The following is a 57671-nucleotide window of genomic DNA, read 5'->3' on the forward strand; positions in this document are numbered from 1 at the left end:
GCAGCCTTTGGCGCCCCGCGGGCCGGGCTGACCATAGCCGGCTTTGAAGTGGAACACCTGCACGTGCACGTGTTCCCCGCATACAGCATGGAGAACTTCGACTTCTCCACGGTGGACAACAAACCGGACCCCGCCGCCATGGATGCCAACGCAGAAAAGCTTCGCGAGGCTCTCCGCGCGGCAGGCCACGCGGAATTCGTCCCGGCTGCCTAGGAAATTCATGCCCCGACACCTGGGTGTGCAGTGGCTTGCGTTTTTTCGAATTGATCCATAACAGGCCCTGCTTTGGCCTGTTATGGATATCACATCCCGCGGTTTGGGTGTGTTTGGGAGTTGACGGCAGATGGTCCGCGGCCCGCCAAGCCAGCGCTCCCTGATTGGCTGGCTTTGTCCTCGAGCGGGTAGTATGGCGCACTGGTAAGTTCAAGGACTACAATTTGCGCGGACAGGAACTCGATTGATGACGAAGGAAGAAAATTCCGAGATGGACTCGAAGGATGAAAAATCTCTGGATTCAGCAGGTCGTCCGCTTTTGCACAAAATCGAGGAACACTACCCGCACGACATTCACCCGGGACTTGTCCCTGGTATCTCTGTGGATGAACAACGGATCAAATACGGTACTGACAAGCTCGTTTTTACGCTGGCAGCCGTGCTTATTTTGGGATTCATCGCCTGGGGCGTGATCTCAACCGAGTCACTGAAGAGCGTCTCGGATGCTGCGTTGAGTTGGGTGGTTGGCAACACCGGATGGCTCTTCACCGCCCTGGTGTCCCTGGTCCTGGTTTTCATGATCTTCCTGGGGTTCAGCAAGTATGGCCGCATTCCGTTGGGGACGGATGGGGAGAAGCCGGAGTTTTCCAAATTTTCCTGGATCGCCATGATGTTCTCGGCGGGCATGGGCATTGGGTTGTTCTTCTTCGGCCCCTACGAACCTCTGTCGTACTTCATTTCCCCGGCGCCCGGAACAGCTGATCCGGAGACCAGTGAGGCAATTCACAAGGCGATGGCGCAAACCATCTTCCACTGGGGCCTGCATGCGTGGGCACTGTACGCCCTCGTGGGTGCGGCGGTTGCCTACGGCGCCTATCGTCGCGGCAGGGTCCCGTTGATGAGTTCGATTTTCACTTCCTTGTTTGGGAAACGCCAGACCGAAGGTGTCCCGGGGCGCCTGATCGACATGTTTGCCATTGTCGCCACACTTTTCGGCACGGCAGCTTCCTTGGGCATCGGTGCGCTGCAGGTCGGCCGCGGAGTTGAGATTGTCAGCGGCATCGGCAAGCTCCCCAACGCAGGGTTGATTATCATCATTGCGATTCTGAGTGCTGCATTTGTGGCCTCCGCCGTTTCCGGTGTGGGGCGCGGAATTCGGTGGCTCTCCAATATCAACATGACGCTGGCCTTGGTGTTGGCCACTTTCATATTTGTTGCCGGACCGACGCTGTTCCTCTTGAACCTGGTGCCGGCATCGTTGACGGAGTACCTCTCCGAGCTGCTGCACATGATGAGCAAGGGACCTTCGTGGGGTGCCGAAGCGGCGGACTTCTCTGCCACCTGGACAGTCTTCTATTGGGCATGGTGGATCTCGTGGTCCCCGTTTGTGGGGATCTTCCTGGCCCGCATCTCCCGTGGCAGGACACTGCGCGAGTATGTGCTGTACGTCCTTGGTGTTCCCACTGTGGTGTGCGCCCTTGCATTTAGTGTCTTTGGTGGCACCACCATGTGGTTGCGCATGAACGGCGCCGACATCGGCACCAATGCATCACCCCAAGATCTCTTCTTTTCGATGTTGGACCAGTTGCCCCTGGCGCAGCTCACACCCTTCCTTGCCATGACCTGTGTTGCAATTTTCTTCATCACATCCGCAGATTCGGCGTCCGTGGTGATGGGGATACTCTCGCAGCGAGGCAAGGCGGAACCCGACAAGAAGATCGTCGTTTTCTGGGGCTTGGCCATGATGGGCATCGCGGTCGTCATGCTCCTTGTCGGCGGAAACACGGCGTTGCAGGGTCTCCAGAATCTCATTATCGTCTCGGCTTTGCCCTTTGCGATCATCCTGCTGCTGATGATGGTCGCCTTCGCGAAGGACTTGCACACGGATCCGATGATGATCCGGCAAGAGTACGCCGAACAAGCGATTGAGAACGCTGTCAAAGCCGGCATCGACGAACACGGTGACGACTTCGCCCTCACCGTCGAAAAGGCGGCGGATGGTCACGGTGCAGGGGAGGACTTCGACTCCCATGGAAGCGAAGTCACCGACTGGTATCAACGCCACGACGAAGAGGGCGAGCCCGTCGACTATGACTACAAGGCCGGCGAATATGCCGACGGCTGGGTGCCCGAGGATGCTGCGGAGGACGGCTCGCCTGACGAAGTCTCGGCGTCCGATTCGGCATCAGAAGCGGGTTCGGATCCGGATCTTGTGAAGGTGTAGAACGCCCGACCGGGTGCCGTCGACAGGGACTTTACCGCCCGCGTTGCTGCCAAGCTGGCGCTGTCGAGGTCGCGGCGGTTCCCTCGTGGTTCCCCCGCGGCTCTTGGCCAGGCGCACGGTGCTGGAGCGTCTGGCAAGAGTGCCCCGAAAGTGCTGGAGCGTCTGGCAAGAGTGCCCCGAAAGTGCTGGAGCGTCTGAAGGTGGAGGGGCGCTTTGGCTTTCCTTAGGCGGCCAAGGCCTTGGCCATTGCCACCCGGATCCGTTTCGCGGACACCGAATAGGCCGTGCCCAGCTCCACGGCAAACAGGCTGACGCGCAGTTCCTCAATCATCCAGCGCACATGTTCCAGCGCCGCCGTGGACCGCTGCCCGGGCACCAAGGCCGCCATGGCGTCGTCGTACTCGTCTTCCAGATGCTGCACGGCAGCCATCGACTGCCCGTCGCGCGCCACGTTGCTCGGCAGCTTTTCCAGCCGCTGCTCAATGGCGGACAGGTAGCGCGGCAGCTGGCTGAGCTGGGCAAAGCCGGTCTTGGCCACAAAACCCGGGAACACGAGCAGGTCCAGCTGCTGGCGGATGTCGTTCAGCGCGCTGATCAGCGGCAGGCTCGTGGACGACTTCAACGCTTTGTCAATGCGCAGCTTGGACGCCAGGACACGTTCGACGACGGCCGTCACCGAGAACACCGTGTCAATCAGTTCCGCCCTGACCACCTCATACAAGGCAGCAAAGTCCTTTTCGTTCCACGGCAGTTCCGCCGGGGTGAGCTTGTCGATGGTGGCCAGTGTGCAATCGGCAATGAGCTCGGTGACGCTGCCGTGCGGATGCTGACTGAAGGTGAGCTTTTCCTTGTTGCTCAGGTGGTCCAGCACGTACCTGTCGGGGGACGGCACGCGCAGGGCCAGCAACCGGATCACGCCGCCGCGCATGGCCAGATCCTGGGCCGACTGACGCTGAAAAACGCGGATTCCCGCAGTGCTTCCCTCATCGACCAGGGCAGGGTAGCCGGTGACGGTGTGCCCCGAGACCAGGCGCTTGACCTCGCGCGGCAGCGTGCCCACGCTCCACTCGGTGAGCCCGGAGCGTTCTTGGATGCCGGAGGTGTTGGCGGCTGCCTCCTGGCCGTTGTGCGGCGAGGTGCCCCGGGCATCCGTGATGCCCGGGGCTGCCGTGGCGGCCGGGCTGCCCAGTGGCTGCCGTCCGGCCTGCGTGGTCTTGGGCGTGGCCCCCAGGGACTCGGCGATGGCGCGGCGGGTGGCACCGGCCAGCTGTGACTGCAGGGCGGCCAAGTCCTGGCCCTCCTCCAGAATCCGGCCGTTTTTGTCCACGACGGAAAACGCCATGCGCAGATGGGTGGGCACGGCGTCCCAATTCCATGAGCCGGGGGGAATGACATGGCCCTTCAACCGGCGCAGCGCCAGCTCAAGCGAGGGCTCCAATACGTCCACGCCCGGGTCAAAGTCTGCAGCCAGTGCGGCGGCAGCTTGGCGGCCCACATCCGGAGCCGGGATGAAGTTCTTGCGTATGGCCTTGGGCAGCGACTTGATCAACGCGGTGACCATCTCGGCACGCAGTCCTGGGATCTGCCACCTGAAGGGGGCCTCGGGGAGTTGGTTCAGGAACAGCAGCGGCACCTGGACGGTCACGCCGTCGGACGGGTTGGGTGCGGAACCGGGGGCGGTGGGATGGAACTCGTAGGACAGTGGCAGCTCAAACTCGCCCTGCGTCCAGATCTTCGGGAACGCCGCCTCGTCAAGGGCGGGTTCCTCGGCCATGACCACATGGGTGTCAAAGTCCAGCAGCGCCGGGTTCTGGTGCCGTGCGTCCTTCCACCACTTGTCAAAGTGCCGTTCGGAGACCACTTCGTGGCCGATGCGCTCGTCGTAAAACTCAAAGAGCGTCTCGTCGTCCACGCGCAGGTCGCGGCGGCGCATGCGGGTTTCCATTTCCTCAACCTCGGCCAATACGGCCTGGTTGCGGTGGAAGAACTTGTGGTTGGTATGCCAGTCCCCCTCCACCAGCGCATGGCGGATGAACAGCTCGCGGCTGAGTTCCGGATCGATTCGCCCGTAGTGGATGCGCCGGTCCGGCACAATCGGCACCCCATACAAGGTCACCTTCTCGTGCGCCATGACCGAGCCCATTTTCTTGGACCAGTGCGGCTCGCTATAGGTGCGCTTGACCAGATCCGGGGCCACCTGCTCAACCCACAGCGGATCAAACTTCGCAGCCACGCGGGCCCACAGCCTGGACGTCTCTACCAGCTCGGCGGCCATGACCCAGTCCGGGGACTTCTTGAACAGCGCAGAGCCCGGGAACACCATGAACTTGCTCCCGCGCGCGCCTGCGTATTCGCGTTTACGCTGGTCATACAGGCCGATATGGCTCAGTAGGCCGGTCAGCAGAGACATGTGGATGGCGTCGTGGTTGGACACCGGGTCAATGTCCTTGCCCGAGACCCTGATATCAAGGGACTTGCCCATCTGCTTCAGCTGGCTGAAGAGGTCTTGCCACTCGCGCACGCGCAGGTAGTTGATGAACTCGGCCTTGCACAGGCGCCGGAACGCGCTGGAGGACAGTTCTGCCTGCTTTTCCTTGATGTAGCGCCACAGGTTCAAAAAGCCGGTGAAGTCCGAGTTCTCGTCCTGGAATCGCTTGTGCTTCTCTGTGGCGATCTGTTGCTTGTCAGTGGGGCGTTCTCGCGGGTCCTGGATGGTCAGCGCCGCTGCCAGCACCATGACTTCGGCTGCCACGCCGCGCTTGGCGGCCTCCACAATCATCCGGCCCAGCCGCGGGTCTACGGGCAGTTGCGAGAGCTGGCGCCCGACGCCGGTGATGCCGCCTTGGGCGTTCACCGCGCTGAGCTCGCGCAGCAGTGTCACGCCGTCGGTGATGGCCCGGGAATCCGGTGGCTGGACGAACGGAAACTTCTGCACGTCCTTGGGCCCCTTGGCCACGCCCATGGCCGTCATTTGGAGGATGACGGCGGCCAGGTTGGTGCGCAGGATTTCCGGATCGGTGAATTCACTCCGGGCGTTGAAGTCCTCCTCGGAGTACAGCCGGATGCAGATACCGTCGGAAACGCGACCGCAACGGCCCGAGCGCTGGTTGGCCGAAGCCTGTGAGATGCGTTCAATGGGCAGGCGCTGGACTTTTGTCCTGTGTGAATAGCGGGAGATCCGGGCCGTGCCCGGGTCGATCACGTACTTGATGCCCGGCACGGTCAGCGACGTTTCGGCCACATTCGTGGCCAGCACGATCCGCGGACGGGATCCCGGCGTGAACACGGCATGCTGCTCGGCCAGGGACAGCCGGGCAAAAAGTGGCAGGATCTGCACGTTGCGCAACCGCGGGTTTGTTTTAACACGGCCGTGCAGCGCGTCCGCGGCGTCCCGGATTTCACGCTCGCCGGAGAAGAAGATCAAGATATCTCCTGGTGCTTCCCTGGACAATTCATCCACCGCGTCGCACACGGCATCCAGCGGGTCTCGGTCCTCCTCGCTGTTGCCGCCGTCTCTTTGCCTGTCGGAGGCCCCACGGTCCGCGCCCGGGCCGCCGTCGTCCCGGTCTTCCTCTTCATCTCCGGATGCCGGGCCGGAGAGCGGGCGGTAGCGGATGTCCACAGGGAAGGTGCGCCCGGAAACCTCGATGATGGGCGCCGGGCCCTTCGGGGAGGCGAAGTGGGTGGCAAAGCGCTCGGGGTCGATCGTGGCCGAGGTGATGATGACCTTCAAGTCCGGGCGTTGGGGCAGGATCTGCCGGAGGTAGCCCAGGATGAAGTCGATGTTCAGGGAGCGTTCGTGGGCCTCGTCGATGATGATGACGGAATATTTGCGCAGCAGGCGGTCGCGCTGGATTTCCGCCAGCAGGATGCCGTCGGTCATGAGCTTGATCTTGGTGGCCGGGCCCACGTGGCCGGTGAAGCGGACCTGGAAGCCCACCTCTTGGCCGATTTCCACGCCGAGTTCGCTGGCGATGCGTTCTGCCACGGTGCGCGCGGCCAGGCGGCGCGGCTGCGTGTGGCCGATCAGGCCCTTTTCGGCCAGGCCCAGTTCCACACACATTTTGGGGATCTGCGTGGTTTTTCCGGAACCGGTTTCGCCGGCGATGATGGTGACCTGGTTGGCGGCGATGGCGGCCATGAGGTCCTCGCGGCGCTCCGAGACGGGCAGCGCGGGCGGGTAGCTGATAGTCAAAGTCATGGTGCCTTCCAGTTTATGCGCTTTCGGGAGCGCCGGTGCCCGCACTTTCCCCGCACATGCGTGGGTTGGCTGCTTGTGGGGAGGTTCCTGGCCCCCCACAAGCAGCCAAGGTGCGTTTGTGCGCTCCGGGCCGACTATGGAGCAGCAGCCGGTTCTGGCTTGCTCTGGCGCGCCGTGGTGCGAATGGTCAGCGCGTCCCTGGCTGCCATGACAAGAAGCACGACGCCGGCCAGCGCCAGTGCCGCTCCCACAGCGGCGATGGCGACGCCCCAACCCTGCACCGACTCGAAGGACTTGCCGGCGTTGGCCATGGCCTGCCCCGCGACGAGGGCAATGCCGCCAAGGTATCCCAGCAAGGCTCCTGTGGTGATCCTGAGCAGCGCCCGGATGGAAATTTCACGCCAGCGCCTGTCAAGTGCTGCCATCCGCGGGTCGGGCAGGGACGGGCTCCGGGAAACACGGACCAGGGCCAGGAGCGCCGAGCCTGCCATCAGCACGGCCACCACCAGCAGAGGCAGTCCGTAGAACCAGCCGGGGTACGGGCTGGCAGCGGCCGATACATCTGCGTTCTCCAGCCGCAACATGCGGTAGCGGCCGAGTTCGTCAGGGGACGACGTCAGGCCTGCCGCCACTATGAAGGCGATGTAGACCAGCAAAACGACGGCGGGCAGCGCAAGTGCCCAACGTGAAGCAAACGCCCACGGGTTGCGCGGAAGCCCTGCGCCACTTCCGCCGGTGCCGAACGGTTGTTTGGCGACTTGCTGTTTGGCGACGGGGAGAGTCGAGTAAAGCAGCAATCCACCGCTGGCAGACAATCCCGCCGTGAGGGCAAGCGGCAGTCCCACCTGTCCCGTCAGGCCAATCGATGCCCGGAACAAGGCAAGGAACATCACAACGGCAAACACCAGTGAGCCAACAGCACGAACTTGGGCTGCGAGCATGGCTCTGTCCTCGGCCTGCCTGGATGCCACAGCGGATGCCGTCCCGGTTCCCAGGGCGCGCCGTGGCTTCCTGCGGGAAATCCAGGAGGCGACGGCGGAGACGGCCATGGCAGCCGCGAGCAAAACAAGGGCCAGGGCAATCATGCGTGTCATGGAAAAGCCTTTCGGGTACTGCACAAGTGATACAGGCCCAGTCGCTCGCGGGTCAATTCGTTGACGCATGCCGGTCAGGTGGCTGGCATGGTTTGCGGCCTGGGAGATTTAGGGACTGAAAGAATGGTTGCATGACACTGGGAAAATTTGTGCTTGCAGACCGGAATTTTGAGCTTCGGAGAGCAGCGGAATCGGATGTTGGTCCCATTGTTGAGCTCCTTGCCCGCGACCAACTGCGGGCAGTAGTTGAATCCAATGCGCCTGAAGATCGTGCTCCCTATGTCGAGGCGTTTCGTGTGATTGACAACGATCCAGCGCATTTGCTGTGTGTCGTGGACGACGCTGCCGGTTGCGTGGTCGGGACCATGCAACTGACGTTTCTTCCGGGACTGGCGCGTGCCGGTGCGACACGACTGCAGATCGAGGCGGTCAGGGTGGATGAAAGGCTGCGCGGGAGTGGGCTTGGCTCGGCCATGATTTCCTGGGCCGTCGAGGAAGGTCGGCGGCGTGGTGCCGGGCTCGTGCAACTCACGAGCGACAAATCCCGAATTGACGCCCACAGATTTTACGAACGGCTTGGATTTACCCTTTCCCATGCCGGGTTCAAGCTTCAGCTGCCGTGAAGCAGGGATGGTGTGGATACGAAAATAATTATCCACATTATTGGCTGCAGGGCCTGATTCCGGGCTTAAATGTCAGGGGTGCTTCATAGAATAGGAGTAGCAAAGGACCTTGGGAAGACCGTACAAAGATTCTCATTTGGGTCCGTTCCTACTCTCGCTGAACGTATAGGCAGGTGAGCGGCATGGCGGCACAAAAGTGGTTCTTGACCAGCTCCGCAGATGCGCTCGGGGACAGTGCCTTCGGCGGGATCGGCGGGATTGGCGGGAACAGCGGGCTCGGGGACTGCGGCAGTGGTTCCGTGGCTGCGGTTCCCTGTGAATCCCTGCTGCGTCTGGGTGCCGACGCACTGAAACAGTGCAATAACTATTTCAACCCGGTGGTCTTGGCGCAGCTTGACGCGGCGTTGGCGTGCGAACTTGCCCACCAAGCGCGGAACCGCGCGGTGCAATCTGCCGGTGCAGTGGAGCGGGCCATGCGTGAGGGGCACAGCGCAGCAGGATTGGTGCAGTTCGTGCGGAAATCTTCGGCGGACAAATCGGCCGCCACCAAGGCATGTGCACAGGCAGCCCTTGCCACGGACGTCGTCACGTCCTTGGGCGGAACAGCCACGGAACAGGGATTCGACCCCTCCCTGGTGGAGCAAGTCCCGGGTGCTGAACTGATCGATCTGATCGACTGCCTGGAGCAGGCGAAAAACGCGATGTCGGCCGTGCAGGCGCAAGCGCAAACAATCTTTGTTGCCCAGCAGCGGCTTGCTCAGGCGAAAGCTGGGGTTCCCAAGGAAAAACTGGGCAGAGGTGTGGCTGCGCAAGTGGCCCTGGCCCGGCACGAGTCCCCGCATCGTGGACGGCAGCTGTGCGAACTGGCTGAAGTCCTGGTGCGGGAGATGCCCTGCAGCATGCAGGCCTTCGTGACGGGAAAGATCAGCGAGTACAGGGCATCACAGGTGGCCAAGGAAACCGTGTTTCTGTCCTTGGCCCACCGTGCCCATGTCGACGAGCTCGTTTGTGGCGACCCGGACGCTGCAGCACTCATGGGAAACCGCGAATTGGCTGCCGCGAGCAGGAAGGCCGCCTATGCCCTTGACCCCGAAGCCTTCGTCAAGCGCAATGAAAAGGCTGTTGGGGAGCGCTATGTCTCCCTTCGCCCGGCCGCCGACGGAATGACATTTTTGACGGCATTGATCCCGTTGAAACATGGGGTGCGGATCCTGACCACCCTGACCCGGGTTGCGGACATCGTCAGGGCCTCGGGTGACCAGCGCGGGAAGGGCCAGATCATGGCCGATGCCCTCATGCACCGGCTCATTCAGCACACCCCCTGCGACAAGGGGGCAGGAACTCTCAGCGACCACCGCGGTATGCCGGTACCTGCCGGGGGATCACCGAGTTCAGAATATTCGGAAGCCGTGCGCGATCAGCGTCGCCACTCTGATCAGGACGGGCATCCGGGGGCCGCGCTGGAGCCATGGTGCACCACTGTGAACGAGCCGGACATCGCCCTTGAGCTTGTCATGACCGACCGTTCGCTGTTCGGCAATGAAAACGAGCCTGCGGTCCTTGTGGGGCACGAAGCAATCCCCGCACCGCTCGCCCGCGAGTTGATACTTGGCAATGGCGAAGGCCGCGTCGAACATGATGGCGATGAAATCGGAAACAGCTGTGGACCACGGGTGTGGTTGAAACGGCTTTTCACCCATCCGGAAAGCAACATGCTTTTAGCCATGGACTCACGGGCAAGACTCTTCCCGGACGGCATGAAGGAATTTCTCCGGGTGCGGGACCAACGATGCCAAACTCCGTATTGCGACGCACCCATCAGGGAGTACGACCACATCAAGGCGTATGCGGCGGGCGGTCCCACCACAACCAGCAACGGCCAAGGGCTGTGCACTGCCTGCAACCAGGCAAAGGAAGCCCCCGGCTGGTCCTCGCAACGGGACGGCCGGCCAAGCACTGAAATCAGCACACCAACAGGCCATCGATACATCTCCACCGCCCCGCCCCTGCCGGGACCGTCCGGCCACAAACCAAGTCGCAGGACAAACAGGCGGTGCTGAGGAGTGCATCAACCCACGGGCGGGGTGGGGTTGCTACGCCAGACGAACAGCCCGCACGACCTCGTCATGGACGGTGATGGTCTCGCCATTGCGTCCCTTGTCCAGCCTGGGCCGTGATTCGGCCACCTCAACATTCCAACGGTCGGGCTCCAGCGCAGCGCTTGCCTCGACGGCCGTGAAGAAAAGCTCGGAACCCTTGGGCCGGCGTGCGCCTGCGAGGACATCGGATTCCGAATGGCCCACAATCAGCAGGGTTCCACCGGTCGCGACAGCTGCTGCAAGGAGGGCGTACACGCGCTCGCGGTCATTCGGCGGCAGGTGCATGAACTGGAGGCTGACCAGGCTAAAGGAGCAGGCCGGGGGAATCCACTGCAGCAGGTCGCGGTGCTCCCACGTGATGGAACCGCATAGTGACAGCTCCGCCGCATGGTCCCGGGCCCGCTGCAATGCAACTCGCGAAATGTCAACACCTGTCACATGCCAGCCCCGGCCAGCCAACCACACGGAGTCGGCACCTTCCCCGCAGCCAACGTCAAGGGCCGTCTTTCGCTCGGCTGTCGACAACGCGCCCAGCTCCGCCGTCTCGGTCACCAGTTGCGGATTGGGGTTCCCGCTCCACACCGAGCCCTTGCCAGCGTACCGTTCGTCCCAAAAGCCTTCATCAAAAACCCTTGTCATGTGTACAGGCTATACCGGCATGTTCGGCAGTTCCTGGTGCGTGGCAATGGCGAGCCGGTTCCACACGTTGATGGCGGAAATGGCCATCAACAACATGGGCATCTCGTTCTCGCGGAAATGAGTCTCGGCGGCGTCCCAGATCTCGTCCGGGACGCCGCCGGCACTGATCAGGGTGACGGCCTCGGTGAGGGCAATGGCAGCCTGTTCACGGTCTGAGAACAGGGCGGCGGCTTTACGCCAGCCAGCCAGTACGTCAAGCTTGCGCTGGTCCACGCCCGCGGCACGTGCTTCCTTGGCATGCATGTCCAGACAGTAGGCACAGGCGTTGATTTGGGAGGCACGGATCTTCACGAGTGCAAGCAAGTCCTCGCCGAGAGGTCCGCTGTGGATGTACTTTTCCATGTCGTACATGGACTGGACGGCTTGGGGATCGACGTGTTGGATATTCAGGCGCTCGGTGCTCATTATGTCCCTCTTCCTTGGCAAAAAGGTTCCCATGGGGCTTGCTTCAGCTTCCCGCCCCGGGGACGATTGCGCAAGGAGACGGAACCATTGACGCTGGCAGCGAGACGGCTGTTTCAGCTCCCCACGCCTCATGATCGCCCGCCGTTTTGCCGTCTACCGGATCAAAGATATGCGCTGATCGGTGCCAAGTGGGCTGAGCGTCCCAGCCATGCATTTCCCACAACTACCTGGAGCGAGGAGACACAGCATCCGATGAAGGCCATCGTCGTTATGTTTGCCCCGCTCAACCGCCGGTTCCTGCCGCTATATGGCAACGATTGGGTCTCCCAGGAACATAGGGATCAAGGCTGGGTGTGCCGGATCAGGTCCTGGTACCAGTAATAGGAGTCCTTGGGGGTGCGCTTTTGGGTTTCGTAGTCCACGTGCACCAGACCAAAGCGCTGGGAGAAGCCTGCGGCCCACTCGAAGTTGTCCATCAGGGACCAGTAGAAGTAGCCGCGAACGTCCACTCCGGCATCCATGGCGACCCTCAATGCATGGAGGTGGGCGTCCATGAAATCGATCCTGCGCTGGTCGGGCACCCTGCCGTCCACGTCGACTCCCGTGTTGATGGCGGCCCCGTTCTCCGTGATGTAAAGCGGGGGCAGTTTCTTCCCATAGCGTTCCTTGAAGCCCACGAGCAGCTCGGTGAAGGCCGCGGGAACCACCGGCCAGTCAAAGTCGGTGCGCGGGTACCCCTGAAGTTCCCGCAGCGAGAATGGCAGGGAGGCGTCGAGCTCGTGGCCGTCCATCAGGGCAGCTTCCCCCACGGTGGGAGCCCCGACGAGCATGGGGTTGTAGGAGTTGATGCCGTACCAGTCGATAGGCGTGGAAATAACGACCATGTCAGCTTCCGGAACCTCCGGCAGGAGGGAGGCAAGCTCTTGAGGGTAGGCCCCTGTCAAGATTGGGTCGGCAAAGATCCAATTGGCAATGTTGTCGTACAGACCAGCCGCCTGCACGTCTTCTTCACTGGTGCTCGCCGACCACGTCACGGCATGGTTGTTGGCAATTCCAATGTTGGATGCCCCGGCAGCGCGCAATGCCTGGACACCAAGGCCGTGGGCCAGCAGCAGATGGTGGGCGGCAGGGAGCGCACCAAAGCCGAGTTCAAGGCCTGGCGCATGGATGCCTGCCCCGTAGCCCAGCATTGTCAGGACCACGGGCTCGTTGACGGTGATCCAGCGCGGAATCCGATCGGCAAAGTGTTCGCCAACAATCTGCGCATACTCGCCAAAGCGCTCGGCCGTGTCCCGGTTGAGCCAGCCGCCGGCCTGTTCCAATTCCAGCGGGGTGTCCCAGTGGAAAAGCGTGGGACTGGGGGCGATGCCGGCGTCGAGCAGGCCGTCAACGAGCTTGTCATAAAAGCCCAGGCCGGCCGGGTTCACCGGGCCCGTACCACCGGGCTGGATGCGGGACCAGGAGAAACTGAAACGGTAGGCGTCAACACCCAGCTCAGCCATGAGCCGGATGTCTTCCGGATAGCGGTGGTAGTGGTCGCAAGCGACATCGCCGGTGTCCCCGCCCAGGACTCGTCCGGGTTCGGCCACAAAGGCGTCCCAGCTGGAGGGCCCCCGGCCGTCCTCCTTGACTGCTCCTTCGATCTGGTAGGAGGCGGTGGAAACTCCCCAAACAAAGTCGGACGGGAAACGAGGGAGGGCTGGCTTTTCCATGAAGACCTTTCATCGGCGGCCTGTCGGCAGCTTGTTGACGGCTTGGCCCCGAGTTTCATGGATGTGATGGAGGAAGTCAAGGAAGACGAGCTTCGAAACGACCCGTATCCCGAGGATGCCATCCAGTTCAGGATTCCCGTCCTGCACGCCAGCTGGATGCAGGCAGTTGAACGCACCACGGTGGGCCTGGCCTGACCGCCTGGGAACACCGACACCCGGCCGCGATGGGAACTGCTCCCCATCGAACAACCGTGCCTGTCGTGCCTAGGATGGAGGCAGGCAGTTGTCGATGCCCGCCCACCGCGCACGGAAAAACTATGATCAAAGAAAGCAGCCACCATGCATGCACCCGCAACCAAAACGATGACCCTGCAACAACCAGTTGAACAGGTCTTTGCCGCCGTTGTGAAGACTGTTGAGGCTGGAAAGTATGTGCCGGGTGAGGTGGATGCAGGCAACTTCAGGATCGCCTTCGCCAGCGGCAAGACCGCCCTGTCCTGGGGCAATGAGTATATTGCCACGGTGAGCGCGGCATCCGGAGGCACCTTGCTTGAGCTGGAGTGCGGCGGCATTGACGGCGCACCCAAGGCCCTTATGGACAAATGGAAAAACGGCAAGCAGGCCGAGAAGGCACTGGCGGCCATTGCATCGAACCTGTCATAGCATCGAGCTTGGCGCGGTAAACAAGAAATGGTGCCCGGCCCAGCGAAGTGATTCGCAAAGCCGGACACCATCAAACAATGTGCCCTCGATAGGATTCGAACCTACGACCTTCCGCTCCGGAGGCGGACGCTCTATCCCCTGAGCTACGAAGGCGTGGCAACCGTGGCTGCCAAAGGGAACGAGAAAGAGCTTAGCAGGTGTAGGGCTCCGGAAGTAAAACCCGCGCCGGGGGTGCTGCGCAGGAGCAGAAAATTTCAGCCGGAGCGCCACCAGTTCTGGGCGGTAGGCCGCCAATTACGGGGTAACGTTGGGGCAATGGTGAGAACATGATCGTGAAAAAGCAGCAGAAGGTGTGGCTTTTTGCGGTAGCCATTGTGCTGACGGCAATGACCTTGCGCGGCGCCGTGACAGTGGTGCCGCCGCTGATCTCAACCATTGACCAGGACCTGCCGCTCACGGCGGCCTCGATTGGCATTCTTGGCATGCTCCCGACCGCCGCTTTCGGTCTCTTCGGCTTCCTGACCCCTTACGTGCTCCGCCTGGCGTCGCTGGAAAAGCTCATCGTCGCCTCCATTCTTCTGGGCATCGTGGGTCAGATCGCCCGCGTCATGGTCCCCACCACCCCGTTGTTCCTTGTCTTTTCGGTCGTGGCCTTTGGCGGACTTGGTGCCGGAAACGTGCTCCTGCCGCCTCTGGTGAAGAAGCATTTCCCCACGAAGATTGGCCTCATGACAGCCACCTATGTCACGGCGATCTCGATCGGCACCGCGCTCCCGGCCCAGCTCGCCGTCCCCGTCGCCGACGCCGCAACCTGGCAATTTTCCCTCGCCTCCTGGGCCGGGCTTTCCACTGTCGCGTTGATTCCCTGGTTTGTGGCGTTTTTTTCGCCAAGAACGACGCCGGCCGCGGCCACTGCGCCTCCCTCTCCTGCCGCCGTGGCTCCCACGGACACCGGGCAGGTGGACATAGTTGTTCATTCGTCCACGCCCGCAGCGGCTGCACCTCCCGCCAAGATGAATCTGTGGCGCTCACCTACGGCGTGGGGGCTGACGTTCATGTTCGGCTGCACCTCGTTGAACACTTATGCGATGTTCGCGTGGCTGCCGGAAGTACTCACACAGGCAGGTTTGGACAGGGCCCATGCCGGTTCGATGCTGGCGCTTTTTGGTGCCCTTGGCCTGCCGTTGAGTTTGGGTATTCCGCTGATTGCTTCGAAGATGCGCAACCCGTTTCCGGCCGTGCTGGTGATGCTGGGATGTTTCACTGCCGGCTATTTGGGCCTACTGCTGTCGCCGGCCGACGGCACCTGGATTTGGGTGTCATTGACGGGGTTGGGGCCGGGCACTTTCCCGTTGGCCCTGCTGCTGATCAACCACAGAACCCGCACTCACGTAGGCGCAGGGGCGCTCTCGGGCTTTGGCCAGGGCATGGGTTACACGCTGGCGTGCACGGGACCGTTGTTCTTCGGCTTGCTGCGCCAATGGACAGGCTCGTGGACTGCTCCGTTCCTGTTCCTGTTCGCCACGTTGCTGCTTTTGGGTGTTGGCGCCTACATGATTTGCCGCCCGCGGATGCTTGAGGACGATTTCGAGCCCATCCCCGCCGCCGCCTAAGCCACCAAACCGCGCCCGGGCCGCACGCCTGCGTCCGGCCCGCGAAACCGTGGCTGGCCAACAGCGGGTTCGCGGGCCAGGCGCGGGCAAGCGGCCGAGACGCGGGCAAGCGGCCGAGACGCGGGCAAGCGGCCGAGACGCGGCTTCGCGGACTCGATTGCCGTCGACAACACGGCAACGCGCCGCCTGCATGTGGGGCTGCGGGGCTGTGGGGTGCTGCGCTGCTGGGGCTGCGGGGCATGCGGGGCTGTGGGGTGCTGCGCTGCTGGGGCTGCGGGGCATGCGGGGCTGTGGGGTGCGGCGCTGCGGAGCGAGGTTATGGTGCGCTCCACATTTTGGGCGGAACGGGTCCGGATTGGGGGTGGGTGCGGCCGGAACCGTACACTTGTCTATGTGACTCCTGAAGAACTTTCTGCCGCCATTACCGCCTGCCTAAAAGATGCCGTCGACGCCGGTGAACTCAACGTCCCTGCCGAAGCCTTGCCGAAGGAAGTCCGGGTGGAGCGTCCCAAGAGTCGCGAGCACGGCGACTGGGCCACCAACATTGCCCTCCAGCTGGCCAAGCCGGCAGGGGTTGCACCGCGCAAGATCGCCGAAGTTCTCAGTACCCGCTTGGCGCAGATCCCCGGCGTTTCCCAGGTGGACATTGCCGGCCCCGGCTTCTTGAACATCGTTCTTGACGCGGCCGCAGCGGGTGAATTGGCCAAGGCCATCGTGGAGGCCGGCGCGAGCTACGGCAGCAACTCCCAGATGGCCGGCACCAAGATCAACCTCGAATTTGTCTCCGCCAACCCCACTGGTCCCATCCACTTGGGCGGCACCCGCTGGGCCGCGGTGGGGGACTCCCTGGCACGGATCTTCCAGTCGCAGGGCGCGGATGTCACCCGTGAGTACTACTTCAACGACCACGGCAACCAGATCGACAAGTTTGCCCGCTCCCTGCTCGCCAGCGCCGCGGGCCAGCCCGCCCCCGAGGACGGCTACGGCGGAGCGTACATTGAGGACATCGCCGCCGAGGTCGTGGCGAAGAACCCGGAGATCCTCGCGAGCGAGGACCCGCAGGAAGGTTTCCGTGCGCAGGGCGTGGAGCTCATGTTCGCCGCCATCCGGGCGTCCCTGCACGAATTCGGTGTCGATTTTGACGTGTACTTCCACGAAAATTCACTCTTTGAAGACGGTGCCGTGGAGAAGCTCCTCGAGCAGCTCAAGGGCTCGGGCAACATCTACGCCAAGGACGGCGCCTGGTGGCTGAACTCCACCGAATATGGCGACGACAAGGACCGGGTGGTCATCAAGAGTGACGGCAACGCAGCCTACATCGCCGGTGACATCGCCTACTTCAAGAACAAGCGCGACCGCGGTTTCGACCTGTGCATTTACATGCTCGGCGCAGACCACCATGGCTACGTGGCCCGCCTCAAGGCAGCTGCGGCAGCCATGGGCGACGACGCCAACCGCGTTGAAGTGCTCATCGGGCAGATGGTGAACCTGGTCCAGGAAGGCAAGCCCGTGCGCATGTCCAAACGGGCCGGAACGGTTGTCACCATGGAGGACCTGGTCGAGGTGGTCGGCACGGATGCCGCACGCTACTCGCTGGCCCGCTTCTCCTCCGACTCCAACATTGACATCGACCTGGACGTACTGACCAAGCGCTCCAACGAGAACCCCGTGTTCTACGTCCAGTACGCCCACGCCCGCACCTCTGCGGTGGCCCGCAACGCCGCAGCTGCCGGTGTGGAGCGCACGTCCTTCGACGCCGCAGCACTGAACCACGCCACCGAATCCGAGCTGTTGGCGGTCCTGGGACAATACCCGGGCGTGCTCAGCCAAGCGGCCTCCTCCCGCGAACCGCACCGCGTGGCCCGCCACCTGGAGGTCATCGCCGGCGCCTACCACCGCTGGTACGACGCCTGCCGGGTCGCCCCCATGGGCGAGGAAGCCGTCACCGACACCAACCGCACACGCCTCTGGCTCAACGACGCCGTGGGCCAGGTCCTGGCCAACGGGCTGTCCCTGTTGGGCGTAACAGCTCCGGAACGGATGTAGAAAATGACCGACACCAATACTTCACGCCAAGTGGCCGGCGCGCAGCTGGCGCCCGAGTGGCTGCCTGCCGCCGGCGACCCCAATGAGCTGGTGCCCGCCATGTGGGCGCACGACGTCGAACGTGGCGGACACGGCGAACTCGCCATCAGCGGAATCCCGGTCGGCGAGCTCAAGGCACAGTTTGGCACGCCCTTGTTCGTCATGAGCGAGGACGACTTCCGTGCCCGCGCCAGGATGTTCAAGGACGCTTTCGACGCGGCATTTGCAGATATCTGCGGCGGCGTGGACGTGTACTACGCAGGCAAGGCCTTCCTGTCCACCGAGGTGGCCCGCTGGGTGGACTCCGAGGGCCTGCGCCTTGACACTTGTTCCGGTGGCGAGCTGGCGGTGGCAAAGCGCGCCGGGCTCAAGGGCGAAAACCTTGGCCTGCACGGCAACAACAAGTCCGACGCCGAGATCAACCGTGCCCTGGACATGGGCCTGGGCCGCATTGTGGTGGACAGCCTGCACGAACTCAAGCGCGTGGCAGCCCTGGCCTCAGCGCGGAACGCGACGGCCAATGTGATGCTGCGCGTGACCCCCGGCGTGCACGCCCATACGCACGAATCAATCGCCACGGCCCACGAAGACCAGAAGTTCGGTCTTTCGCTTATCTCCGCGGACCCGGATGCTCCCGGCATGGCTGCTGCGGAAGCCGCCTCCGAACTGGCCGTGGAAGCGGAAAGCATCAACTTCCTTGGCTTCCACGCGCATATCGGCTCGCAGATTTTCGAAGCCGAAGGCTTTGGCATCGCAGCCCGCAAGCTGCTGGCCTTCACCCATGACATCCAAAAAAAGCACGGCGTGAGCCTGCCCGAGCTTGACCTTGGCGGCGGCTACGGCATCGCCTACACGGCCGTTGACACCCCCCGGCCGGCGGCCGAAGTCGCTGCGGCGATGGCCGACGTCGTGCGGGAGACGTGTGCTGAGCTGGGCATGGCGTGCCCGCGGATCTCCATTGAGCCGGGCCGCGCCATCGTGGGCAGCACCACGTTCACGCTGTATGAGACGGGCACGCTGAAAACCGTGCAGGTGGAAGTTGACGGGCAGCCGGATGTGACGGCCCCGCGCCGCTATGTGTCGGTGGACGGCGGCATGAGCGACAATGCCCGCCCGGTGCTTTATGAAGCGGATTATTCCGCAGTTCTGGCCAACCGCGCCTCCGCAGCCGCTCCCGCGCTGTCCCGAGTGGTGGGCAAACATTGCGAGAGTGGTGACATTGTTGTTAGAGATGTGTATCTGCCCCATGACGTGGCGGCTGGCGACCTGCTTGCGGTTCCCGGAACGGGCGCGTACTGCTGGGCACTGGCCAGCAACTACAACTACGTGCCCCGGCCGCCCGTGGTGGCAATAAAGAACGGCGTCGCACGCTTGATAGTGCGCGGCGAAACAGAAGACGATTTGCTGGCACGCGATTTAGGGGCCTAGAGAGACTTTGACAGAGCGCAACACCGTGGACACCAACGTGTCCGAAAACATTAAAACCCTGAAAGTGGCGCTCCTGGGCGCCGGAAATGTGGGCTCGCAGGTTGCCCGCATTCTGCTCGAGGACGCCGACGCGTTGGCTGCCCGCACGGGTGCCCGACTCAAGCTCGTGGGGATTGCCGTGCGCAACGTCGACGCCCCGCGCGACGTTGCGGCCCCCCGGGAGCTGTACACCACCGACGCCTCGGCCCTTGTGCGCAATGCCGACATTGTCATTGAGCTCATGGGCGGCATGGAACCGGCCCGCACGCTGATTCTTGAAGCCATTGAGCACGGGGCCGCCGTGGTCACGGGCAACAAGGCACTGCTGGCGGTTGACGGACCCACCTTGTACGAGAAAGCGGATGCCGCCGGCGTGCAGCTTTCCTACGAGGCCGCCGTGGCCGGGGCCATCCCCATCCTGCGCCCCATTACGGACAGCCTGGCGGGGGACAAGATCACCCGCGTCATGGGCATTGTCAACGGCACCACCAACTACATCCTCGACGCCATGGATTCCACCGGCGCGCAGTTTTCCGACGCACTGGCCGACGCCACCCGTCTGGGCTATGCCGAAGCTGATCCCACCGCGGATATCGAAGGGCACGACGCCGCAGCCAAGGGAGCCATTTTGGCCTCGCTGGCCTTCCATACGCGTTTCGCGCTGTCGGACGTGCACTGCCAGGGCATCACGGGCGTGACGGCCGAGGACATTGCCGCGGCCAAGGATGCTGGCTACGTCATCAAGCTGCTGGCCATCGCCGAGAAGCTGAGCAATCCCGAGGCGGGCCGGACGGACGGGACGGACGACGGCGGCGCCCCGGACTTGGGCGTCAGCGTGCGGGTGCACCCGACACTGTTGCCGCGCGAACATCCGCTGGCTGCCGTGCGCGGTGCGTACAACGCCGTGTTTGTGGAAGCCGAGTCCGCCGGGGAGCTCATGTTCTACGGCCGCGGTGCCGGTGGAGCTCCCACGGCCTCGGCCGTCATGGGCGATGTTGTTTCCGCAGCCCGCCGCTTGGTGTTGGGCGGCCCGGGCCGCACTGATTCGACTATTGAAGTGCTGCCGGTGCTGCCCATCGAGGCCGTGTCCACGCGCTACTACATAGACATGGATGCCGCGGACCAGCCCGGCGTGCTGTCGAAGATTTCCGCGCTGTTTGCCGAGCACGGCGTCTCCATTGAGACGATGCGCCAGAGCACGCACCGTGAGCGCGAGGAAGCCGTGAATGCGGGGCCCGGTTCCGCCGAGCTGCGCATTGTCACGCACCGTGCCAGCGAAGCTGCCCTGGCAGCAACCGTCGAAGCCATCAAGGGCCTTGACGTTATTAATTCAGTGACAAGTGTCTTGAGGGTGGAGGGAGTCTAATGGCTCACCAGTGGCGCGGAGTGGTCCGCGAATATGCAGAGCGTTTGCCGGTAACGGCGGAAACCAAGGTCATCACGCTGGGGGAGGGTGGCACACCATTGGTGTACGCCCAGCAGCTCTCCGCCCTGACGGGGTCCGAGGTGTACTTGAAGGTCGAGGGCATGAACCCCACCGGATCCTTCAAGGACCGCGGCATGACCATGGCCATGACGGCGGCTGTCGCCGCCGGCGCCAAGGCCGTGGTGTGCGCCTCGACGGGCAACACCTCGGCGTCGGCCGCTGCCTACGCCAAGGCCGCAGGCCTGACGTGCGCCGTGCTGGTGCCCGAAGGCAAGATCTCCATGGGCAAGCTCAGCCAGGCGGTGGCCCACGGCGCCACCCTCCTGCAGGTCGACGGCAACTTCGACAACTGCTTGGACGTTGCGCGCAAGCTGGCCGACTCCTACCCGGTGTTCCTGGTGAACTCGGTCAACCCGGCACGCATCGAGGGCCAGAAGACCGGTGCCTTTGAGGTGGTTGATGCCCTGGGTGACGCCCCCGACTACCATGTGTTGCCTGTCGGCAACGCAGGGAACATCAGCGCCTATTGGCGCGGATACAAGGAATACTGCGCACCGTACGAGTCCGTGGAAAACGGCACCTTGGCGCCGGTTTCCACCCACACCCCCATCATGTGGGGTTTTCAGGCTGCCGGGGCTGCCCCGTTTGTGGCAGGCCACCCCATCACCGAACCGGACACCATTGCCACCGCCATCCGCATTGGCAACCCGGCCTCGTGGGACTTGGCCATTGCCGCCCGCGACGAATCAGGCGGACTCATTGAAGCTGTCACGGATGAGGAAATTCTCGCCGCACACCGCTGGCTCTCCGCCAAGGAAGGCGTCTTTGTGGAGCCTGGCTCCGCAGCAGGCGTTGCAGGCCTCATCAAGAAGCACGCGGCCGGAGAAGTCCCCACCGGCAAGACCTTCGTCATCACTGTCACCGGCCACGGCTTGAAGGATCCCGACTGGGCCTTGAAGAACGCCGACGGCAGTTCCGTCACGCCCACCTCAGTGCCCTTTGACGTGGTCACAGTTGCCGGCGCACTGGGTTTGACGGACTAGCAGCACACCATCATGACAGGGTCCACCATGACATCCCCGCTTTTAAAAACACCCCTGGCCGGGGTCACCGCCACAGTGCGCGTGCCCGGCACCAGCGCCAACCTCGGTCCGGGCTTTGACTCCCTGGGCTTGGCGGTATCGCTCTACGACACGTTGAGCATCACCACCTTGGATACGCCGGAACTGGAATTTGAGCTAAGCGGGGAAGGGGTGGATCAACTTCCCCGGGATGCCAGCCACCTTGTGGTGAAGACCCTTGACCTTGCTTTGGAACGTCTGGGCTACAGCCGTGCGGGACTGCGGGTTGCTGCAGCCAATGTACTCCCGCACGGCCGTGGCCTGGGCTCCTCGGCGTCGGCCATCGTGGCGGCCGTCCTGGCAGCCAACGCCCTTGTCGAGGATGCCGACCAACAGGATTCTGCCTGGGTGCTGCAGCTCGCCTCCGAGCTGGAAGGCCACCCGGACAACGTGGCGCCGGCCCTCTTTGGTGCCGTGGCCGTCTCGTGGCAGGAAGGCGACGGATACTCCAGCGCCAAGGTCACGCCGTCGGACTTGGTTGTGCCGGTGGTGGCCATTCCCAACGTTGAATTGAAAACCGAGCGGGCCCGCGGCATGCTGCCTGCCACCGTGCCGCACGCCGATGCGGCTGCGAACTCGGGCAGGGCGGCGCTGCTCATGCACGCCTTGACGGCCGATCCCTCCCTGCTGCTGGCCGGCACACGCGACTACCTGCACCAGGACTACCGTGCAGCAGCCATGCCCGAAAGCGCGGCACTGGTCGCAGAACTGCGGGCTGCGGGCCATGCGGCCTTTATTTCCGGTGCCGGTCCCACGGTCATGGTGTTGGCCAATGGCGGTGCGGAAGCGGACGTAATTGTGCAAAGCATCACCGAATGGGGTGCAAATGCGAAAAAAGTTGCCGAACACGGCCTGTCTTGGCGAGTTTTGCGGCTGCAGCTTGACCTTGAAGGTGCTAAAGTGGAAGTGCATCCTTAGCTTGTAGACAAGTTCCACCGACCACTTGATATTCGGCCGGTGTGGACATGTTCAATGCTTGTAGAACTCTTGATGCCGCTATTGCGGTCCGTGCCATCTAGCACAGTGACTGCTGGATCAATGTACGGCAGCCGTCGAATTGTTCCTAGGATCGTTCCCATGTGAGAAAAGATTCAAGGCGTGAATTGCACCATACTCCTAGCCCCTTCGGGTGGCATTGGAGCATGGAACCTCAGATATTTCCCTCGGCCAGCCAGTGCGGCTGCACTTGGGGGACTCTGACACTAATCATCGCGGCCCCAATAATTGGGCCCGCCATCGAGGGGGAAGGATCCTTCGTGACCGAAACCGTAATTTCAGCCGCTGATTCCCAAGCAGCTGATGTGGACACCACTGCCAAGTCGGCACCTGTCAAGTCTGCCGGACTTGCCGGATTGAAATTGGCACAGTTGCAGGTTCTGGCAGGCCAGCTGGGCATCACGGGAGGCTCCAGGATGCGCAAGGGCGATCTCGTTGACGCGATTTCCGCTCATCAGCGCGGTTCCTCCGTGGCGGACCGCTCCAGCCGCTCGCCGGAGAAGTCCGCCGAGCAGGCCGACGCCAAGTCCGCTCCCAACGAGTCGGCTCCGGCCAAGCGCGGCGGTTCCCGCAAGGGCGCGGCAACTCAGGCGGCCGCCGAGTCGGGCACCGCCAAAACTGTTGAAGCCAAGACCAGCGAGACCAAATCCGACGAGGCAAAGTCGAGCACTGCAGCAGCCTCCGGTGAGTCCGACACAGCCGGCGATCGCCCGGCCCGTGGTCGTGGCCGCAGCCGCCGGGCAGCAAGCAGCGACGGCATCATCACCACCGGTGCAGACTCCGCTGGCCGGGAATCAGGAACGCAGGCAGCTGCACAGGAACCTACGGCCCCCGCAGAGTCGAATGAAAACACTGCCGCCGCGGATCACGACGGCGACAACCGCCGCCAGCCCCGCACCCGCAACCGCCGTGCACAGGGTGGTGGACGCCAGCAGGAAGCCAGCAACGATGCTTCCACAAGCAGCGAATCCGCACCCGCAGAGTCGGGCGAAAACGCCCAGACAACGTCCGGACAGGGCTCGGCAGGCCAAGCAACCTCCGGCCAGGGCGAAAACGGTGAAGGCAGCGGCCGCAACCAGCGCGGCAACAATCAGCGCAACCAGCGCGGCAATGAGCGCAACAACAACGACCGTTCCAACAGCGATCGTTCAACCAACGACCGTTCAAGCAGCGATCGCAGCCAAGACGATCGCAATGACGAAGATGGCTCGCGGAACAACCGCAACCGCCGCAACCGTCGCGACCGCAACACCAACGACTCCAATGATCGCAATGACCGCGGTGGAAACAACAACCGCAGCGACCGCAACGATCGCAACGACCGTTTCCGGGATCGCAACGAACGCCGCCGCGGCCGCGGCCAGGGCCCGGATTTTGATGACACGGAGTTGACCGAGGACGACGTGCTGTTGCCCGTGGCCGGTATCTTGGACATCTTGGAGAACTACGCCTTTGTGCGCACCTCCGGCTACCTGCCCGGCTCCAATGATGTTTACGTTTCACTGGCGCAGGTGAAGAAGCACAACCTGCGCAAGGGAGACGCCGTGGTTGGCGCCATTCGTGCGCCGCGCGAAGATGAAGATCGCAGCCAGGCCCAGAGCGCACGCCAGAAGTTCAACGCCCTGGTGCGCGTCACAAGCGTCAACGGCAAGAACCCCGAGGAACTCAAGAACCGCGTGGAGTTTGCCAAGCTGGTGCCGTTGTATCCGTCCGAGCGCCTGCGCTTGGAAACCGATCCCAAGGTTATTGGCACCCGTGTCATCGACTTGGTGGCACCCATCGGCAAGGGCCAGCGTGGTTTGATCGTGTCCCCGCCCAAGGCTGGCAAGACCTTGATCCTGCAGTCGATTGCCAATGCGATCACGATCAACAACCCTGAGGTTCACCTCATGATGGTGCTTGTTGACGAACGCCCTGAAGAAGTCACCGACATGCAGCGCACTGTCAAGGGTGAGGTCATTGCCTCAACCTTCGACCGGCCTGCGGACGACCACACCCAGGTTGCCGAGCTGTCCATTGAACGCGCCAAGCGCCTGGTGGAAATGGGCATGGACGTTGTTGTGCTGTTGGACTCCATGACCCGTCTGGGCCGTGCCTACAACAACTCGGCTCCGTCTTCGGGACGCATTCTCTCCGGAGGTGTGGATTCGGCCGCGCTGTACCCGCCCAAGCGCTTCTTCGGTGCCGCCCGCAACATTGAAAACGGTGGCTCGCTGACCATTTTGGCCACGGCACTGGTGGAAACCGGTTCCAAGGCCGACGAGGTCATCTTTGAAGAGTTCAAGGGCACAGGCAACATGGAGCTTCGCTTGGCACGCCAGTTGGCCGACAAGCGCATCTTCCCGGCTGTCGACGTCAACGGCTCGGGTACCCGTCGTGAGGAAAACCTGCTCTCACCCGAAGAGGTCAAGATCATGTGGCGCCTGCGCCGCGTCCTCTCCGGTCTGGAGATGCAGCAGTCGCTTGAACTGCTGACCTCAAAGATTCGCGAGACGCAGTCCAACGTCGAGTTCCTCATGCAGATCCAGAAGACAACGCTGGGTTCCAAGGCCGAACAAGACAAATAGCTGTTCACAAGGGGCGGGACCGTACATCACTGTGCGGCCCGCCCCTTGGCGTTGGTGCGGTGGCCGGTTCCGTCGACGGACCTGCGTTTTCCCGTCCGGCTATCCGACCCGTCGGCCGCGGGCGGCCTTTGGGGTCTCCTTTACGCCGGACTACATAAAACGCCGGCTCCGCCGCCTGCGGCCGACTTCTCACCGGACGACCATGCGCGTGGGAACGGCTGTTCGGAGCAGCCCCGCAGAAGTAATTAGACTTGACATACGCCGAGAGAGGTTTTGAAATGTTTGAATCCATCCACGGGCTCCTTGATGAGCACGCAGAATTGCAGATGCGCCTCAGCGAGCCGGAGGTGCATGCCGATCAGCGGCTGGCTCGAAAGCTGGGTCGCCGCTATGCGGAATTGTCCAACGTGGTGGAGGGCTACCATCAGGTGGAGTCGCTCGAGGACGACCTTGGAGCGGCCCGGGAAATGGCTGCCGAAGACGCTGATTTTGCCGCCGAGGTGCCGGTGCTGGAACAGCAGCTGGCGGCCGCGCAGGAAAAGCTGCGCCGCTTGTTGATCCCGCGCGATCCGGATGATGCCCGTGATGTGATTCTGGAAGTAAAGGCTGGTGAAGGCGGAGACGAAGCGGCCCTCTTTGCAGCTGACTTGGTACGCATGTACACCCGCTACGCCGATTCCTGTGGCTGGAAAACTGAAGTCATTTCCGCCACGGAGTCCGATCTGGGTGGTTACAAGGACATCTCCATCGCTGTGAAGGGCCGTTCCAACGACCCGGCCGAAGGCGTGTTTGCCCGGCTGAAATTTGAAGGCGGCGTGCACCGCGTGCAGCGAGTACCGGCCACCGAGTCGCAGGGACGCATTCACACTTCGGCCGCCGGCGTGCTGGTGCTCCCCGAAGTGGATGAGCCTGAAGAAGTGGACATCAGCCAAAACGATCTCAAGATAGACGTCTACCGCTCTTCGGGCCCGGGCGGCCAGTCGGTGAACACCACCGACTCCGCCGTGCGCATCACCCACATTCCCACAGGAATTGTGGTGGCCATGCAGAACGAAAAGTCGCAGCTGCAGAACCGTGAAGCCGGCATGCGTGTGCTGCGTGCCCGCATCCTGGCACACCGGCAGGCCATTGTGGACGCGGAGAACTCTGCCACACGCAAGTCGCAGATCCGCACCATGGACCGTTCGGAGCGCATTCGCACCTACAACTACCCGGAGAACCGGATTGCCGACCACCGCACCGGCTACAAGGCGTACAACCTTGATGCCGTGATGAACGGCGACCTCGAACCCGTGGTGCAGTCGGCCATTGAAATGGACGAGCAGTCACGCCTGGACGCACTGGGTGACTGATCCCCACGCCCTCCCGGACCCTGACGCTGGCGCGTCAGTTTCCGGGGCCCTCGGGCGCGTGGGCCCAGAATTGCCGGCCGAAGAAATCGCTGGCGCGATTTTTTCGGAACCTGGCAAACGTGGGCCCAGCCGCGCGCTGCCTGGCACGCCATTGGCAGACGCCGTGCGGGATGCGACGGCGGCCCTTGCGGCCGCCGGCGTGCCCTCGCCTGCCGTGGATGCGCAGCTTTTGGCTGCCCACCTGGTGGGCGTGGGACGCGGGGAACTGGCTGCCATGTTATTTGGCACAACTGCGACACCAACGGGTTATGCGGAACTGGTGGCCCGGCGAGCCGCCCGTGAGCCCTTGCAGCACATCACCGGAGTGGCGTACTTCAGGCACCTCGAGTTGGCCGTCGGCAAGGGTGTCTTTGTGCCCAGGCCGGAAACGGAATCGGTGGTGCAATTGGGCATTGATGTATTAACTCATCTGCACCAAAAACGGGGGCGTGAGTCCGAAGTTGTTGCCGTGGATCTCGGGACAGGCTCCGGCGCCATTGCTGCGGCCATGGCCACCGAAGTGCCGGGCAGCAGGGTGTACGCCGTGGAACTCAGTGCGGACGCCTACCCATGGGCGGCCAGGAACTTGGCGGGCACGGGAGTCGTGCTTGTGCAGGGAGACATGCGTGATGCCTTTGCCGAGCTTGACGGCTGTGTGGATGTGGTGGTGTCCAATCCGCCGTATATTCCAGCCGGCGCCGTTCCGCGAGATGTGGAAGTTCAGCGCCATGATCCGCACATGGCACTGTACGGCGGAGGAGCGGACGGCATGGAAATGCCCACCGCGGCCATGGCCACCGCGGCACGGCTGCTGCGACCCGGAGGCTTCTTTGTCATGGAGCATGCCGAAGTGCAGGCAGCACAGATGGCTGAACTTCTTGAAGCTGGCGGACATTGGAAAGATGTGTGCACGCACCATGACCTGACAGGGCGGGAGCGGGCCACCAGCGGCATTCGCCGCTAAGAGTTTGCGCCGATGTTTCACGGTCGATATTTCAGGGCCGGCCAATCGCGTTCGATTCCATGGGCGCCGTGATGAAAGAATGAACTTGTGAGCACCTCTTCTTATAACTGCACAAATGAAACCCAGCGTGTCGAGGGTTTGGCCGAGGCGAAGAAGGCCATTGACGCAAAGCAACTCATCGTCATGCCTACAGACACCGTCTACGGTATCGCCGCCGATGCGTTTTCACCCCGGGCCGTTGCCACCTTGTTGGCAGCCAAGGGCCGTGGCCGGAACATGCCGCCACCGGTGCTGATCCCGCGGATCGGCACCATGGAGGGGTTGGCAACGGACATCTCCGACGACGCACGCAAGCTTGCGGAAAAGTACTGGCCAGGGCCCCTGACCCTGATTTTCCACTCACAGCCGTCGCTGACCTGGGACCTGGGCGAGACGCAAGGGACGGTGGGGCTGCGTGTTCCCGACGATCAGCTTGCCCTTGACCTGCTCACGCTGACAGGTCCACTGGCTGTTTCCAGCGCCAACCGCACCGGGCAGCCGGCAGCGCAAACAGCTTCCGCGGCTCGCGAGCAGTTGGCTGAATCCGTGGAAGTTTACCTTGAGGGCGGATTCCGCCCCTTGGAGGGGACGGAGCCGGAGCCGTCCACCATTGTTGATGCCACGGGATTACGCCTGCGCGTGGTGCGTGAGGGCGCCATCTCGCTGGCGGAGATTCAGCGCGTTGTCCCCAGCGCACTGGGTGCGGATGTGGAGCCTGAAATGTGGTCCCCGCCCAGCCTGGCCAAGGAAGAACCTGCCGTTGACCTGACGAAGGTCCAGGCCACCGCTGATCCGGTCGATGAAGAGCTGGCCATTGACCTGGCCAAAGCCGAGCCTGCCGTGGACTTGGTCAAGCACGACTCTGCCGAGTAAACGGATCGCGGAGACACTGTGGAGCCGGAGCAAATGGAGCCGGGCCAGTGGAGGGGGAGCAACGGGGGACAGGGCGGTTAGCTGCCGCTGCGGGCTTGCTCGAGGAGGGCGCTTACGGCGGCGGCGGGCAGCACGCCTGCGGACTCGGCCCATCCCGGGGTTTGGGCCTGGCCAAACCACATCAGCTCAACCCTCCGGATGGGTCCGTGCAGCCGTTCTCCCAACAGCCGCGACAACAGGTATCCGACGTTCAAGACGGCCCGGCACAACCACGCGGGAAGTTTGATCGGTGTGCGTCCGCCTGCGGCAGCCAGCACCTCGGTGACGGAGAGGCCCTCCCACGGCTGCAGCACGAGTGCAGGCACATCCGCGGCATGCTGCCCGGCCTCTGCCACAAACCAGGCCAGGCCATGAATGGAACTCACCGGTGTGGGAGCGGTTCCCGGTGAAGCCACCGAGGCCAGCGGAGAACTGGCAACCTTGACGAGGGAGACGGTGGTGGGCCGGCTGGGTCCCTGCACCGAAGTGGCCCGGACCGTCACCAAGGCCGAAGAGGCAGGCGCCGTCCACTGGGCGTCGGCAGCCAACTGTTCAAGGACTTCCTCGCCCAAGGCTTTTGCACGTGAATACGCAGAAAACGGCGAACGGTCGCTGCTTTCGTCGATGACCCTACGATTTCCCTGAACAGACGCGCTGCTCAGATGCACCATGCGTCGGACTCCCGCGGCGTGGGCGGCCAAGGCCACCACGGCCGGCAGCAGGGCGTTGGCGCCGGTCAATTCAGCCGATTCCCCGCCCCCGGGCGTGGCGAGCCCTGCTGCGTTGACCACAACATCGACCCCCGTAAATGCTTGCACGAGGGTTGTGAAATCTTCCGCTTGTGATTTCCCCCGGGCTTCGGTGAGCAGCTCGGTTGCCGTCGAGGCATCGCTGCGCAGCCGGGGCGCCGCCAGGGTGGTCACCCGAGTGCCCCGGGCGAGAAGCTCGGCCACCAGTGCACTGCCCACAAACCCGGTGGCGCCCAGCACAAGCCATGTCTGCGGCCCCTGCCGGTCATTTCCCGGCGTTGCCTGTGCGTCAGTTGCCATCAGCTGTTCCCTGCCCGCCCATGCCCGCGAACAATCGCGGGCATGGGCTCAAAGTCGTTGGCCGCCATGATGCGGCGGGATTCGCGCCAGCCGTGGAGGAGCCGGCCTGTGCCACGCAAAGTCTTTTCCACGACGACCAGCCGCACGAGCTCCTTCGCCGCAGTCAGTGCAGTCCCCAGGCCAAACCCGAAGGCGTTGAAGTGGCCGTGGATGCGCAGGTAGTGCGCAAGAAGGCCGCGGTTGCGCATGACGTAGTAGCGGCTGAGATCGGATGAATCATTCAGGTGCCGAATGCCCAAGTCCACGCTGCGCTGGGCACGTGCCTTGTGCAACACAAACTCGTTCACGTAGCGCACGGGACGCTGCAGCGACATCAACCAGCCGTAAGTGGTGTCGTCCCAGTTCAGGAAGAAGCGCGGGTCCGGCAGTCCCGCCGCGCGGACGGCATCCTCGTGCAAGAGGATGCCCTCAAAACAGCCCACATTCGTGGTGAATTCATTGGATCGGGCAAAAACGTCGCCCCGCACAGGCAGGGGAATGCCGAGGAAGGTGTTGAAGGTGTGTTGCCAGAAAAAAGGCTCGCCGGCCGCGTCGTACCGCCGGCCCACCAGCACATCGTACTTGTCCATCCACGGACCGAAGGCGCCGATCGCCCCGGGAACGCAGGTGACGTCGTCGTCCATGAGCCACATCCACTGGGCGCCCTCGGCCAGGGCACGTTCAACACCGGCCGAAAAGCCGCCCGCGCCGCCGGAATTCCGCTCCAGCTGGTGCTCAACGACGGGAATGGGGAGCGGCAGGGCAGCCAGCTGCTCCCGTGCACGGCCAATCACGGACGCCGTCGAGTCGGTGCTGGCGTTGTTGACCACAATGACGCCGTCGGGGGCAGGATCCAGCGCCGCGACGGAATCCATGAGCCCTGCCAGATAGTTGGCCCGGTTGAAGGTGGTGATGACGATGAAGAACCGCCCGCGCCGTTGCAGGCTCAAAACTTCTGGTCCTTCATGGGGCCGAACTTCGCTCCGCGCAGGCCCGCCCCATACGTCCCGGCCCACTTCAGCAGGCCCTTGACGTCGCCCTTTTTCAGGAAGAACAGGGGATAGCCGACGGCGTCCGCCACCAAGGAGCGCACGCGGCGGTGCTTGCGGGTGAGGTAGCCGCGGTTGCGGTAGTAGTAGAACCGCTTGAAGGGTGTCTCGGGAACCAGCACGTGAAGGCGGTCGCCCAGCACCTCCTTGACCTCGCCCCAGCCGACCGGATGGGTCAGCGCCACGGATGTCACCGTGCCAAACTGCACTTTGGCCTCGCGCAGGCGCAACATGAAGTCGGTTTCGTCCCCGCGGATGAACAGGCGAAGATCGGGCAGGCCCACCTTGAAGAAGACGTCGCTGCGAATCAGTGCACCGTTGAAGAACTGGCCCACGTTCTCGATGAAGCCCAGTGGTTCCACCACGCTGCGCTCATGGGTCAGGTGGCCGTCGATGCGGAAAGGGAAAGACAGCTTTTCGGGGGAGCCGGGAGCCACAATCAACGGCACCACAACATCGAGCCGGCGGGCCTTGGCGGCCTCCAGCAGCGTGGCCAGGCAGGCCGGATCTTCGGGATGGGCGTCGTCGTCCATGATCCACACCCATTCGGCGCCCGAGGCGATGGCATTCAGGATGGCCAGCGAGAAGCCGCCGGCGCCGCCCAAGTTGGCCAGCGAACGCACATACCTCACGTCGGCGGGCGCCTCCGCAGCAATGGCCGCCACGGATTCCTGGCCGGAATCCACCAAGGCGATGGCATGCGGGGTGTGGGTTTGCTGCGAAAGGGCCCCCAACAAGGTGCGTACGTCCTCGGGCCTGTCAAAGGTGACGGCAGCGACGGCTACGGTATCGGTCAAGGATGGTCCTTTCGGGTGCTGCCCGCAGTGTTGCGGCATCCGGCACGGCTAAACAGGGGGTAAACCTTATGAAGGGATTAGTATTCATGTGTAGCCCCCACTTTAGTACAGCCGCCGCGGAGGATTGTTGTGCCGTGGACAACAGTGCCCTGGCAGGCAATCACAAGGCAGAATACGGAAATACGAATCACGTTGAATACCACCAGGACAGAGCCCGACGGAAAACCGGCAGTCACCCCAGGGGACAGTGACCGAAAACCTCGGCTGTGGCTTTGGTCACAAGCCGTGCTCGATTCGTTGGCCTGGGTGGTCGCCCTGTCATTGGCCGTCCTGTTGCGGTACGAGCTTGACGTGCACCTCATCAACTTCGCCGGGCTGGCGGTGCTGCTGGTGGTGGCGATCGCCACGCAGCTCATTGCCGGCTGGTACATGGCCCTGTACCGCGGACGTTACACCTTTGGCAGCATCCACGAAGCACGCGTGCTCATCGCCGTCACGCTGGTGGTGGGAGTGGTCACCAGCATCTTCCTCTCCATATTCATCAATGAGCTCCACGTTGCCCGTTCCGTCGCGGTCATAGCGTTTCCCTTTGCTGCACTGATCATGGCCGCCATGCGGTACGCCAAGCGCCTTTACGTCGAGGGCAAGCCGATTTTCGGCGAAGAAGCCCAAAAAACGCTGATCTACGGCGCCGGTTTTCTGGGCAATTCCTTGGTCACCCGCATGGTGCAGGACCCCGAGTCGCCCTACGTTCCCATGGGCCTGGTCGACGACGACTCCACCAAGAAGCACCTGCGGCTTAGTTCCGTGGGGGTCTTGGGCGGCGGCGACGAGCTCGCAGACATCATCAAGCGCACCAAGTCAACGGTGGTGGTCCTGGCCATGGCGCACATCAGCGCCAAGCGGATCCGCGAGATCTCCGACAGCGTCTCGGGCCTGGGCGTGAAGGTGCTGGTGCTGCCCCCGCTGCAGGAAATGCTCAGTGCCGACACAAACCGCGACAACACGGGCGGACTGACGGACTTCCGCGAGATCGACGTCGCCGACCTCATCGGCCGCACGCCCGTGGAAACCCAGGTGGAGCAAATTGCCGGCTACGTGCGCGGCAAGCGGGTGCTCGTCACCGGCGCCGGAGGCTCCATCGGCTCCGAACTGTGCCGCCAGCTGAATAGTTTCAAGCCGTCCGAACTGATCATGCTCGACCGCGACGAATCCGGTCTCCAGCAAACACAGCTTTCCATCGTCGGCCACGGGCTGCTCGACGATGCGAACATCGTGCTGGCAGACATCAGGGACGCTGAATCCCTACACCAAGTTTTTTCGGACCGGCGCCCGGAAGTCGTCTTCCACGCCGCCGCCCTCAAACATGCACCACTGTTGCAGATGTACCCGCAGGAAGGCTGGAAGACGAATGTCCTTGGCTCCCTGAACGTCCTGCAGGCCGCCCGCAGCGTTGAGGTGGAGACTTTTGTCAACGTCTCCACCGACAAGGCCGCCAGCCCCACCACCGCCCTGGGACACTCCAAACGGGCGGCGGAAAAGTTGACGTCCTGGATGGCGGGGGAGACGGGCAAGGGCTATGTATCGGTCCGTTTTGGCAACGTCATTGGCAGCCGTGGCTCAATGCTCCCGCTGTTCACCGACCAGATCAACAAGGGTGGCCCCGTCACGGTGACACACCCCGATGTGACGCGCTTTTTCATGACCATCCCGGAAGCTTGCCAGCTTGTCATCCAGGCCGGCGCCATCGGCCACGGCGGCGACGTGCTGATTCTTGACATGGGCGAGCCCGTGCGCATCATGGACGTGGCCGAGCGCATGATCGCGATGTCGGGCAAGGACATCAAAATTAGAATTACCGGCCTGCGCCCGTCCGAGAAGCTGCACGAACAGCTGACCGGTGAAGACGAAATCCAGGATGCCGACGGCCACGCCAAGATTTCACACACGCATGCCCGGCCGCTGAGTCCGACAGACTTGGACCTTGACCTGTGGCTGAAACGCTGCCGGGACGAATCAGGTCCCGAGGCCCCCTCCATTGACGAGTCCGACGGCGACATCGCGGCGGGTGCCTGATGGAACTCTGGGCACAACTTGCCGTAGGTGCCATCGCGCTTGTCCTGGCCCTGGCGCTGCCGTTGGTGGTGCGCCCGTTGCTGGCCCGCGCGGGGGTTCTCGACGTCCCCAACGCCAGGTCCTCGCACTCCGTCCCCACCATCCGGGGCATGGGAATCACGACGGCGGCCGCCCTGTCTGCTGCCGTTCTGGCCGCCATCTTCCTGCCCCAGTCGGGAACGGCGGGGCGCGGGGCCCTGACGCTCGTGGTGATTCTCGCCGTCGTGCTTGCCGCCTCGACGATTGGCTGGCTTGAGGACATTCACGGGCTGTCGGTGAAGGTCCGGGCGGGTTCGCAACTTCTTGTCGGCGGTCTGGCGACAGCCGCAGTGGCCATCATCGATCCGGGGCAGCAACAGTTGTGGCTGATTCCCGTCGGTGCCCTGGCGGTGGCCGCGTACATCAACGTTGCCAACTTCATGGATGGCATCAACGGCATTTCAGGCACGCACGGCCTGCTGGTGGGCGGCTTTTATGCCTATGCCGGGTTGGTGAGCGGGCATGCTTGGCTGGTGTATGTGGGCATTGCCATTGCGATGGCCTTTGCCGGGTTCCTGCCCTGGAACCTGGGCCGAAATCGCGTGTTTCTCGGCGACGTGGGCAGCTATTTGCTTGGCGCCTCGATCGCCGTTGCGGCCATGTGCGCCTTCTTGACGGGCGTGCCCGTGGAGTACGTTTTCTCGCCTGTGCTCATCTATCTGACGGACACGTTCGTCACGTTCCTGCGCAGGCTGCTGGCCGGCGAGCGTTGGTACGCGGCGCACCGCCAGCATGTGTACCAGCGCCTGACCATTGTTGGCTTGAGCCATGTGCAGGCCACGGCAGTGGTGAGTGCGGCGACCATCCTGGTGAGCCTGCTGGGCATCGCTGCAGTCCAAGGAGGGGAAGTCATCCAAATTGCGGCAACTGCGGCCGGCTTTGCCGTGGTGCTGGTCTATTTGCGCACCCCCACCTTGTTTCAAAACCATCTGCACAAGCGGGCCAAGCGGACGGCTGCAGGGGCCGCCCACGGCGAAAACTCGCCGGAACAATCGCGCTGACGGGCTCGTGTTGGGCCGCGCGTCGAAATGAACTTCTATCTCATGTAGAATTTCCACTGGTGACGTTCACCCCCTCCGACCTCCACCTGGGGTCGGCCTCCCAAGATGACGGAGTTCCCATGAAGGACAAAAGCACCCGCAACGGTGCTGCGGCCGGCCACGTGGTCGCCGCAGGTCCCTCGGAGAGTCCCAGCTGGAACATCCTGAAAAGATGTCTTTTGGTTGACGGCATTGCCGTGGTCGTCATGGTGGTGCTGGCCTTGATCTTCACGGATTCCGACGGCGTGCTTAGCGTGGTCTTTGGCTCCCTGCTTGTTATGGCCTTCTTTGGCCTGAGCTTGCTGGTGGGCCATATCTTCAGCAAGCGCATGCCACGGGCGGTCATCAGCATCTTTTTCATGACGTATTTTGTCAAGGTGGTGGGATTTGCCGTCGTGCTTTTTGCCGTGGGAACACCCGACTGGCTCAACAAACCCTGGTTTCTGGCCGGTGCCGTGGTGTGTGTCCTTTTGTGGCAGGCAACAGAGGTGGTCATCTTCAGCAGGCAGCGTTTTTTGCTGTTTGACGACTCGTCCGACTCCAGTGATGCGGTCAAGCCGAAGGATGCCTCTTCATGACGAACGGCTTTCCCGACTCCAATGAACCCGACCATGTGGTGGTGCCGCCGAAGGCGAACGCCGAAAAGCTGGACTACACCTACATTGTTGGCGGAATCCTGCTCTTGGGTTTGATAGGGTGGGGACTGGATAATTTGTTGCATACTGCTTGGATTCTGTACGCTTCCCTGCCTGTTGGGGTGGTTTCCGGTTATTTCCTGGCCCGGCACCATCAACGGCACAGCCGCCGCGATGATGCGGGGCAACAGTGATCTCCACCATCAGACTTTCTTACGGTGCTGACCATCTTTTGACGGGTCGCCACACTTGCCCTATGACCGAAACTGCAGAGAGGACAGCGCGTTGACCGCGTTTGCGCTTCCGATGGCCTCGAATGACGGTGGATTCGTTCCACCGACGATTAGTGACACCCACCTCCCGGACATCTTCCCCTGGATGGCCGAATACGGCACTGGGTTCGGCAAGCAGATGGTCATGATCATCTTGTCGGTCATTTTGATCGTCTGGTTCTTCAAGGCTGCTATCCGACACCCGAAACTGGTTCCCGGCCGGGTCCAGTTCTTTGCCGAAGGCTTCTACAGCTTCGCCCGCAACACCGTTGGCCGCGACATCATGGGTGAAAAGAATTTCCGCCCGTGGGTGCCGCTGCTCTTCTCGGTGTTCCTGTTCGTGCTGCTGAACAATATCTTTGGTGCTATTCCGTTCCTGCAGCTGCCCTCCTTCTCCCATGCGGGCAGTGCCTATGCCATTGCCCTCATCATCTACTTCACGTGGATTGGTGTTGGCGTGCAGAAGCACGGCATCCGCTACTTCAAGCTGGCAGTTGTTCCCACCGGTGTTCCCGGTTGGATCCTGCCGTTGCTGATTCCCTTGGAAATTATTTCCAACTTCATTGTTCGCCCGCTGACGCACTCCTTGCGTTTGATGGCAACCATGCTGGCCGGCCACATGATTGTGGTCCTGGCGGGCAGCGGTGCCCAGTACTTGATCATGGAACAGGACAACATCCTGCTCAACGCCACAGGCGTTGCAGTGATTGCCGGTTCCGTGGCCATGTACGCACTGGAACTGTTGATCATGGTCCTGCAGGCATTTGTGTTCACGCTGCTGACCGCGATCTACATCCAGGGCAGCCTGGAAGCGGATGCGCACTAAAGCTTGTCACTGCAGCACCCCTAGTTTTCTCCACAAAAGAAGCACCTCACAACCTGCCGGCACAACGCCGGTATCTTGAAAGGAACGAAATAATGCACGGCTCCCTTAATATGATTGGCTACGGCCTGGCAACAATCGGCTCGGCAATTGGCGTGGGCATGATCTTTGCTGCGTACATCAACGGTGTTGCTCGTCAGCCGGAAGCTCAGCGCATCCTGCAGCCCATCGCCCTGCTTGGCTTCGCCCTTGCAGAAGCACTGGCCATCCTGGCCCTGGTCTTCGCCTTCGTCGTTGGCGTCTAGTCCAAGGACTTTGCAGGCCCCGCCCTGCGGGGCTGAAATGTTCACGGACTAATATCAGATTAAGGAAAAGTGAGAAATGATTACCGCAGAAGTAATCCTCGCTGCTGGTGAGGGTGCAAACCCGCTGATTCCCAACTGGTGGGAAATTCTAGTCACGGCTGTTTCTTTCGCTGTTCTGCTCATCGTGGTGAAGAAATTCATCGCCCCGGCCTTCGAAAAGTCATACACGGATCGCGTGGAAGCCATCGAGGGTGGGATCGAGAAGGCAGAAGAGGCTCAGGCCGAAGCTAACGCCCTCTTGGAGCAGTACAAGGCCCAGTTGATGGACGCCCGCACGGAAGCCAATGGCATCCGCGAGGCCGCCCGAAGCGAAGGTGCCAACATCCTGGCCGACCTGAAGGCGAAGGCTGCAGAGGAATCTGCTCGCATCACCGCCCAGGCCCAGGTCCAGATCGAAGCCGAGCGCGTTGCAGCAGTGAACTCCCTCCGCAACGAGGTTGGCACTTTGGCCACATCGCTGGCAGGCAAAATCGTCGGCGAAGCCCTCGACGACGATGCGCGTTCCAACCGTGTGGTTGAACGCTTCCTGACCGATCTGGAAAACCAGGCGAACGCGGGTGCAACGAAGTAATGGCAGGTGTATCGAGCAAGTCATTGGCAGCGGCTTTGGAGTCGCTGGAACCCAAGCTCGCCACTGCGACGACCGCATTGGCCCGGGAACTCTTCGAAATCTTGGAGCTTCTGGACAGCAACGCCGGCCTGCGCCGCGCCCTGACCGATCCCACTCGTGAGAGTGCGTCCAAGTCAGCCTTGGCGAACCAGCTTCTGGCAGGAAAGGTCGGTGCCCAGGCACAAGAGATTTTCCTGGAGCTGGTTTCCGCACGATGGAGCTTGGCTCGTGACCTGGGCGATGCACTGGAAGTCTTGGCAGCAACATCGGCGATCGCAGTTGCTGAAGGCCACGGCGACGGCTCTGCCAACCTGGACAAGCTGGAAGAGGAACTCTTCGGGTTTATCCGGGTTGTTGGGTCCAGTCACGATCTGCAGCGCGCATTCGACGATGCGCAGGCGACGGACGCAGCCAAGGGCGCCTTGGCGCAGAAGGTTGTTCCCGGAGCCGGCGAAGTCGGCGAACTGTTGGTCCGCCAGGCCGCAACCGCCCCCCGCGGGCTCAAACCCACGGCCTTGGTGCAACGTTTCGTGGAATTGGTTGCCAAACGCCAGCAGCGTTGGATTGCCTACGTCAAGGTCACTCGTGGCCTGAGCGCAGAGCAGCTCAACCGCCTGCAAGCCGGTTTGAACCACCTCTATGGTCGCGAATTGAAGATCAATGTCACCATTGATCCGACATTAGTTGGCGGAATCAAGGTAGTTGTGGGAGCTGAGGTTGTAGACGCAACCGCAGCCACCCGGCTGTCCGAACTTCGCCGCCGGTTGGCAGTGTAGGAAACACTTTTGTTTCCTTGACAGCCAGTCCACAACAGACTGAATCAAACATTTCGGTTGCCACGCATGATTTTTAGCGGAGGCAGCCACAACTTAGGAGAGCAGGGACTGCAGATGGCCGACTTGACCATCAATGCCGACGACGTCCGCAATGCCTTGAATGAGTTCGCAGCGTCCTATGAACCGGGCAACGCGGAGCGCGTCGAGGTTGGCCGCGTCACGGCGGCGAGTGACGGCATTGCCAAGGTGGAGGGTCTTCCCTCCGTCATGGCCAACGAACTTCTTCGTTTCGAAGATGGCACACTGGGCCTGGCCCAGAACCTGGACACTCGCGAGATCGGTGTGGTTGTCCTAGGCGACTTCGGCGGGATCGCCGAGGGCCAGCAGGTTCACCGTACCGGGGAGATCCTCTCCGTGCCGGTGGGCGACAACTTCCTAGGCCGCGTCGTTGACCCCCTGGGTCAGCCGATGGACGACCTCGGCGAGATCGAAGCCGAAGGCCGCCGTGCCTTGGAACTTCAGGCACCGGGTGTTACCGAGCGCCAGTCGGTGACCGAACCGCTGCAGACCGGTATGAAGGCCATCGACGCCATGATCCCGATCGGCCGTGGTCAGCGCCAGCTGATTATTGGTGACCGCCAGACGGGCAAGACGGCACTGGCCGTTGACGCCATCATCAACCAGAAGGCCAACTGGGCTTCGGGCGACGTCAAGAAGCAGGTTCGCTGCGTTTACGTGGCAATCGGCCAGAAGGCTTCCACCATTGCAGCCGTACGCCAGACCCTGGCAGACAACGGCGCCTTGGAATACACCACGATCATTGCTTCGCCGGCGTCCGACCCGGCTGGGTTCAAGTACTTGGCTCCTTACACCGGTTCGGCCATTGGCCAGCACTGGATGTACGCCGGCAAGCATGTATTGATCGTGTTTGACGACCTGTCCAAGCAGGCTGAGGCCTACCGTGCCGTTTCACTGCTGCTGCGACGCCCGCCGGGCCGCGAGGCATACCCTGGCGACGTGTTCTACCTGCACTCGCGCCTGCTGGAACGCTGTGCGAAGCTCTCCGACGCACTCGGAGCAGGTTCAATGACCGGCCTGCCGATCATTGAAACCAAGGCAAATGACGTCTCGGCCTTCATCCCGACCAACGTCATCTCGATCACCGACGGCCAGATCTTCTTGCAGTCGGACCTGTTCAACGCCAACCAGCGCCCCGCCGTTGACGTGGGTGTCTCGGTGTCCCGCGTTGGTGGTGCTGCCCAGGTCAAGGCCATGAAGAAGGTTTCAGGCACCTTGAAGCTGGAACTGGCCCAGTACCGCGACATGCAGGCATTCGCCATGTTCGCCTCCGATTTGGATGCCGCTTCCAAGCAGCAGCTGACCCGTGGTGCGCGCTTGATGGAACTGCTCAAGCAGGGCCAGTACGCTCCGTTCCCGGTCGAAAACCAGGTTGTTTCAATCTGGATGGGCACCAACGGCTACTTGGACAATGTCCCGGTTGAAGATGTGCGCCGCTTCGAGACGGAGTTCCTCGAGCACTTGCGTTTGCGCACGTCGGTTTTGACCACCTTGGCGCAAACCAACCTGCTCGAAGACTCGACAGTTGAAGCGCTCAAGTCCAACATCGTTGACTTCAAGAAGGGCTTCTTCGGGGAGGGCGACGACCGTTTGGTCGGTGCCGGCCACGAAGAGTTCGATGCGCTTGCCGCAGAAGACGTCGGCCAGGAAAAGATCGTCAAGCAGAAACGCTGACACCATCCCTGAGACGGGTTGTTGGCCCGTGATGGGCCAACAACCCGAACAAGGATAAGGAAAGGACAAACATGGGAGCCCAGATCCGGGTCTACCGCCAGAAGATCGCCTCGACCACGTCGATGCAAAAGATCTTCAAGGCGATGGAACTGATCGCTACGTCCCGCATTGGAAAGGCACGCCAGCGTGTCGCGGCATCGTTGCCGTACTCCAATGCGATCACCCGTGCCGTTTCTGCCGTTGCGTCCCAGTCCGAGGTCGACCACCCGCTGACAACCGAGCCGGATAGCATCCGCCGGGCTGCAGTATTGGTGATGACTTCCGACCGTGGTCTTGCCGGTTCCTACTCCGCCAGCGTTTTGAAGCAGGCAGAGCACCTCATCGAATTGCTCCACGGAGAAGGAAAAGACGTCACGACCTATTTGGTCGGCCGCAAGGCGCAGGCGTATTTCGAGTTCCGTGGCCGCGATTACGCGAAGGTGTGGACCGGTGGAACCGATGCGCCGGAGTTTGAAACTGCACGTGAACTGCGCGAGGCTTTGCTGACCGACTTTGCCACCGACTTTGACGAGGGCGGCGTGGATGAAATCCATGTTGTCTACACCCAGTTCAAGTCAATGGTCGTTCAGGAGCCGGCAGTAATTCGTTTGCTGCCGTTGGAAGTTGTTGAGGAAGAAGTTGAATCCTCATCCGAGCTTCTGCCGCTGTACGAATTCGAGCCGAAGCCGGAGGACGTCCTTGACGCCCTTTTGCCGCGGTACATTGAATCACGCATCTTCGCAGCACTTTTGCAGGCTGCTGCTTCCGAACTCGCGGCACGTCAGCGGGCCATGAAGTCCGCAGGCGACAATGCCAACGATCTGATCAAGAAGTACACGCGTCTTCGTAACAACGCCCGGCAGGCTGAAGTTACGCAGGAGCTCTCCGAGATTGTTGCCGGCGCTGACGCGCTCAACGCCTCTTAGCAGCCCAATTCATACTTATTCAATGCCATCTACACAAGTGAAGTGAGAGAGATGACTGCCCAACTCAACGAGCAGGGAACCGCAGCGAAGGCCGGTGCCACAGGCCGCATTGCGCGTGTTATCGGCCCGGTTGTCGACGTCGAATTCCCGGCCGACGGCATTCCCGCCATTTACAATGCACTCACCACCGAGATTACTCTCAGCGGTGTGAGCAAAACCATCACCTTTGAAACCAGCCAGCACTTAGGTGACGGCCTGGTTCGGGCCATCTCCTTGCAGGCGACCGACGGTCTTGTCCGCGGCACCGCCGTGCAGGACTCGGGTTCACCGATCACCGTGCCGGTAGGCGACGGCGTCAAGGGCCACATCTTCAACGTCTTGGGCCAGCCGCTGGACGTGACGGAAGCGGAACTGGACTACACCGAACGCTGGTCCATCCACCGCAAGCCACCGGCTTTTGCCAGTCTCGAAGGCTCCACGGAGATGCTTGAGACCGGTATCAAGTCCATTGACTTGCTGACCCCCTACATCCAGGGTGGAAAGATTGGTCTGTTCGGTGGTGCCGGTGTTGGCAAGACCGTTTTGATCCAGGAAATGATCACCCGTGTTGCCCGCAACTTTGGTGGCACCTCGGTGTTCGCCGGCGTTGGCGAGCGTACCCGCGAAGGCAACGACCTTTGGGTGGAAATGGAAGAGTCGGGTGTTCTCAAGGACACTGCGCTGGTCTTCGGCCAGATGGATGAGCCGCCGGGAACGCGCTTGCGTGTTGCCCTGTCGGCACTGACCATGGCGGAGTACTTCCGCGATGTGCAGAACCAGGACGTGTTGCTCTTCATCGACAACATCTTCCGTTTCACGCAGGCAGGCTCGGAAGTTTCCACGCTGCTGGGGCGCATGCCTTCAGCTGTGGGTTACCAGCCCAACCTGGCCGATGAGATGGGCCTCCTGCAGGAGCGCATCACCTCGACCAAGGGCCACTCGATCACGTCCATGCAGGCCGTTTACGTCCCCGCTGACGACTACACCGACCCGGCCCCGGCAGCGACCTTCGCGCACTTGGATGCGACCACGGAACTTTCCCGTGAAATCGCTTCACGTGGACTGTACCCGGCCATCGACCCGTTGACGTCCACGTCGCGAATCCTTGACCCGCAGTACGTCGGACAGGCGCACTACGACACGGCAGTGCGCGTGAAGCAGATCCTGCAGAAGAACAAGGAACTGCAGGACATCATCGCCATCCTCGGCATCGACGAACTCGCTGAAGAGGACAAGGTCGTTGTTTCACGCGCCCGTCGCATTCAGCAGTTCCTGTCGCAGAACACCTACACCGCCAAGCAGTTCACCGGCGTCGACGGCTCGACGGTTTCCATTGCGGACACCATCGAAGGCTTCACCGCCATCTGCGACGGCGACGTGGACCACATTGCCGAGCAGGCGTTCTTCAACATCGGCGGCATGGATGATGTTGAGCGCCAGTGGGCCAAGATCCAGGAATCGACGAATTAAGCATGGCTAACCTCGAAGTTGAAATCGTAGCGGCGGACCACTTTGTTTGGTCCGGTGCAGCGACCCTTGTCAAGGGTTTCACCAGCGAGGGCGAGATCGGCATTTTGCCCGGTCACACCCCGTTGCTCGCGGTTTTGGCGCCGGGCTTGCTGGAGATCGCCCCCGCGGACGGATCCCGCTTCTTTGTTGAAGTGGACGGTGGCTTCTTCTCGGTTGACAGCAACCGGGTCGTGATCGTTGCTGACAATGCGCAGTTGAAAGACGGCGCATCGTCTGGCGCTGGGATTCGCTAGAAATCACTTGATGAACGATCTGGGTCTTCCGTTCATCGCACTGGCTGGAGCATTCCTGCTGGTTGTTATTGCACTGTGCTTGTTCGGGGTGCGCCGCATAATGTTGCGGCGTGCCCTGGGCACAGTGGACGCCTCCATTTGCACAGCGGAAAATCGCTGGGCAATGGGGGTTTGTCGTTATCGGGAGTCGGTCCTTGAATGGGTCCGGCTCCTTTCGTTAAGCCCGTTGCCAACGAAAACGATGCAACGGAGCAAGATTGAGCTGGTGGGACGCCGCGAACCCACCGAATCGGAGCTGACACGGATCCCTCCCGGCGTCGTCGTAGTGATCCTGTCCTATGAAGGCACCGAAGTGCTCCTGGCCATGAAGTTTGGCGCCTATGCCGGGCTTTCCGCTTGGCTTGAGGCGGGCCCGCACATCGGTGTGGGCACTTGGCGCTGAGCCGGACGCACAACAGCCCCCGACGAGTCCGCCGGGGGCTGTTGGCAAAGCTGCTGCTTGCTGGGTAGGGCGCCTAGATTGCGATGACGCCGGTAGCCTGGGGGCCCTTGGTGCCCTGGCCAATCTCAAACTCAACCCGGGCATTTTCATCCAAGGTCTTGAATCCGCCGCTTTGGATTTCCGAGTAGTGGACGAATACATCTCCCTCGGCGTTGTCGGGGGTGATGAAGCCGAAGCCCTTTTCGGCGTTAAACCACTTGACGGTTCCCTGTGCCATGTACATTTCTCCTTGTGATGAAAGCTCATACTGTACTGCCCTGTGTATCGTTCAGCCATTGGCCGAACGCCCTACACCGAACCGTCTTCAGCATGACATGGCTCACATGCAAGTTCAATGAAGGGCAGCAATGAGTCGCCTTTGTTTCTTAATCCAGCCACACTCCGGCTCGCATGACGCGCTGGAGGTCCAGTTCGGCGTCGACTATGAGGAAATCGGCGCGCAGTCCGCGCCGTAGGGAGCCCACCTCATCGTTCAATCCAAGCACCGATGCGGGGACCACGGTGGCCGACTTCAGCGCGTCGGTGAACTTGACGCCTGCGGCCGTGGTGCGACGAAGCACGTCAAGCAAGGTGGCCGTGCCGCCGGCGATTGAGCCGGTGGCGTCCAGGGTGGCAACGCCGTCGGCAACGGTGACGGGGGACGGCCCGAGCATGTATTGCCCGTCCGCCAAGCCCGCAGCCGCCATGGAGTCGGTGACAAGAACAATGTTCTCCGCGCCAACCAGCCCAAAGACGGTTTTGACGGTTTCCGGGTCAAGGTGGGTGTTGTCTGCCACCAGCTCGACGGCGGCGTCTCCGGTGTGGGCGATGCGCAGGCAGGCGGCCACGGGGCCGGGGGAGCGATGATGCATGGGCGGCATGCCATTGAAGAGGTGTGTGACGGTGGGGCGGCCCGACGTGCCGCCAAACCCTGTCGAATCAAGACCCTCTCGGGCTTGCGCCAAGGATGCGGCCGCCGTGGCTGTGTCGCAGTCGGTGTGGCCCACCGAAGGCGTGATGCCGTGCGCAGTGAGCAGGTCGACAAGATCAGCGGCACCGGGCAGTTCAGGTGCGTACGTCATGGTGGTGATGGTGCCGCGGCCGGCCTCGATGAGCGTGGACATCAGCTCAAGGTCCGGCTCCAACAAGAAGGCAGGGTTTTGCGCCCCGCACCGTGCGTGCGAGAGGAAGGGGCCCTCCAAGTGGATGCCCGCCACCAGGCCTTCATCCGTCAAACCGGCATAGACGCCAATGCCCTTGATGAGGTCCTCGGGAGCTGCGGTCACCATGCTTGCCAGCAGCGTGGTGGTGCCTGCACGGTGCAGGAAGTCGATGGCAGTGCGGGCGGAAGCCTCGTTGCCGCTGGGGAAATCCCCGCCGTTGCCGCCGTGGTTGTGGATGTCCACCAGGCCCGGAAGAATCAGCTGCCCGGCTGGCAGCGTGATGATATTGGCAGCTTCCATGTCTGCCGGCTCGAACCCCGGTTCGTCAAAGTGGTCGGCACGGCCCGCATAGACAATCCTGTCGTCTTCAATGGCGAGCAGGCCGTTGTTGAGGACGCCGCGATCCGTGGCAATGGCGCCGTGGATCAAGAACTTGGTGGACACGGTTGCGGGGATTGGATCAGTCATGGAACAAGTCTAGTCAGGATGCGGTCCCGGATGCCTAGAACAGCCGTGACGCGCTGTCATCGACGCCGCGCATGGCGTCGTAATCGAGGGTTTTGCACTCAATGCCGCGGTCGGTGGCAAGCGTCTTGGCTTGCGGCTTGATTTGCTGGGCGGCAAAAATGCCTCGCACGGGGGCCAACCGTGGGTCGCGGTTGAGCAGTTCCAAGTACCGGGTGAGTTGTTCCACGCCGTCAATGTCGCCGCGGCGCTTGAGTTCAATGGCCACCGTGGCGCCTGCTGCGTCACGGGCCAGGAGATCGACGGGGCCAATGGCGGTGAAATACTCGCGCCTGATCAAGGTAAATCCGGTGCCCAACAGCTCGATCTGCTCTGCCAGCAGCCGCTGCAGGTCGGCTTCGACGCCGTCCTTGATAAGGCCCGGGTCAAGGCCCAAGTCGTGGCTGGAATCGCTGAAAAGTTCGTAAATGTTGATGATCAGCTTGTCGTCGGCCTTGGTGGACTGCACCACCCACTGCTCCACCACGCCGTCCTCAAGCTCGGATTCCTCGGGGCCCACCGTGCGCAGCGTTGCCGGCGGACTCATCCAGTTCAACGGCTTGTAGGAGCCGCCGTCGGAGTGCACCAAGACTGAGCCGTCGGACTTGACCAGCAGCAGCCGTACGGCGAGGGGAAGATGGGCTTTGAGGCGTCCGACGTAGTCGACGGAGCACTTGGCAATCACTAAACGCACGTCGTCCACTCTAGCGGTTCGCCGCCGGGGTTGCGTCGGCGCACCGGCAACAGTGCGGCACAATGGAAGGCATGCCCCGATCCAACCGCCCACGCCGCAGCCCCGGTTCCCCAGCGCGCAGCTCCAAATGGACCAAGGGCGCGCAGCGGAACGATGACGACGGCGAAGACTTGAATCGGACGCGCCTGGGAGTGCCTGCCACCGAAGCGGCGCCCGACGGCGTATGGGCGGTCCGGAGCATCAGTGCCGGGAACGCGCAAAAGGCTTATACCTGCCCAGGCTGCAACCATCCCGTCATGCCCGGGGTGGCACATCTGGTGGTGTGGCAGGAGGATGCCTTGTTCGGCGCCGAGGCGGGGCTGCGCGAGCGCCGCCATTGGCACAGCAATTGCTGGCGGGGACGCAGTTACCGCTACAGATAGCCGCACAGGCTGCGGCGCAAGGGGCACTGCCGCCGCAAACCACCGGTAGGCTGGAAGGCATGGTTTTTGATCCTTCCTCCCTTGCCTACGTTGACGACGGCGCACCGGTTGCCGTGCGTGCCTCGACCATCCTGCCCGCAGTGCGGGAGAACGTTGAACTGCGCACCGCCGACGGCCTGACTCTTGTGGGTGAACTGGCCATGCCTTCCGATGGGGTTGTGCGGGCCACGCTCATCACTTTCCACCCGCTGCCCACGCACGGCGGCTTCATGGACTCGCACGTGTACAAAAAAGCCTCCTACCGACTGCCTGCCCTCGCCGGCATTGCGGTGTTGCGCTTTAATACGCGCGGCACCGTCTCGCCCCGGGGAACAAGCGAAGGGTCCTTCGAAGAAGGAGTTGGGGAGCGGCTGGACGTGGAGGCCGCCGTGGAATTTGCCGTTGACCGCGGACTGCCCAACCGTTGGCTGCTGGGGTGGTCGTTCGGCACGGAGCTGGTCTTGAAGTACGGGGCCGTGCCTCCTGTTGCCGCAGAGATTGAAGGTGCCGTGCTGCTTTCGCCGCCCCTGCACCGTGCCGGCGATGCCGATCTTGAGGCTTGGGCGGCCTATGGCAAGCCATTGACAGTGCTTGTTCCGGAGCTTGACGACTATCTGCAGCCCGAAGCCGCGACAGCGCGTTTTGCCAGGATCCCGCAAGCCCGGCTGGTCCCCGTTGCCGGGGCCAAACACCTGTGGGTGGGGGAGAAGTACGCAGCGCGTGCCCTGAACGAAATTGCCGCCGCCGTGCTCGGTGTTCCCGTTGAACTGCCTGCCGAATGGCGTGGACCGGTGGCGAGCCTTCCGGTCCAGCTGCCCGGTTAGTGCTTGTCCTGGTGGGCTATGTAAACTTCCCTGACCAAAAGCATGATCGCGGCTGCCGTGGGAATGGCGATCAGGGCTCCGAGCACTCCCAGCAGGGTGCCGCCGGCGATCACTGAAATCACGGCGACGGCGCCGGGCACGGCGACGGCCTTTTGCATGATGCGCGGGGAGACGAAGTATGCCTCAAACTGCAGGTACGCAAAGTAGCAAATGGCATAGATGAGCGCTGTCTGCCAGCCTGCCGTCAGACTGACGGCGATGACAACGACTGCTGCGATCATGCCGCCCACCAGCGGGATAAAGGCCAGCAACGCCACGACAAAGGTCAGCAGCAGGCTGAACGGCACGCCCAGGATCGACATCACTATGAAGGCAAACGTGGCGTTCAACACAGCTACGCAGACCTGGCCGATCACGTAGTAGCCCACGCCTCGGGTGATTTCCTCGCTGAGGTCTTCAACCCGATCGCGGCGCGAGCGCGGGGCCAGGCGGTAGCTCCACTTTTTCAGGGCTGGCAGGGCTGCCAGGAAGTACAGGCTGAGCACAAGCACAATCAAGGTGCCAAAGAGCCCGTTGGCAAGCGTGGATCCCACGCCCAGCACACCGCCAAAGATCCCGCCCACTGCCTGTGCGTCCTGGAAGAACTTGGCGACCTGCTCGTTGATCGTGTCAAGGACGTGGTATTGCCCGTCCAGCTGCTTGAAGAAATCAGAAGCAAGGAAGTCCTTGATCCAGATGGGGGCGTTTGTCACCAACTGGGTGGTCTGATCAACGATGGTGGGGATGAGCGTGGCGAAGAAGATTGCCACCAGGCCCAGCAGGGCCAGCAGCACCAGGATGATCCCCAACGGGCGGGGGACCTTGCGACGTTCGAGCCACCGCACTACGGGGTCCAAGCCCAGTGCAATGAAAAGCGCCGTGACGATCCACAACAACAACGACTGCGTGTTGGCCAGGATGTAGCTGAGGAACAAGGCAATGCCAACGCCCACAGTGCCCATGAAGCCCAAATAAATGGGGTGGCGGAAGAAGTTGGAGGACGCGGAGCCTGGATCAGCCGGCTCCGCTGTTGCCTCGCCGCTGCCGGCAGGAGGCTCCAACGGGACGTCAAAGCGGACGCGCGGCTGGGCGCCCGGAATCGGTTGGCTTAGCTTCATGAGCACCCACGCCCGCCAACCCTTGGCCTGCGGGGTGCTCTGGGCTGGCTTTGAAGCCGTTGCTGCTGCCACGGGCGCTGCAGCAACGGCTTCCGTCGAGTCCGACCCTCCCTTTTCACCACGGCCCGTTTGACCAAGGCCCGTTTCGTCGGGTTGGCGAATCTGCGGGTTGGGCGCGTCGGCAGGGGCATCGGGGGACTCCGGCTGGTCTTTGGGGACATGGCCGGCAGCGCTTGGTTCAGGTGAAGAACTCACGGATTTGCTTTCAGGTTAGGGGACGGCAGCGGTCGTTGCCTCCAACTCTCGATAGTCAGTCGAGAGTATCAGCGCAGCTACGGCGCAGCTGCGAGCCACAGCAGGCCAACGTGAGAAATGTCAAAAGGGAATGACCTATTGATAACGGTTCGGTTACCCTTGGAACATCGACCACAGCAGTGTTCCGCCGATGTTAGGTAGTTTCTTGCGTTTAAAAATTGCAATCGTCTTGGCTGTCTTGGGCCTTCTGGTGCTGGGTACGGGCATTGGCCAGCGCACCATTTGGCTCCCGCCGTCCACGCTCACGGCCGCGGTCCCGGCAGATGTCAAGGCAGCCCCGGCAGTCAAGACGTCCCCGCTGACAGTCATTGGCCCCGGCGTGCTCAAAACCCACGACGGCAAGTTCACGCTGACCGTCAAGAGCGACGGCCCCATCCAGTTGGCCGTGGGACGTGTGGATGACGTCTTCGGTTGGGTTGACGACGCCGCCTACACCACCATTGGCGCTGCCAGCGACGACTTCAGCGAGCTGAACGTCGAGAGCACACCAGGTGTTGAAAAAGTGCCCAACCCGAGCGGTTCGGACCTGTGGGTCAGCGAGGAAAAGGCCACCGGAGAGCTGACCTACACGTGGCAAGCCCCGGGCCGCGGCGACTGGGCCTTGCTGGTCTCCTCCGACGGCACCGCACCTGCCCCCATCGACATCTCAGTCACCGCGGACAACGACGCCGCGACGCCCTGGGCGGTGCCTTTGATGATCATCGGCTCGGCACTGCTGGCCTTGGCCGCCCTGCTGTTCTTCATCGCCCCCCGCAAGCCCAAGCAAGCCCAGGCTGTGGCCGGACGTCGCGCAGCCGGCCGCACCCCGGCCGACCCGGCCACGGGCGCGCTGGAAGTGGACAAAATCGTCGCCTCCCGCAGAAACCGCGCGCCCGCAGCTGCAGATGGTACAGCCGCGGACAGTGCTGCCCAGGACAGTGCGGCCCAGGACAGTGCTGCCCCAGACAGTGCTGCCACAGACAGTGCCGCCCCAGACAGTGCTGCCGACGCGAAACTGCCCACCGCTGATGCCACTTCCGCCCTGCCTGCAACGTTGACGAAAAAGGACACTGGCATCCCCGCCGAGGCTGATTCCAAGCCCGACGCCGCTCCGGGCTCCAAGCCCGACGCCGCTCCGGGCTCCAAGCCCAACGCCGCTCCGGGCTCCAAGCCCAACCCAGAACCCAACTCCAAGGACGACTCAGGGCACGATGCAGGCTCCAACGGCGGGACGCCTTCCGGGGCTGCCGCCACCGACGCTTCCCCCGGCACCACGAAGGGTGCCACCAAGGACGACTCAACAAAGGGCGCAGAGAAGGACCCAGCGAAAGATGCTAAAAAGAACGACGGCAAGGCGAAGTTCACTGCACCTGCTGCACAGTTGCGAACTGTGAAGAACAGCGTGAAGGCTCGTTGGGGGGCCATTTTGGCCGCCGCGCTGCTGGCCGGAAGCATCAGCCCGGCCGTCGCCGCCGATCCAACCACCCCGGCTCCTGAGCCCAGCGCCAGTGTTCCGGCAAGCGAACTCGCCAGCGGTGCCCCCGCAGCCTCGGAGGACCCTGCTGCCGCAGCGTTCCCGAATCTGTTGGACAGTCAGGTGGAGCGCATCTCGGCGTCCGTGGCCGCTGTGGTGGCTTCCGGAGACAATGCCAAGAACGCCAAGGAACTATCGCCACGCGTCGCGGGCATGGCACTGGCCGTCCGCACCTCGAACTACAAGATTCGCGCCAAGGTGGCCGAGCATCCCGCCATCGAGCCCGTCGATGCCACGAAGATGCTGGCAAAGGTAGTCACCACCACCCGCACCTGGCCGCGGTCGGCCATGCTTGTCACGCAGGGGGAGAACAATGAGCTGCCCCAGCTGCTGACCCTTGTCCAGGCAAGTCCGCGCGAAAATTACAAGCTCATCCAGGCGACGCCCCTCTTGCCGGGACAGACCTTCCCCAAGGTGGACAAGGAAGGGACCCAGGCCGTGCCGCTTGATTCCGCCGAGGGTCTGATATTCAGCCCCAAGTCGGCCATTGCGGTGCTGAGCGACCGCCTGACCACGTCCAAGAGCAAGTACAAGGACTCCTTCAATGACAGTGTTTACATCAGCAGTGTCCTTGACCTGCAGAAGAAAATTGTTGCCGATGCGAAGGATGCCAGCTACGTGTTCAGCCACAAGGGCGACCTTGACTCCGCGGTGGCCATGCGCACTGCCGACGGCGGCGCCATGGTTGTCGTGGGCAACAACTTTGGCATTGCTGCAACCAGCAAGGATGAGGCCACATTGAAAGTGGGCGAGGATGCTGCCGTATTCACAGGGGGCAGGGAGACCGTCAAGGGGTTCACCTTGAACTACGCCGAACCCATTGTCATGTACATTCCGCCGGCGGGGGATGGCAAGATCACGGTCCTCTCGGCCACCAGAAACTTGGTGAGCGGGAAGTTCAAGTAACCGGCATCCGCCGGTGCAGGTGAACTCGTCCAAGTCTGTCCTGCTCCATCGTTCGCAATCCCATGTTTCGCCCGCGGCGAGAAGCCACACCGCCGCGGGCCGGCACAGTTAGAGTGATTTTATGAGTCAAAACAGCCCCATGCCACCCAACGCCTCGCCCGGGATCAACCTGCGCGGCGCCGTCGACCTTTCAGCCTTGAAGAACCGGGCCACCACAACTGAGCCAATCGCTCCCTCCGGCGGTTCGCCCTACGCCGTGGACGTCAACGAGCAGAGCTTCCAGGAGTTTGTCCAGCTCTCACAGAAGGTGCCCGTGGTGGTGGCGCTGGGGTCAGGGCGCTCACAGCAGTCGGCGCAGGTCAACGCGCTGCTGGAGAAGCTGATGAATGAGCACGGCGGGAAGATCGCGTTGGGCCGGGTTGATGTGGATGCCAGTCCACAGATTGCCCAGGCCTTCGGAGCTGCGGCCGTGCCCACCGTCATCGCCCTCATCAAGGGCCAGCCCGTTCCCATGTTTGAGGGCGACCTGCCCGAGGACCAGGTGCGGGAGTTCCTCGCCGAACTGCTCAAGGTCGCTGCCAGCAACGGCGTGACGGGCAACCTGGGCGGCGCTCCGGAACCCGACGCCGAGCAGCAGGAACCACCCTTGCCGCCGCTGCACCAGGCGGCCCGGGATGCCATCGACGCCGGGGACCTTGAACTGGCACAGGCAAGCTACGAGAAGGCGCTGGCGGAAAAACCCAACGACGCCGACGCCAAGATCGGGCTGGCGCAGGTGAACCTGATGCGGCGCGCGGCACAGCTCAATGTGGTCCAGGCCGAGGAATTCCGGTCCTTGGCCGCCGGCGACCCGGACGACCTCGACGCCGCCCTGGCCGTGTCCGACTTGGATGTCACGGGCGGCCATGTGGAGGACGCGCTGGCCCGCCTGGTCAAATACATTGGCACCCACTTCGGCCCTGAGCGCGACACCGCCAGAGTTCGCCTGCTGGCACTCTACGACGTGGTGGGCGTGGGCGACCCCCGTGTCTCGGCATCCCGCCAAGCCTTGGCCCGCGCCTTGTTCTAAGCTGTTCAAGCGGAGCAGGAACCCAAGCAAAAAGCCCCCTTCGCAGGTGCAGCAATCGCTGCGCGGAGGGGGCTTTTTGCACCCGCCGGGCCCGCGCCTCCGCCTTTCCTTCTTGCTGGGACGTCAAGTTCATCCTTTCGGATGGCCGGTTGCGCCACTGCCGCTTGTTAGTGTGTGGACATGGAGAATATCTCAGCTGAACAGCACCCGGCAGCAGGGCTCCCGCCTGCGCTTTCCATTCGTGGATTGAGCAAACGGTTTGGCGCGAAGCTTGCCGTTGACGGCATTGACCTTGACGTTCCCGCAGGCTCCTTTTATGGCCTGGTGGGCCCCAACGGGGCAGGCAAAACCACGTCCCTGTCCATGGCCACGGGCCTGCTGCGTCCGGATGCCGGCCAAGTTTGGGTGCACGGTGTGGATGTCTGGCAGCAGCCCCTCGTGGCCAAGCGCCTTATGGGCCTGTTGCCCGACGGCGTGCGCCTCTTCGACCGCCTCAGCGGCGAGCAGCTTGTCAGCTACGCGGGGTTGCTGCGCGGGATGGACAAGGACACGGTGGCCAGCCGGGTCAAGGACCTGCTGGCCGCGCTTGACCTTGGCAAGGACGCCGGGACGCTTGTGGTGGACTACTCGGCCGGCATGACAAAGAAAATCGCCTTGGCCGCCGCATTGATCCATGCACCCAGGCTGCTTGTCCTCGACGAGCCCTTTGAATCGGTCGATCCGGTCTCGGCCGCCAACATCCGCGACATCCTTGCCGACTACGTCAAGTCAGGGGGCACCGTCATTGTCTCCAGCCACGTCATGGACCTTGTGCAACGCATGTGCGACCACGTGGCTGTCATCGCGGCAGGTCGCGTGCTGGCTGCCGGCACCGTCGATGAGGTGCGCGGCAACCAGAGTCTGGAAGAAAAGTTCGTCGCACTGGTCGGCGGACGCAACGAGACGGCGGGGTTGTCATGGTTGCGCACCTCGTAAGGCTGAAGCTGGCGCTGCTGCGCAACTCCCTCAAGCGCAGCCCATGGCAGCTGGTGGGCTTGATTATTGGCGGCCTGTACGGGCTGGGCATACTGGCTCTGCTGTTGGCGGGGCTGGCTGCTCTGGGTGCGGCGGATCCGGAAGCCATTGGCACCGTGGTGGTGCTGGCCGGCGCGGCGGTGGTACTGGGCTGGCTGGTGGTCCCGGTGGTGCTCAATGGACTGGACATGACCCTTGACCCGGCACGGTTCACCACGTACTCCATACCCATGAAGTCGCTGCTGGCGGGACTGTTGCTGAGCAGTTTCATCGGCATACCGGGGGCAATAACGCTGCTGGCGTCGGTGGGTACGGCAGCGTCGTGGTGGAGCCATCCGTTGGCTGGCGTGGTTGCCCTGCTCTGCGGCGCCCTGGGCGCCGTGACATGCATCACGGCCTCCCGCGCCGTGACTGCAGCCAGTGCCAGCTTGGCTTCTTCCCGGCGGTTCAAGGACGTGAGCGGCATTGTTGTCCTGCTGCCGCTGCTCTTCCTGGGCCCCATCATCAATGGCATCTCCAGCGGTGTGAGCAACTTCAGTGCTTACCTTCCGCAACTGGCCAACAGTATTTCCTGGACACCGCTGGGGGCCGTCTGGGCGGTTCCGGCCGAGATTGCCCAGGGCCATTACGGCCCGGCGGGCCTGAAGTTCCTGATTGCCCTGGCCACCATTGCCGCTCTTGTCTGGGTGTGGAAGGCGTGCCTGGCACGGGCGCTTGTCACACCGGCCTTTGCCGGAGGGGCACGCCGCGGAGCCGGCAAAATGGGTTTCTTTGGCTGGTTCCCCGCCACGCCTGCCGGAGCCGTCGCCGCACGCTGCTTGACCTACTGGTTCAGGGACCCGCGCTACAGTGCGGGGCTGCTGATGGCCCCGCTGCTGCCGCTGGTGTTCGTTTTTGCCGGTTCACAGTTTGGCGGCGGGACCGCCATTGGGGTCGCGCTGGGCTTTGGTGCCGCCTTGGCCGCATTCCTGGTGGCCTGGTCCATCAGCGCCGACATCTCCTACGACAACACGGCTTTTGCCCTGCACGTTGCCACAGGCATCAGTGGTTTGGCGGACCGTACGGGCCGTGCCATGGCAGCCGGGGTGCTGGCGCTGCCGCTGGGAGTGCTGTACGCCGTCGTCGGTGCCATTTTCTCCAAGGACATGAGCCAGCTGCCGGGAACCTTGGGACTTGTCCTCGCAGTGGTGGGTTCGGGGCTGGGGCTGGCCAGCGTGTTCTCCGCGCGGTTTACCAGCAACGTTCCGCTGCCCGGAGACAGTCCCCTGAAGACCCGGCCCGGGAATGGATTTTCCGCTGCACTGATCCAGTTGGCCGGGTTTGCCGGACTGGGCGTGCTGGTGCTGCCCGAGTTGATTTTGCTCATTGTGGCCCTGGTGTCCGGGCAGGTGCTGTATTCCTGGCTGGCTCTCGTGGTGGGGATGATCCTTGGCGCCGTGTTCCTGGCCATCGGCGTACGCCAAGGTGCCAAGATCTACGACAAGCGCGCCCCCGAGCTGCTGCTGTCGGTTTCAGTGGACCGTTAGTTGATGGCTGTCCGCACTGGATAAGGTGGAGGGCAGCAACTTTGCATAAAAGTTTCGAATTCCACAGGCACGTGTGTGCCGCGAAAGGAAGCGTGTTCCATGGAGGTAATTGTCCTCCCCAGCAGCAAGGAAATTGGCGCCCTGGCTGCCGACGCCATCGAGTCGTTGGTGCGCACCAAGGCCAACGCCGTCATCGGCCTGGCCACAGGGTCCTCCCCGTTGCCGATCTACGACGAGCTGGCACGCCGCCACGACGAGGAGGGCTTGAGCTTCGCCGAAACCAGCGGCTTTGCCTTGGATGAGTACGTTGGCTTGCCCGTTGGCCACTACGAGTCGTACCGCGAAGTGATCCGCCGCGAGTTCACCCACCGCGTGGACGTCAAGGCCGAAAATGTGCACGGCCCCAACGGTGCAAGCGAGAACTTGGAGGACGCCTGCCAGTCGTACGAGGACGCCATTGCCGCGGCTGGCGGCATTGATCTGCAGATCCTTGGCGTTGGCACCAACGGCCACATCGGCTTCAACGAGCCCGGCTCGTCCCTTGCCTCGCGTACCCGCATCAAGACCTTGGCCGAGCAGACACGCCAGGACAACGCGCGCTTCTTTGACAGCATCGCACAGGTTCCGCACCACGTGGTGACGCAGGGCCTGGGCACCATCATGGACGCCCGCCACCTTGTTCTGGTGGCCTTCGGCGCAGGCAAGGCCGACGCCGTGCGTGACTTCGTTGAAGGTCCGGTCTCGGCCGCGTGCCCTGCCTCAATCCTGCAGTTCCACCCGCGCGCCACCGTCATCATTGACGAGGCCGCGGCGTCCAAGCTCGAAGGTGCGGCGGCATACCGCAACGCCTTCAACAACAAGCCGGAGTGGCAGAGTCTCTAACAGCGGCAGCTTGGCGGGAGGCAAGTGATATTCGCGTTTCGCCTCCCGCCGTCGTCCGCGCTCCACCCCGGCTCGCCGAGAGATTCCGGCGCGTGAGGTCCCCGTGGAACTTTGCCTCGGTGAGTCGCGATGGAGATGACGCTAGAATGGATCCATGAGTTTGCCTCCAGACCCCTTCGAAAATGATCCCACTGGCAATCCCGGCACCGGTGGCGGATCGACTGCCGTGATTGAACGCGAGGAACTGCGCCAGGAAGTCGAGCCCGGCGACAGCGAACGGTTCTCGCACTATGTCCGCAAGGAAAAGATCATGGAATCGGCCCTGTCGGGCGATCCCGTGGTGGCCCTGTGCGGAAAGGTGTGGACGCCGGGACGCGATCCGCACAAGTTTCCGGTCTGCCCCGATTGCAAGGCCATCTACGACGGCCTGATGCCCGAAGGCGGCAAGGGCAAGGGTCCCAAGAAACCCAAAGAGTAGCCCTTCGGCCCGAACCACAGCGGCCGCAACAACATTGGCCACAAAAACAGTGGCAAGGACGGCGCAACCGCCGTTGTTCCACCGTGCCCGGTACAGGGTGCGCAGTGCAGGAAGAAGTGACAAGGATGGCGGGAAATACGTGACGGAAACATTGTTTGGCGGCCCGTCGCTGCCTCCCGCCTACCCGGAGCGTGCCGCTTGGGGAACGGCCCAGAAACTGCGTGCCTGGCAGACCGAGGCCATGGAAAAGTACTTCAGTGAGAATCCGAAGGACTTCATGGCCGTGGCCACCCCCGGCGCCGGCAAGACGACGTTTGCCCTGCACATCGCCACGGAGCTGATTGCGCGCGGCACCATCAACAGGGTCACGATTGTCACGCCCACCGACCACCTCAAGCGGCAGTGGGCGGACGCGGCCGCAAGGGTTGGGATCGCCATTGACCCCAACTTCAAAAACGCCGACGGCCGCCATGGCAAGGGCTTTGCCGGCGTGGCCGTGACGTATGCGCAGGTGGCCAGCAAACCCATGCTGCACCGGGCCAAGACCGAGGCCGCACGCACTCTTGTCATCATGGATGAAATCCACCATGGCGGCGACGCACTGTCGTGGGGCGACGGCATCCGGGAAGCTTTCGACCCTGCCACCCGGCGCCTTGCCCTGACGGGAACGCCTTTCCGCTCCGACACGGCCGCCATCCCGTTTGTCGAATATGCCGAGGACCGCGACGGCATCCGTCGTTCACAGGCCGACTACACCTACGGCTACGGCGAGGCGCTGCGGGACCACGTGGTGCGCCCCGTCATGTTCATGGCCTACTCGGGAAAAATGCGCTGGCGGACAAGTGCCGGCGAGGAAATGGCGGCCACGCTTGGCGAAGCCGTCACCAAGGATGTCACGTCCCAGGCCTGGCGTACGGCCCTGAACCCGCTGGGGGAGTGGATTCCCGCCGTGTTGGCTGCCGCCGACAAGCGCCTGACCGAGGTGCGCCGTGCCGTGCCCGACGCCGGCGCCATGGTCATTGCCACGGACCACGAAGACGCCCGTGCCTATGCCGCGCAGCTGAAGAAGATCACCGGCGAGTCGCCCACGGTGATCTTGTCCGACGACGCCAAGGCCTCGGACAAGATTGATGCGTTCTCCTCCGGCGAGCAGCGTTGGATGGTGGCCGTGCGCATGGTTTCCGAAGGCGTTGACGTGCCGCGTCTGGCTGTGGGCGTCTACGCGACCTCCACCGCCACGCCGTTGTTCTTTGCCCAGGCCGTGGGACGTTTTGTGCGCGCCCGCAGGAGGGGCGAGACGGCGTCGATCTTCCTGCCGTCGGTGCCGAACTTGATGGAACTGGCCAACCAGCTGGAGCTTGAACGCGACCACGCGTTGGACCGCCCCGACAAGGACCCGGACGGTTTCATCGAAGAAGACGATGAAATGGAGGAGGCCAACCGCGAGGAAAAGGCCTCCGACACGCTGGAAAAGTTCAAGTTCGAGGCACTGGAATCCCAAGCCTCCTTTGACCGCGTCTTGTTCGACGGCGGCGAGTTCGGCACCGGCGGCGCCATCGGCAGCGAGGATGAACTGGACTTCCTCGGCATCCCCGGACTGCTTGACGCCGACCAGATGGGCCTCCTGCTGCGCCAGCACCAGGCCGACCAGCAAACCCGGAGGCGCAAAAACGCCCCGGCAGCGGCCGAACCCGATGCCGCACCGCTGGTGGACCACCGCATGCTCATGGACCTGCGCGGTGAATTGGCCAAGAACGTCTCCGCGTGGAGCGCCCGTTCGGGCATGCCGCACGGAATGGTGCACAGCGAGCTGCGCAGGATCTGCGGGGGCCCGGCAGTTGCACAGGCCAACGAACCTCAGCTCCAGACGCGGCTGAAGAAGCTGCAGGACTGGTTCATCGGCCGCAAGTAGCGAGCGTTGGCGCATCGGATCCTGCAGGAAGCCCTAGCTCGGCGGATTCTGGGGGAAAACGGCAAAGGATGCTTCTCCGGTAAATCCATCCTGCTGGACAGTGACGGTTGCCGCTGTACCGACCGGATCG

51 protein-coding genes and 1 tRNA gene (2 of these 52 cut by a window edge) are annotated in these 57671 nt (G+C 62.7%); 38 read left to right on the forward strand and 14 right to left on the reverse strand.

Features of this window, described 5'->3' with window-relative positions; all coding sequences use genetic code 11:
• Both QMG25_RS07250 and QMG25_RS07255 read left to right on the forward strand, forming a co-directional pair.
• A protein-coding gene (locus QMG25_RS07250) for an HIT family protein (RefSeq protein ID WP_283458743.1) crosses the window boundary here: on the forward strand, window positions 1-213 show its final stretch. It extends 216 nt beyond the left edge of the window; 213 of the gene's 429 nt are visible here — the last part of the coding sequence; the start codon falls outside the window, past its left edge; the stop codon is at window positions 211-213.
• 247 nt (window positions 214-460) lie between these two features.
• Window positions 461-2437, forward strand: a complete 1977-nt coding sequence (locus QMG25_RS07255; protein ID WP_283458745.1) for a BCCT family transporter — start codon at window positions 461-463, stop codon at window positions 2435-2437.
• 223 nt (window positions 2438-2660) lie between these two features.
• Here QMG25_RS07255 and hrpA read toward each other — a convergent pair whose 3' ends face one another.
• Together hrpA and QMG25_RS07265 are read right to left on the reverse strand one after the other, a co-directional pair.
• A complete protein-coding gene (hrpA, locus tag QMG25_RS07260) occupies window positions 2661-6638 on the reverse strand; it encodes an ATP-dependent RNA helicase HrpA (protein WP_283458747.1) in 3978 nt (1325 codons plus the stop codon).
• Between the two features lie 134 nt (window positions 6639-6772).
• Window positions 6773-7732, reverse strand: a complete 960-nt coding sequence (locus QMG25_RS07265) for a hypothetical protein (RefSeq protein WP_283458749.1) — start codon at window positions 7730-7732, stop codon at window positions 6773-6775.
• 131 nt (window positions 7733-7863) lie between these two features.
• Between QMG25_RS07265 and QMG25_RS07270 the strand changes: the two genes are divergently transcribed.
• Window positions 7864-8355, forward strand: a complete 492-nt coding sequence (locus QMG25_RS07270) for a GNAT family N-acetyltransferase (protein WP_283458751.1) — start codon at window positions 7864-7866, stop codon at window positions 8353-8355.
• Between the two features lie 182 nt (window positions 8356-8537).
• Complete coding sequence (locus QMG25_RS07275; protein ID WP_283458753.1) at window positions 8538-10415, forward strand: HNH endonuclease; 1878 nt, start codon at window positions 8538-8540, stop codon at window positions 10413-10415.
• A 33-nt stretch (window positions 10416-10448) separates the two neighbouring features.
• On the opposite strand, the gene QMG25_RS07280 is transcribed toward QMG25_RS07275, so the two are convergent.
• The 3 genes from QMG25_RS07280 to QMG25_RS07290 form a co-directional block, all read right to left on the reverse strand.
• Complete coding sequence (locus tag QMG25_RS07280) at window positions 10449-11093, reverse strand: class I SAM-dependent methyltransferase (protein WP_283458755.1); 645 nt, start codon at window positions 11091-11093, stop codon at window positions 10449-10451.
• Between the two features lie 9 nt (window positions 11094-11102).
• Window positions 11103-11558 carry a carboxymuconolactone decarboxylase family protein gene (locus QMG25_RS07285; protein WP_283458757.1) on the reverse strand — a complete coding sequence of 152 codons (456 nt, stop codon included), beginning with the start codon at window positions 11556-11558 and terminating at the stop codon, window positions 11103-11105.
• Between the two features lie 341 nt (window positions 11559-11899).
• Window positions 11900-13270 carry a GH1 family beta-glucosidase gene (locus QMG25_RS07290; RefSeq protein ID WP_283458759.1) on the reverse strand — a complete coding sequence of 457 codons (1371 nt, stop codon included), beginning with the start codon at window positions 13268-13270 and terminating at the stop codon, window positions 11900-11902.
• A gap of 57 nt (window positions 13271-13327) precedes the next feature.
• Between QMG25_RS07290 and QMG25_RS07295 the strand changes: the two genes are divergently transcribed.
• Both QMG25_RS07295 and QMG25_RS07300 read left to right on the forward strand, forming a co-directional pair.
• Entirely contained in the window at window positions 13328-13465 is a 138-nt protein-coding gene (locus tag QMG25_RS07295; protein ID WP_283458761.1) for a hypothetical protein, read from the forward strand.
• Window positions 13466-13609: 144 nt separating this feature from the next.
• Window positions 13610-13933 (forward strand): hypothetical protein, encoded by a 324-nt coding sequence (locus QMG25_RS07300; protein ID WP_283458763.1) that lies wholly within the window; start codon window positions 13610-13612, stop codon window positions 13931-13933.
• An 80-nt stretch (window positions 13934-14013) separates the two neighbouring features.
• Here the strand turns inward: QMG25_RS07300 and QMG25_RS07305 are convergent.
• Window positions 14014-14086: transfer RNA gene (locus QMG25_RS07305), tRNA-Arg, on the reverse strand.
• A 173-nt stretch (window positions 14087-14259) separates the two neighbouring features.
• Here QMG25_RS07305 and QMG25_RS07310 point away from each other — a divergent pair.
• The 10 genes from QMG25_RS07310 (at window position 14260) to QMG25_RS07355 (ending at window position 28475) form a co-directional block, all read left to right on the forward strand.
• Window positions 14260-15546 carry an MFS transporter gene (locus QMG25_RS07310; protein ID WP_283458765.1) on the forward strand — a complete coding sequence of 429 codons (1287 nt, stop codon included), beginning with the start codon at window positions 14260-14262 and terminating at the stop codon, window positions 15544-15546.
• Between the two features lie 393 nt (window positions 15547-15939).
• A complete protein-coding gene (gene argS, locus QMG25_RS07315) occupies window positions 15940-17592 on the forward strand; it encodes an arginine--tRNA ligase (protein WP_283458767.1) in 1653 nt (550 codons plus the stop codon).
• Between the two features lie 3 nt (window positions 17593-17595).
• Complete coding sequence (gene lysA, locus QMG25_RS07320; protein WP_283458769.1) at window positions 17596-19059, forward strand: diaminopimelate decarboxylase; 1464 nt, start codon at window positions 17596-17598, stop codon at window positions 19057-19059.
• 49 nt (window positions 19060-19108) lie between these two features.
• On the forward strand, window positions 19109-20464 hold the full coding sequence (locus tag QMG25_RS07325) for a homoserine dehydrogenase (protein ID WP_283458986.1): 1356 nt from the start codon (window positions 19109-19111) through the stop codon (window positions 20462-20464).
• The gene (thrC, locus tag QMG25_RS07330) at window positions 20464-21567 is read left to right on the forward strand and encodes a threonine synthase (protein ID WP_283458770.1); all 1104 of its coding nucleotides are present in this window, start codon (window positions 20464-20466) and stop codon (window positions 21565-21567) included. The genes QMG25_RS07325 and thrC overlap by 1 nt, the downstream gene beginning before the upstream one ends.
• 27 nt (window positions 21568-21594) lie before the next feature.
• Window positions 21595-22563: a homoserine kinase gene (thrB, locus tag QMG25_RS07335; protein ID WP_283458773.1), complete on the forward strand. Its 969-nt coding sequence runs from the start codon at window positions 21595-21597 to the stop codon at window positions 22561-22563.
• Between the two features lie 338 nt (window positions 22564-22901).
• The gene (gene rho / locus QMG25_RS07340; RefSeq protein ID WP_283458775.1) at window positions 22902-25208 is read left to right on the forward strand and encodes a transcription termination factor Rho; all 2307 of its coding nucleotides are present in this window, start codon (window positions 22902-22904) and stop codon (window positions 25206-25208) included.
• 278 nt (window positions 25209-25486) lie between these two features.
• Entirely contained in the window at window positions 25487-26560 is a 1074-nt protein-coding gene (gene prfA, locus QMG25_RS07345) for a peptide chain release factor 1 (RefSeq protein ID WP_283458777.1), read from the forward strand.
• Window positions 26561-26696: 136 nt separating this feature from the next.
• Window positions 26697-27563 carry a peptide chain release factor N(5)-glutamine methyltransferase gene (gene prmC / locus QMG25_RS07350; RefSeq protein WP_283458988.1) on the forward strand — a complete coding sequence of 289 codons (867 nt, stop codon included), beginning with the start codon at window positions 26697-26699 and terminating at the stop codon, window positions 27561-27563.
• 87 nt (window positions 27564-27650) lie between these two features.
• Window positions 27651-28475: an L-threonylcarbamoyladenylate synthase gene (locus QMG25_RS07355; RefSeq protein WP_283458779.1), complete on the forward strand. Its 825-nt coding sequence runs from the start codon at window positions 27651-27653 to the stop codon at window positions 28473-28475.
• Window positions 28476-28552: 77 nt separating this feature from the next.
• Here the strand turns inward: QMG25_RS07355 and QMG25_RS07360 are convergent, their stop codons facing one another.
• The 3 genes from QMG25_RS07360 to QMG25_RS07370 are packed head-to-tail and all read right to left on the reverse strand — an operon-like array spanning window position 28553 to window position 31448.
• Complete coding sequence (locus QMG25_RS07360; RefSeq protein ID WP_283458781.1) at window positions 28553-29563, reverse strand: NAD-dependent epimerase/dehydratase family protein; 1011 nt, start codon at window positions 29561-29563, stop codon at window positions 28553-28555.
• Window positions 29563-30552, reverse strand: coding sequence for a glycosyltransferase (locus QMG25_RS07365; protein ID WP_283458784.1), 990 nt, complete (start codon window positions 30550-30552; stop codon window positions 29563-29565). The genes QMG25_RS07360 and QMG25_RS07365 overlap by 1 nt, the downstream gene beginning before the upstream one ends.
• Window positions 30549-31448: a glycosyltransferase gene (locus QMG25_RS07370; RefSeq protein WP_283458787.1), complete on the reverse strand. Its 900-nt coding sequence runs from the start codon at window positions 31446-31448 to the stop codon at window positions 30549-30551. The genes QMG25_RS07365 and QMG25_RS07370 overlap by 4 nt, the downstream gene beginning before the upstream one ends.
• A 285-nt stretch (window positions 31449-31733) precedes the next feature.
• Between QMG25_RS07370 and QMG25_RS07375 the strand changes: the two genes are divergently transcribed.
• The 13 genes from QMG25_RS07375 to QMG25_RS07435 all read left to right on the forward strand — a co-directional run bounded on the left by QMG25_RS07375 (window position 31734) and on the right by QMG25_RS07435 (window position 43084).
• Window positions 31734-33524 carry a nucleoside-diphosphate sugar epimerase/dehydratase gene (locus tag QMG25_RS07375; RefSeq protein ID WP_283458789.1) on the forward strand — a complete coding sequence of 597 codons (1791 nt, stop codon included), beginning with the start codon at window positions 31734-31736 and terminating at the stop codon, window positions 33522-33524.
• On the forward strand, window positions 33524-34603 hold the full coding sequence (locus tag QMG25_RS07380) for an MraY family glycosyltransferase (protein WP_283458791.1): 1080 nt from the start codon (window positions 33524-33526) through the stop codon (window positions 34601-34603). Before QMG25_RS07375 ends, QMG25_RS07380 begins: the two co-directional genes overlap by 1 nt.
• Before the next feature lie 59 nt (window positions 34604-34662).
• Window positions 34663-35220 (forward strand): Cg1360 family ATP-synthase-associated protein, encoded by a 558-nt coding sequence (locus QMG25_RS07385; protein WP_283458793.1) that lies wholly within the window; start codon window positions 34663-34665, stop codon window positions 35218-35220.
• A complete protein-coding gene (locus tag QMG25_RS07390; RefSeq protein ID WP_283458795.1) occupies window positions 35217-35471 on the forward strand; it encodes a hypothetical protein in 255 nt (84 codons plus the stop codon). The genes QMG25_RS07385 and QMG25_RS07390 overlap by 4 nt, the downstream gene beginning before the upstream one ends.
• A 91-nt stretch (window positions 35472-35562) precedes the next feature.
• Window positions 35563-36375, forward strand: a complete 813-nt coding sequence (gene atpB / locus QMG25_RS07395; protein WP_283458798.1) for a F0F1 ATP synthase subunit A — start codon at window positions 35563-35565, stop codon at window positions 36373-36375.
• A gap of 92 nt (window positions 36376-36467) precedes the next feature.
• Window positions 36468-36677, forward strand: coding sequence for an ATP synthase subunit C-like protein (locus QMG25_RS07400; RefSeq protein ID WP_207344108.1), 210 nt, complete (start codon window positions 36468-36470; stop codon window positions 36675-36677).
• 76 nt (window positions 36678-36753) lie between these two features.
• Window positions 36754-37308 (forward strand): F0F1 ATP synthase subunit B, encoded by a 555-nt coding sequence (locus QMG25_RS07405; RefSeq protein WP_283458803.1) that lies wholly within the window; start codon window positions 36754-36756, stop codon window positions 37306-37308.
• Window positions 37308-38123 (forward strand): F0F1 ATP synthase subunit delta, encoded by an 816-nt coding sequence (locus QMG25_RS07410; RefSeq protein WP_283458806.1) that lies wholly within the window; start codon window positions 37308-37310, stop codon window positions 38121-38123. The genes QMG25_RS07405 and QMG25_RS07410 overlap by 1 nt, the downstream gene beginning before the upstream one ends.
• Before the next feature lie 114 nt (window positions 38124-38237).
• Window positions 38238-39875 (forward strand): F0F1 ATP synthase subunit alpha, encoded by a 1638-nt coding sequence (gene atpA / locus QMG25_RS07415; RefSeq protein ID WP_283458990.1) that lies wholly within the window; start codon window positions 38238-38240, stop codon window positions 39873-39875.
• Window positions 39876-39946: 71 nt separating this feature from the next.
• Window positions 39947-40840 (forward strand): F0F1 ATP synthase subunit gamma, encoded by an 894-nt coding sequence (locus QMG25_RS07420; RefSeq protein WP_283458808.1) that lies wholly within the window; start codon window positions 39947-39949, stop codon window positions 40838-40840.
• A gap of 51 nt (window positions 40841-40891) precedes the next feature.
• A complete protein-coding gene (gene atpD / locus QMG25_RS07425; protein WP_283458992.1) occupies window positions 40892-42349 on the forward strand; it encodes a F0F1 ATP synthase subunit beta in 1458 nt (485 codons plus the stop codon).
• Between the two features lie 2 nt (window positions 42350-42351).
• A complete protein-coding gene (locus QMG25_RS07430) occupies window positions 42352-42642 on the forward strand; it encodes a F0F1 ATP synthase subunit epsilon (protein ID WP_283458810.1) in 291 nt (96 codons plus the stop codon).
• Between the two features lie 10 nt (window positions 42643-42652).
• Window positions 42653-43084, forward strand: a complete 432-nt coding sequence (locus QMG25_RS07435) for a DUF2550 domain-containing protein (protein WP_283458812.1) — start codon at window positions 42653-42655, stop codon at window positions 43082-43084.
• Window positions 43085-43157: 73 nt separating this feature from the next.
• Here QMG25_RS07435 and QMG25_RS07440 read toward each other — a convergent pair whose 3' ends face one another.
• The 3 genes from QMG25_RS07440 to nucS all read right to left on the reverse strand — a co-directional run bounded on the left by QMG25_RS07440 (window position 43158) and on the right by nucS (window position 45484).
• A complete protein-coding gene (locus QMG25_RS07440; RefSeq protein WP_283458814.1) occupies window positions 43158-43361 on the reverse strand; it encodes a cold-shock protein in 204 nt (67 codons plus the stop codon).
• A gap of 148 nt (window positions 43362-43509) precedes the next feature.
• On the reverse strand, window positions 43510-44754 hold the full coding sequence (locus QMG25_RS07445; protein WP_283458817.1) for an N-acetylglucosamine-6-phosphate deacetylase: 1245 nt from the start codon (window positions 44752-44754) through the stop codon (window positions 43510-43512).
• 34 nt (window positions 44755-44788) lie between these two features.
• A complete protein-coding gene (gene nucS, locus QMG25_RS07450) occupies window positions 44789-45484 on the reverse strand; it encodes an endonuclease NucS (protein WP_283458819.1) in 696 nt (231 codons plus the stop codon).
• Between the two features lie 71 nt (window positions 45485-45555).
• On the opposite strand from nucS, the gene QMG25_RS07455 reads away from it, so the two are divergent.
• Together QMG25_RS07455 and QMG25_RS07460 are read left to right on the forward strand one after the other, a co-directional pair.
• Entirely contained in the window at window positions 45556-45906 is a 351-nt protein-coding gene (locus QMG25_RS07455) for an Rv1322 family protein (RefSeq protein ID WP_283458821.1), read from the forward strand.
• Window positions 45907-45965: 59 nt separating this feature from the next.
• Window positions 45966-46769, forward strand: a complete 804-nt coding sequence (locus QMG25_RS07460; protein ID WP_283458823.1) for an alpha/beta hydrolase — start codon at window positions 45966-45968, stop codon at window positions 46767-46769.
• On the opposite strand, the gene QMG25_RS07465 is transcribed toward QMG25_RS07460, so the two are convergent.
• Window positions 46766-48181: an AI-2E family transporter gene (locus QMG25_RS07465; RefSeq protein ID WP_502866365.1), complete on the reverse strand. Its 1416-nt coding sequence runs from the start codon at window positions 48179-48181 to the stop codon at window positions 46766-46768. The genes QMG25_RS07460 and QMG25_RS07465 overlap by 4 nt on opposite strands.
• Before the next feature lie 205 nt (window positions 48182-48386).
• On the opposite strand from QMG25_RS07465, the gene QMG25_RS07470 reads away from it, so the two are divergent.
• From QMG25_RS07470 to QMG25_RS07500, 7 genes are all read left to right on the forward strand, one after another.
• The gene (locus QMG25_RS07470) at window positions 48387-50660 is read left to right on the forward strand and encodes a hypothetical protein (RefSeq protein WP_283458824.1); all 2274 of its coding nucleotides are present in this window, start codon (window positions 48387-48389) and stop codon (window positions 50658-50660) included.
• A gap of 121 nt (window positions 50661-50781) precedes the next feature.
• A complete protein-coding gene (locus QMG25_RS07475; RefSeq protein WP_283458826.1) occupies window positions 50782-51729 on the forward strand; it encodes a tetratricopeptide repeat protein in 948 nt (315 codons plus the stop codon).
• Between the two features lie 180 nt (window positions 51730-51909).
• Window positions 51910-52704: an ABC transporter ATP-binding protein gene (locus QMG25_RS07480; protein ID WP_283458828.1), complete on the forward strand. Its 795-nt coding sequence runs from the start codon at window positions 51910-51912 to the stop codon at window positions 52702-52704.
• Window positions 52686-54269 (forward strand): transporter, encoded by a 1584-nt coding sequence (locus QMG25_RS07485; RefSeq protein ID WP_283458830.1) that lies wholly within the window; start codon window positions 52686-52688, stop codon window positions 54267-54269. Before QMG25_RS07480 ends, QMG25_RS07485 begins: the two co-directional genes overlap by 19 nt.
• Window positions 54270-54368: 99 nt before the next feature.
• Entirely contained in the window at window positions 54369-55151 is a 783-nt protein-coding gene (gene nagB / locus QMG25_RS07490) for a glucosamine-6-phosphate deaminase (protein WP_283458832.1), read from the forward strand.
• Window positions 55152-55305: 154 nt separating this feature from the next.
• A complete protein-coding gene (locus QMG25_RS07495; protein ID WP_283458834.1) occupies window positions 55306-55629 on the forward strand; it encodes a DUF3039 domain-containing protein in 324 nt (107 codons plus the stop codon).
• Between the two features lie 139 nt (window positions 55630-55768).
• Window positions 55769-57541, forward strand: coding sequence for a DEAD/DEAH box helicase (locus QMG25_RS07500; RefSeq protein ID WP_283458836.1), 1773 nt, complete (start codon window positions 55769-55771; stop codon window positions 57539-57541).
• Between the two features lie 33 nt (window positions 57542-57574).
• On the opposite strand, the gene QMG25_RS07505 is transcribed toward QMG25_RS07500, so the two are convergent.
• A protein-coding gene (locus tag QMG25_RS07505) for an Ig-like domain-containing protein (protein ID WP_283458838.1) crosses the window boundary here: on the reverse strand, window positions 57575-57671 show its 3' end. It continues 974 nt past the right edge of the window; 97 of the gene's 1071 nt are visible here — the last part of the coding sequence; its start codon lies off the right edge, out of view; its stop codon occupies window positions 57575-57577.

It is taken from the genome of Arthrobacter sp. H35-D1 (assembly GCF_030063185.1).
Taxonomy (GTDB): domain Bacteria; phylum Actinomycetota; class Actinomycetes; order Actinomycetales; family Micrococcaceae; genus Specibacter.

What these genes read in the sequence shown, in the direction of transcription:
- QMG25_RS07495 (WP_283458834.1), top strand. Translation starts at nt 55,306, where the DNA reads ATGAGTTTGCCTCCAGACCCCTTCGAAAATGATCCCACTGGCAATCCC.
- QMG25_RS07265 (WP_283458749.1), bottom strand. Translation starts at nt 7,732, where the DNA reads ATGACACGCATGATTGCCCTGGCCCTTGTTTTGCTCGCGGCTGCCATG.
- hrpA (WP_283458747.1), bottom strand. Translation starts at nt 6,638, where the DNA reads ATGACTTTGACTATCAGCTACCCGCCCGCGCTGCCCGTCTCGGAGCGC.
- QMG25_RS07300 (WP_283458763.1), top strand. Translation starts at nt 13,610, where the DNA reads ATGCATGCACCCGCAACCAAAACGATGACCCTGCAACAACCAGTTGAA.
- thrC (WP_283458770.1), top strand. Translation starts at nt 20,464, where the DNA reads ATGGCTCACCAGTGGCGCGGAGTGGTCCGCGAATATGCAGAGCGTTTG.
- QMG25_RS07430 (WP_283458810.1), top strand. Translation starts at nt 42,352, where the DNA reads ATGGCTAACCTCGAAGTTGAAATCGTAGCGGCGGACCACTTTGTTTGG.
- QMG25_RS07475 (WP_283458826.1), top strand. Translation starts at nt 50,782, where the DNA reads ATGAGTCAAAACAGCCCCATGCCACCCAACGCCTCGCCCGGGATCAAC.
- nagB (WP_283458832.1), top strand. Translation starts at nt 54,369, where the DNA reads ATGGAGGTAATTGTCCTCCCCAGCAGCAAGGAAATTGGCGCCCTGGCT.
- QMG25_RS07485 (WP_283458830.1), top strand. Translation starts at nt 52,686, where the DNA reads ATGGTTGCGCACCTCGTAAGGCTGAAGCTGGCGCTGCTGCGCAACTCC.
- QMG25_RS07255 (WP_283458745.1), top strand. Translation starts at nt 461, where the DNA reads ATGACGAAGGAAGAAAATTCCGAGATGGACTCGAAGGATGAAAAATCT.
- lysA (WP_283458769.1), top strand. Translation starts at nt 17,596, where the DNA reads ATGACCGACACCAATACTTCACGCCAAGTGGCCGGCGCGCAGCTGGCG.
- atpA (WP_283458990.1), top strand. Translation starts at nt 38,238, where the DNA reads ATGGCCGACTTGACCATCAATGCCGACGACGTCCGCAATGCCTTGAAT.
- QMG25_RS07280 (WP_283458755.1), bottom strand. Translation starts at nt 11,093, where the DNA reads ATGACAAGGGTTTTTGATGAAGGCTTTTGGGACGAACGGTACGCTGGC.
- QMG25_RS07460 (WP_283458823.1), top strand. Translation starts at nt 45,966, where the DNA reads ATGGTTTTTGATCCTTCCTCCCTTGCCTACGTTGACGACGGCGCACCG.
- QMG25_RS07390 (WP_283458795.1), top strand. Translation starts at nt 35,217, where the DNA reads ATGACGAACGGCTTTCCCGACTCCAATGAACCCGACCATGTGGTGGTG.
- prfA (WP_283458777.1), top strand. Translation starts at nt 25,487, where the DNA reads ATGTTTGAATCCATCCACGGGCTCCTTGATGAGCACGCAGAATTGCAG.
- QMG25_RS07420 (WP_283458808.1), top strand. Translation starts at nt 39,947, where the DNA reads ATGGGAGCCCAGATCCGGGTCTACCGCCAGAAGATCGCCTCGACCACG.
- QMG25_RS07290 (WP_283458759.1), bottom strand. Translation starts at nt 13,270, where the DNA reads ATGGAAAAGCCAGCCCTCCCTCGTTTCCCGTCCGACTTTGTTTGGGGA.
- QMG25_RS07360 (WP_283458781.1), bottom strand. Translation starts at nt 29,563, where the DNA reads ATGGCAACTGACGCACAGGCAACGCCGGGAAATGACCGGCAGGGGCCG.
- QMG25_RS07295 (WP_283458761.1), top strand. Translation starts at nt 13,328, where the DNA reads ATGGATGTGATGGAGGAAGTCAAGGAAGACGAGCTTCGAAACGACCCG.
- QMG25_RS07455 (WP_283458821.1), top strand. Translation starts at nt 45,556, where the DNA reads ATGCCCCGATCCAACCGCCCACGCCGCAGCCCCGGTTCCCCAGCGCGC.
- QMG25_RS07310 (WP_283458765.1), top strand. Translation starts at nt 14,260, where the DNA reads ATGATCGTGAAAAAGCAGCAGAAGGTGTGGCTTTTTGCGGTAGCCATT.
- QMG25_RS07400 (WP_207344108.1), top strand. Translation starts at nt 36,468, where the DNA reads ATGCACGGCTCCCTTAATATGATTGGCTACGGCCTGGCAACAATCGGC.
- QMG25_RS07435 (WP_283458812.1), top strand. Translation starts at nt 42,653, where the DNA reads ATGAACGATCTGGGTCTTCCGTTCATCGCACTGGCTGGAGCATTCCTG.
- QMG25_RS07480 (WP_283458828.1), top strand. Translation starts at nt 51,910, where the DNA reads ATGGAGAATATCTCAGCTGAACAGCACCCGGCAGCAGGGCTCCCGCCT.
- thrB (WP_283458773.1), top strand. Translation starts at nt 21,595, where the DNA reads ATGACATCCCCGCTTTTAAAAACACCCCTGGCCGGGGTCACCGCCACA.
- QMG25_RS07275 (WP_283458753.1), top strand. Translation starts at nt 8,538, where the DNA reads ATGGCGGCACAAAAGTGGTTCTTGACCAGCTCCGCAGATGCGCTCGGG.
- QMG25_RS07440 (WP_283458814.1), bottom strand. Translation starts at nt 43,361, where the DNA reads ATGGCACAGGGAACCGTCAAGTGGTTTAACGCCGAAAAGGGCTTCGGC.
- QMG25_RS07380 (WP_283458791.1), top strand. Translation starts at nt 33,524, where the DNA reads ATGGAACTCTGGGCACAACTTGCCGTAGGTGCCATCGCGCTTGTCCTG.
- QMG25_RS07445 (WP_283458817.1), bottom strand. Translation starts at nt 44,754, where the DNA reads ATGACTGATCCAATCCCCGCAACCGTGTCCACCAAGTTCTTGATCCAC.
- QMG25_RS07410 (WP_283458806.1), top strand. Translation starts at nt 37,308, where the DNA reads ATGGCAGGTGTATCGAGCAAGTCATTGGCAGCGGCTTTGGAGTCGCTG.
- QMG25_RS07270 (WP_283458751.1), top strand. Translation starts at nt 7,864, where the DNA reads ATGACACTGGGAAAATTTGTGCTTGCAGACCGGAATTTTGAGCTTCGG.
- atpD (WP_283458992.1), top strand. Translation starts at nt 40,892, where the DNA reads ATGACTGCCCAACTCAACGAGCAGGGAACCGCAGCGAAGGCCGGTGCC.
- QMG25_RS07285 (WP_283458757.1), bottom strand. Translation starts at nt 11,558, where the DNA reads ATGAGCACCGAGCGCCTGAATATCCAACACGTCGATCCCCAAGCCGTC.
- QMG25_RS07405 (WP_283458803.1), top strand. Translation starts at nt 36,754, where the DNA reads ATGATTACCGCAGAAGTAATCCTCGCTGCTGGTGAGGGTGCAAACCCG.